General features: G+C 41.7%; 45 protein-coding genes (1 of these 45 running past the window's edge). 25 read left to right on the top strand and 20 right to left on the bottom strand.

Annotation, left to right across the window (positions count from 1 at the left end; all coding sequences use genetic code 11):
* Positions 1 to 60: 60 nt before the first annotated feature.
* From AAA970_RS00005 to AAA970_RS00050, 10 genes are all read left to right on the top strand, one after another.
* Positions 61 to 3,360: a DUF4175 family protein gene (locus AAA970_RS00005; protein WP_338235511.1), complete on the top strand. Its 3,300-nt coding sequence runs from the start codon at positions 61 to 63 to the stop codon at positions 3,358 to 3,360.
* A 5-nt stretch (positions 3,361 to 3,365) separates the two neighbouring features.
* A complete protein-coding gene (locus tag AAA970_RS00010) occupies positions 3,366 to 3,767 on the top strand; it encodes an ATP-binding protein (RefSeq protein WP_060687291.1) in 402 nt (133 codons plus the stop codon).
* Positions 3,767 to 4,204: an rRNA maturation RNase YbeY gene (gene ybeY / locus AAA970_RS00015; protein ID WP_060685021.1), complete on the top strand. Its 438-nt coding sequence runs from the start codon at positions 3,767 to 3,769 to the stop codon at positions 4,202 to 4,204. Before AAA970_RS00010 ends, ybeY begins: the two co-directional genes overlap by 1 nt.
* Positions 4,205 to 4,337: 133 nt before the next feature.
* A complete protein-coding gene (gene mnmG / locus AAA970_RS00020; protein ID WP_338235512.1) occupies positions 4,338 to 6,203 on the top strand; it encodes a tRNA uridine-5-carboxymethylaminomethyl(34) synthesis enzyme MnmG in 1,866 nt (621 codons plus the stop codon).
* A 42-nt stretch (positions 6,204 to 6,245) separates the two neighbouring features.
* Positions 6,246 to 7,127, top strand: coding sequence for a class I SAM-dependent methyltransferase (locus AAA970_RS00025; RefSeq protein WP_338235513.1), 882 nt, complete (start codon positions 6,246 to 6,248; stop codon positions 7,125 to 7,127).
* A complete protein-coding gene (locus AAA970_RS00030; RefSeq protein ID WP_338235514.1) occupies positions 7,114 to 8,832 on the top strand; it encodes an Ig-like domain-containing protein in 1,719 nt (572 codons plus the stop codon). Before AAA970_RS00025 ends, AAA970_RS00030 begins: the two co-directional genes overlap by 14 nt.
* Positions 8,833 to 9,697: 865 nt before the next feature.
* Positions 9,698 to 11,530 carry a tetratricopeptide repeat protein gene (locus tag AAA970_RS00035; RefSeq protein WP_338235515.1) on the top strand — a complete coding sequence of 611 codons (1,833 nt, stop codon included), beginning with the start codon at positions 9,698 to 9,700 and terminating at the stop codon, positions 11,528 to 11,530.
* 78 nt (positions 11,531 to 11,608) lie between these two features.
* Positions 11,609 to 12,199 carry a nitroreductase family protein gene (locus AAA970_RS00040; protein ID WP_338235516.1) on the top strand — a complete coding sequence of 197 codons (591 nt, stop codon included), beginning with the start codon at positions 11,609 to 11,611 and terminating at the stop codon, positions 12,197 to 12,199.
* A 101-nt stretch (positions 12,200 to 12,300) separates the two neighbouring features.
* Positions 12,301 to 17,412, top strand: a complete 5,112-nt coding sequence (locus AAA970_RS00045; protein WP_338235517.1) for a hypothetical protein — start codon at positions 12,301 to 12,303, stop codon at positions 17,410 to 17,412.
* Between the two features lie 261 nt (positions 17,413 to 17,673).
* Positions 17,674 to 18,120: a methylglyoxal synthase gene (locus AAA970_RS00050; protein WP_060687295.1), complete on the top strand. Its 447-nt coding sequence runs from the start codon at positions 17,674 to 17,676 to the stop codon at positions 18,118 to 18,120.
* Positions 18,121 to 18,405: 285 nt separating this feature from the next.
* Here AAA970_RS00050 and AAA970_RS00055 read toward each other — a convergent pair whose 3' ends face one another.
* Positions 18,406 to 18,582: a hypothetical protein gene (locus tag AAA970_RS00055; protein WP_338235518.1), complete on the bottom strand. Its 177-nt coding sequence runs from the start codon at positions 18,580 to 18,582 to the stop codon at positions 18,406 to 18,408.
* 138 nt (positions 18,583 to 18,720) lie between these two features.
* Here AAA970_RS00055 and AAA970_RS00060 point away from each other — a divergent pair, with 138 nt between their 5' ends.
* Entirely contained in the window at positions 18,721 to 21,612 is a 2,892-nt protein-coding gene (locus tag AAA970_RS00060) for a DEAD/DEAH box helicase (RefSeq protein WP_338235519.1), read from the top strand.
* Between the two features lie 380 nt (positions 21,613 to 21,992).
* Here AAA970_RS00060 and panB read toward each other — a convergent pair whose 3' ends face one another.
* From panB to AAA970_RS00090, 6 genes are all read right to left on the bottom strand, one after another.
* On the bottom strand, positions 21,993 to 22,814 hold the full coding sequence (gene panB / locus AAA970_RS00065; RefSeq protein WP_053406387.1) for a 3-methyl-2-oxobutanoate hydroxymethyltransferase: 822 nt from the start codon (positions 22,812 to 22,814) through the stop codon (positions 21,993 to 21,995).
* A gap of 39 nt (positions 22,815 to 22,853) precedes the next feature.
* A complete protein-coding gene (locus AAA970_RS00070; RefSeq protein WP_338235520.1) occupies positions 22,854 to 23,975 on the bottom strand; it encodes a sensor histidine kinase in 1,122 nt (373 codons plus the stop codon).
* 74 nt (positions 23,976 to 24,049) lie between these two features.
* Positions 24,050 to 24,568: a phosphoribosyltransferase family protein gene (locus AAA970_RS00075; RefSeq protein ID WP_253275701.1), complete on the bottom strand. Its 519-nt coding sequence runs from the start codon at positions 24,566 to 24,568 to the stop codon at positions 24,050 to 24,052.
* Positions 24,569 to 24,750: 182 nt separating this feature from the next.
* Positions 24,751 to 25,224 carry an Lrp/AsnC family transcriptional regulator gene (locus AAA970_RS00080; RefSeq protein ID WP_053406385.1) on the bottom strand — a complete coding sequence of 158 codons (474 nt, stop codon included), beginning with the start codon at positions 25,222 to 25,224 and terminating at the stop codon, positions 24,751 to 24,753.
* 115 nt (positions 25,225 to 25,339) lie between these two features.
* Positions 25,340 to 26,131 carry a porin family protein gene (locus AAA970_RS00085; RefSeq protein ID WP_338235521.1) on the bottom strand — a complete coding sequence of 264 codons (792 nt, stop codon included), beginning with the start codon at positions 26,129 to 26,131 and terminating at the stop codon, positions 25,340 to 25,342.
* A gap of 65 nt (positions 26,132 to 26,196) precedes the next feature.
* On the bottom strand, positions 26,197 to 27,603 hold the full coding sequence (locus AAA970_RS00090; protein ID WP_338235522.1) for a hypothetical protein: 1,407 nt from the start codon (positions 27,601 to 27,603) through the stop codon (positions 26,197 to 26,199).
* 317 nt (positions 27,604 to 27,920) lie between these two features.
* On the opposite strand from AAA970_RS00090, the gene rbfA reads away from it, so the two are divergent.
* On the top strand, positions 27,921 to 28,340 hold the full coding sequence (gene rbfA / locus AAA970_RS00095) for a 30S ribosome-binding factor RbfA (protein WP_053406382.1): 420 nt from the start codon (positions 27,921 to 27,923) through the stop codon (positions 28,338 to 28,340).
* A gap of 138 nt (positions 28,341 to 28,478) precedes the next feature.
* Complete coding sequence (locus AAA970_RS00100) at positions 28,479 to 29,705, top strand: ABC transporter permease (RefSeq protein WP_338235523.1); 1,227 nt, start codon at positions 28,479 to 28,481, stop codon at positions 29,703 to 29,705.
* A 4-nt stretch (positions 29,706 to 29,709) separates the two neighbouring features.
* Here the strand turns inward: AAA970_RS00100 and AAA970_RS00105 are convergent, their stop codons facing one another.
* Together AAA970_RS00105 and AAA970_RS00110 are read right to left on the bottom strand one after the other, a co-directional pair.
* Positions 29,710 to 30,165 carry an SRPBCC family protein gene (locus AAA970_RS00105; RefSeq protein ID WP_338235524.1) on the bottom strand — a complete coding sequence of 152 codons (456 nt, stop codon included), beginning with the start codon at positions 30,163 to 30,165 and terminating at the stop codon, positions 29,710 to 29,712.
* Positions 30,166 to 30,221: 56 nt separating this feature from the next.
* Positions 30,222 to 30,704, bottom strand: coding sequence for a hypothetical protein (locus AAA970_RS00110; RefSeq protein ID WP_338235525.1), 483 nt, complete (start codon positions 30,702 to 30,704; stop codon positions 30,222 to 30,224).
* A 266-nt stretch (positions 30,705 to 30,970) separates the two neighbouring features.
* Between AAA970_RS00110 and AAA970_RS00115 the strand changes: the two genes are divergently transcribed.
* Complete coding sequence (locus AAA970_RS00115) at positions 30,971 to 32,176, top strand: N-acetylmuramoyl-L-alanine amidase family protein (RefSeq protein ID WP_338235526.1); 1,206 nt, start codon at positions 30,971 to 30,973, stop codon at positions 32,174 to 32,176.
* 2 nt (positions 32,177 to 32,178) lie between these two features.
* Complete coding sequence (locus AAA970_RS00120) at positions 32,179 to 32,658, top strand: methylated-DNA--[protein]-cysteine S-methyltransferase (RefSeq protein ID WP_338235527.1); 480 nt, start codon at positions 32,179 to 32,181, stop codon at positions 32,656 to 32,658.
* 455 nt (positions 32,659 to 33,113) lie between these two features.
* On the opposite strand, the gene AAA970_RS00125 is transcribed toward AAA970_RS00120, so the two are convergent.
* Positions 33,114 to 33,497, bottom strand: coding sequence for a pyrophosphohydrolase domain-containing protein (locus AAA970_RS00125; RefSeq protein WP_338235528.1), 384 nt, complete (start codon positions 33,495 to 33,497; stop codon positions 33,114 to 33,116).
* A 3-nt stretch (positions 33,498 to 33,500) separates the two neighbouring features.
* A complete protein-coding gene (locus AAA970_RS00130) occupies positions 33,501 to 34,286 on the bottom strand; it encodes a pseudouridine synthase (RefSeq protein ID WP_338235529.1) in 786 nt (261 codons plus the stop codon).
* Between the two features lie 88 nt (positions 34,287 to 34,374).
* On the opposite strand from AAA970_RS00130, the gene AAA970_RS00135 reads away from it, so the two are divergent.
* On the top strand, positions 34,375 to 35,352 hold the full coding sequence (locus tag AAA970_RS00135; protein ID WP_338235530.1) for an endonuclease/exonuclease/phosphatase family protein: 978 nt from the start codon (positions 34,375 to 34,377) through the stop codon (positions 35,350 to 35,352).
* A 792-nt stretch (positions 35,353 to 36,144) separates the two neighbouring features.
* Here AAA970_RS00135 and AAA970_RS00140 read toward each other — a convergent pair.
* Together AAA970_RS00140 and AAA970_RS00145 are read right to left on the bottom strand one after the other, a co-directional pair.
* Positions 36,145 to 37,239, bottom strand: a complete 1,095-nt coding sequence (locus AAA970_RS00140) for a DUF4421 domain-containing protein (protein WP_338235531.1) — start codon at positions 37,237 to 37,239, stop codon at positions 36,145 to 36,147.
* Positions 37,240 to 37,268: 29 nt separating this feature from the next.
* On the bottom strand, positions 37,269 to 38,237 hold the full coding sequence (locus AAA970_RS00145) for an App1 family protein (protein WP_338235532.1): 969 nt from the start codon (positions 38,235 to 38,237) through the stop codon (positions 37,269 to 37,271).
* A 238-nt stretch (positions 38,238 to 38,475) separates the two neighbouring features.
* Here AAA970_RS00145 and uvrA point away from each other — a divergent pair, with 238 nt between their 5' ends.
* Together uvrA and AAA970_RS00155 are read left to right on the top strand one after the other, a co-directional pair.
* A complete protein-coding gene (uvrA, locus tag AAA970_RS00150; RefSeq protein ID WP_053406373.1) occupies positions 38,476 to 41,316 on the top strand; it encodes an excinuclease ABC subunit UvrA in 2,841 nt (946 codons plus the stop codon).
* 1,164 nt (positions 41,317 to 42,480) lie between these two features.
* The gene (locus tag AAA970_RS00155; RefSeq protein ID WP_338235533.1) at positions 42,481 to 43,671 is read left to right on the top strand and encodes a BamA/TamA family outer membrane protein; all 1,191 of its coding nucleotides are present in this window, start codon (positions 42,481 to 42,483) and stop codon (positions 43,669 to 43,671) included.
* Positions 43,672 to 43,972: 301 nt separating this feature from the next.
* Here AAA970_RS00155 and AAA970_RS00160 read toward each other — a convergent pair whose 3' ends face one another.
* The 6 genes from AAA970_RS00160 to AAA970_RS00185 form a co-directional block, all read right to left on the bottom strand.
* Positions 43,973 to 44,425 (bottom strand): 3-oxoacyl-ACP synthase, encoded by a 453-nt coding sequence (locus AAA970_RS00160; protein ID WP_338235534.1) that lies wholly within the window; start codon positions 44,423 to 44,425, stop codon positions 43,973 to 43,975.
* 36 nt (positions 44,426 to 44,461) lie between these two features.
* Complete coding sequence (locus AAA970_RS00165) at positions 44,462 to 44,881, bottom strand: hypothetical protein (protein ID WP_338235535.1); 420 nt, start codon at positions 44,879 to 44,881, stop codon at positions 44,462 to 44,464.
* 85 nt (positions 44,882 to 44,966) lie between these two features.
* Complete coding sequence (locus AAA970_RS00170) at positions 44,967 to 45,761, bottom strand: inositol monophosphatase family protein (RefSeq protein WP_338235536.1); 795 nt, start codon at positions 45,759 to 45,761, stop codon at positions 44,967 to 44,969.
* An 18-nt stretch (positions 45,762 to 45,779) separates the two neighbouring features.
* Positions 45,780 to 47,435, bottom strand: a complete 1,656-nt coding sequence (lnt, locus tag AAA970_RS00175; protein ID WP_338235537.1) for an apolipoprotein N-acyltransferase — start codon at positions 47,433 to 47,435, stop codon at positions 45,780 to 45,782.
* A 20-nt stretch (positions 47,436 to 47,455) separates the two neighbouring features.
* The gene (rsmI, locus tag AAA970_RS00180; RefSeq protein ID WP_338235538.1) at positions 47,456 to 48,136 is read right to left on the bottom strand and encodes a 16S rRNA (cytidine(1402)-2'-O)-methyltransferase; all 681 of its coding nucleotides are present in this window, start codon (positions 48,134 to 48,136) and stop codon (positions 47,456 to 47,458) included.
* 125 nt (positions 48,137 to 48,261) lie between these two features.
* Positions 48,262 to 48,510 (bottom strand): 4a-hydroxytetrahydrobiopterin dehydratase, encoded by a 249-nt coding sequence (locus tag AAA970_RS00185; RefSeq protein WP_338237696.1) that lies wholly within the window; start codon positions 48,508 to 48,510, stop codon positions 48,262 to 48,264.
* A 174-nt stretch (positions 48,511 to 48,684) separates the two neighbouring features.
* On the opposite strand from AAA970_RS00185, the gene AAA970_RS00190 reads away from it, so the two are divergent.
* Positions 48,685 to 48,936: an acyl carrier protein gene (locus AAA970_RS00190; protein ID WP_053406365.1), complete on the top strand. Its 252-nt coding sequence runs from the start codon at positions 48,685 to 48,687 to the stop codon at positions 48,934 to 48,936.
* 135 nt (positions 48,937 to 49,071) lie between these two features.
* Positions 49,072 to 49,704 carry a nicotinamide mononucleotide transporter gene (locus AAA970_RS00195; RefSeq protein WP_338235539.1) on the top strand — a complete coding sequence of 211 codons (633 nt, stop codon included), beginning with the start codon at positions 49,072 to 49,074 and terminating at the stop codon, positions 49,702 to 49,704.
* 523 nt (positions 49,705 to 50,227) lie between these two features.
* On the opposite strand, the gene AAA970_RS00200 is transcribed toward AAA970_RS00195, so the two are convergent.
* Positions 50,228 to 51,076, bottom strand: a complete 849-nt coding sequence (locus tag AAA970_RS00200) for a universal stress protein (RefSeq protein ID WP_053406362.1) — start codon at positions 51,074 to 51,076, stop codon at positions 50,228 to 50,230.
* Between the two features lie 724 nt (positions 51,077 to 51,800).
* Between AAA970_RS00200 and thrA the strand changes: the two genes are divergently transcribed.
* The 5 genes from thrA to pheA form a co-directional block, all read left to right on the top strand.
* A complete protein-coding gene (thrA, locus tag AAA970_RS00205) occupies positions 51,801 to 54,254 on the top strand; it encodes a bifunctional aspartate kinase/homoserine dehydrogenase I (protein WP_338235540.1) in 2,454 nt (817 codons plus the stop codon).
* A 138-nt stretch (positions 54,255 to 54,392) separates the two neighbouring features.
* Positions 54,393 to 55,358 (top strand): homoserine kinase, encoded by a 966-nt coding sequence (locus AAA970_RS00210; protein WP_338235541.1) that lies wholly within the window; start codon positions 54,393 to 54,395, stop codon positions 55,356 to 55,358.
* A gap of 18 nt (positions 55,359 to 55,376) precedes the next feature.
* On the top strand, positions 55,377 to 56,669 hold the full coding sequence (thrC, locus tag AAA970_RS00215) for a threonine synthase (RefSeq protein ID WP_053406359.1): 1,293 nt from the start codon (positions 55,377 to 55,379) through the stop codon (positions 56,667 to 56,669).
* A 72-nt stretch (positions 56,670 to 56,741) separates the two neighbouring features.
* Positions 56,742 to 57,482 carry a GIN domain-containing protein gene (locus AAA970_RS00220; protein WP_338235542.1) on the top strand — a complete coding sequence of 247 codons (741 nt, stop codon included), beginning with the start codon at positions 56,742 to 56,744 and terminating at the stop codon, positions 57,480 to 57,482.
* Positions 57,483 to 57,489: 7 nt separating this feature from the next.
* Positions 57,490 to 57,671 carry the start of a prephenate dehydratase gene (gene pheA, locus AAA970_RS00225; protein ID WP_053406357.1) on the top strand. Its footprint extends 889 nt past the window's final position, so 182 of the gene's 1,071 nt are visible here — the first part of the coding sequence; the start codon lies at positions 57,490 to 57,492; its stop codon lies off the right edge, out of view.

The following is a 57,671-nucleotide window of genomic DNA, read 5'->3' on the forward strand; positions in this document are numbered from 1 at the left end:
ATTTTTAGCTCCTTCCAAACGGTTTCCGTTTATTAAAGAAAGCTGATAATGAACTAAAATATGACCAATAACCATCGAGCTAAGATTGACCAAAAGCTTTCTGGCTATAAAAAGAAATACTACCTTAATCAGTTACTAAAGGGTAGTATTTTTTCTTTTACCATAGTTGCAACCGCCTTTTTACTCTTTAATACTTTTGAGTTCACCAGTAGATTTGACTCAACAGTCCGGGCGGTCCTATTCTATGGCTTTATTGCCATACTTATCGGTAACTTCCTCTACTTTATTCTTAATCCTTTATTACACCTGCTTGGATTAAGAAAGCCTATCAGCGATCAGGAAGCAGCGCAAAACATCGGCTCCTTTTTACCTAATATTGGAGATCGTTTGCTGAACCTTATTCAATTAAAAGGTAATTATTCTGGATCAAACGACTTAATCAAAGCCTCTATTGATCAAAAAGAAAATCAGCTGGATCAATATGATTTTCAGGAGGCCGTTCCCATCAAAAAAAATAAGCAGTATTTAAAGTATCTTTATATTCCATCTGTCATCATTATTGCCATTTTACTTTTCGTCCCACAGTTTTTTACGGAAAGTACCAAAAGGATTGTGCGTTATGATGAGACTTTTGCCCCGGAGGCCCTTTTTGATTTTAATCTAAAAAATCAAAAGCTTATCGCCTTTAGAAATGAAGACTTTACCGTTGACCTTAATATTTCCGGAAAAACGGTGCCAGCGCAGGTTTACTTAAAAACTGCAGATCGGAAATTTAAACTTAAGCAAACCTCCAATACTGACTTTCAATACACCTTTAATAAAATTCAGCAAAATCAGGAATTTCAATTCGAGGCAGCCGGATTTTCCTCCAGTGTATATAAAGTAAAAGTTGTGCCTCGCCCTAAAATCAAGAACTTCGAAGTCAGCCTGGAATATCCAGCCTATCTGGGCAGAGAAACAGATTATATTGCCAATACAGGTAATTTTGAGGTACCGGAAGGGACTAAGGTCAAATGGTCATTTCTGGCACCCGATACCAGATCTATGGAAATGCATTTCCAAAATGAGGACACCGTTTATGCTTTAAACGCTAATAAGGACGGATTTGAATTAGAGAAATCATTGCACATATCAGATCGTTATGAAATCAAGCTGGAAAATGAATATGGCAAAAATAATGATCCGGTAATTTATCAGGTCAACGTGATCAAGGATGAATATCCCAAAATCAGTCTGGAGCAGTTTCAGGACACCGTTCTTTTCAATTACATTATTTTGGGTGGAAATATCAGTGATGATCATGGGCTTAAATATTTATCCCTTAAATACAGAACCAATTCTAAATCTTCCTTTAAAACCCATTCCCTACCTATAGATCGTAGCAAAACTACCCAGGGCTTTTACCTCAATTGGCCACTGGATACCCTGCAATTATCTTCTGAGGAGAAAATGGAATATTACCTTCAGGTAACCGATAATGACCAAATCAATGGCCCTAAATCTACAAAAACTGGCATCTACACCTTTAAAGTCCCTACCAAAGATGATTTGAAGGAAAAATTGGCCGAGGGAAGTGCTAATAATGAAAAATCCATAGACAAAAATATTGAGCAAGCCAAGCAGGTCAGAAACGAGCTTAAGAATATTGAACAAAAATTGAAATCAAAAAAATCCCTTAGCTGGCAGGATAAACAGCAAATTGATGACTTGATCAAAAAACGGGAAGAGCTCAACAACAGTTTGAAAGAGCTTCAGGAGGAACACCAAAAAGAAGTGGAAAAGAGAAACCGTTTTGAGGAACAAAAGAATGAATCCATCAAAGAAAAGGTCGCCAAGCTGCAGGAGTTAATGGATGACCTTTTGGATGAAGAAACCAAAAAACTCTATGAAGAGCTACAGCAATTAATGGAGGAGCAAGCTCAGGACATGGATCAGATTCAGGATAAGCTTAAAGAAATTGAGCAAAAAGAAAGTAATCTGGAGGAAGAGCTAGAGCGTACCCTAGAACTATTTAAAAGAATGAAATTTGATTTCAAAGCAGATGAAATCACCAAACAGTTGCAGGAATTAGAGGATGAACAATCCAAACTGAACGAGAAAACGGAAGAAGCCTCCAAGAATGAATTAGAGGAGATTGCCAAAGAACAGGAAAAACTGGATCAGGAATTCAAGGACATGGAAAAAGACCTGAATGAACTCCAAAAAATAAATAATGATCTAAAACGTCCCAATGCTTTGCCTGATATGGCACAGGAAGAGCAGAATATCCAAAAAGGACAAGAACAATTCCAGGAAGCTGCAGAGCAAAAAAAGAAAAAACAAGCGCAGCAGTCCCAACAACAAATCAGTCAGAATCTGCAAAAAATGAAGCAGAAGATGGAACAAATGCAGCAAAGCATGGAAATGCAAATGGTGCAGGAGAATATGAATAACCTTAGACATATTCTCAATAATTTGATCCACCTATCCTTCAATCAGGAACAGGTCATGAAGGATTTTAGAAAAACCCGACAAAGTGACCCCCGATTTGTGAACCTGAGCCAGGAACAAATCAAAATCCAGAATGACAGTAAAATTGTTCAGGACTCCCTCAAATCATTGGCTGAAAGAGTATTTCAAATTTCTTCCTTTGTGACCAGAGAATTAAATGACCTAAATAGCCATTTAGACGAAGCTTCTAATTATATTAAGGAAAGAAAAAAAGGTAATGCGTTAAGCGAGCAACAGTTTGCGATGACCTCCATGAATAATTTAGCCCTGCTATTGGACGATGTGCTTTCTCAAATGCAGCAACAAATGTCTGAAATGATGGGGAATTCTTCCGGACAGCAATCCAATCAGCCTATGCCGACTCCTTCATTAAGTCAATTGCAACAGCAATTGAATCAAAAAATTAATGATTTGAAAAAGAGTGGTAAATCGGGCAGACAATTGTCAGAAGAAGTTGCTAAATTAGCTCAAGAACAGGAAGAGATTCGCAGGGCGCTTGAAGAAGCTGAGAAAAAAGCCAATGGTGGGGGAGGAAAAGAACTGAAAGATGCCATTGAAAAAATGGAGGAAACAGAACTTGATCTGGTCAATAAACAATTGACCAATAAAATGATCAACCGCCAGGAAGAGATTATGACCAGACTTTTGGAGTCTGAAAAAGCAGATCGGGAAGATCGTCTGGATGACGAGCGTGAAGGAGAAACTGCTAAAAATTATGATCAACAGGTACCGGAGGCTATCGAGGAGTATATCCGTCAAAAACAGAAAGAACTCGAGCGATTAAAGACTATTCCTTTAAAGCTCAACCCTTATTATAAAAAAGAGGTCAATCAATATTTCAAAAGGTTAGAGAACAACAATATCCGGTGATGATAATGGAATCGATCAAAATTGAAATCCCATCTTTGAGTGAAAATATTAGAATTGTCGAGAGCTTTATCGATAATACCAAAGACAAATACCAACTCGATGATGACATTTATGGTAATATTATGATTGCCATTACTGAATCTGTCAATAATGCCATTCAACATGGCAACAAATTTGATAAGGAAAAGAATGTTACCCTCACGGTGCATCATAATAGTGAAGCTGTAAAATTTACAGTGGAAGATGAAGGAAACGGTTTTGATTATAATGATCTGCCAGATCCGACAGCGCCAGAAAATATTGACCAACCACATGGTAGAGGAATTTTTCTGATCAAACATCTTTGTGATGAGGTTGAGTTCAAAGAGGAGGGGAGAAAAGTGGAGTTATCATTTTATATCAATTAATGGAAGATCAAATTAATTTTTTCACAGAGGATGTTGAATTCGATGTAGACCAGCTTATTTCCAGCCGAGCATGGATTAATCAGGTAATTGAAAATGAGGGATTTGAATTAGAGGAAATCAATTTTATCTTTTGTAGTGATGAGTATTTGTATAAAATCAACGTCGAATATCTGAATCACGACACCTATACGGATATCATTACTTTTGACAATAGTGAAACCCCTGGCTTTATTGAGTCTGATATATTCGTCAGTGTAGAGCGAATAAAAGATAATGCCTTGAGTCTGAATGTACCTTTTGAACAAGAATTGAAAAGGGTTATTATTCATGGTGTCTTGCATCTTTTAGGATACAAAGACAAAACCGATGAGGAGGCAGCGACAATGCGGGCAAAAGAAAATGAAGCAATTGCGCTTTTTGAGGATTCTTTTGCTTAAATTTGCACAAACATTTGAAAATCAAAATGTTCCACGTGAAACATTCATTTTGTCGTAAAAATGAGGTTCCACGTGGAACATTTGTTTTAAAACAGATTAGCATCCATTAGAATATAAAACAAAGGGAAAGCCTATGTTTACTGAATATGATGTGATCGTGGTAGGAGCCGGACACGCCGGCTGCGAAGCTGCCGCGGCAGCTGCCAATATGGGAATGAAGACCCTATTGGTAACGATGAATATGAATACGATCGCACAGATGTCCTGCAATCCTGCAGTAGGTGGAGTAGCAAAAGGACAAATTGTACGTGAAATAGATGCCTTGGGCGGTCAAATGGGAATTATCACCGATAAATCGATGATTCAATTCCGTATGCTTAACCGTTCCAAAGGTCCTGCTATGTGGAGTCCACGTACACAGAACGACCGTATGAAATTTGCAGAAGAATGGAGATTACGTTTGGAACAAACGGAAAATCTCGATTTCTGGCAGGAAATGGTCAAAGGCTTAGTCATCAAGAACGGACAGGTCAAAGGAGTCGTAACGAGTTTAGGTTTGGAAATTCCGGCCAAAACGGTTGTTCTGACCAACGGAACATTCCTGAATGGCACCATTCACATTGGAGAAAAACAATTTGGAGGTGGCCGTGCGGGAGAAGGTTCTGCTTCTGGTATTACCGAACAATTGGTTGAATTGGGCATGGAAGCCGGACGAATGAAAACCGGAACCCCTCCACGTGTAGACGGTCGAAGCCTTAATTGGGCGGCCATGACCGAACAAGCGGGAGATGAAAGCCCTTACAAATTCTCTTTCAGTGATGAAACGCAACCTTTGCAACAGCAGCGTTCTTGCTATATCACTTATACGAATTCAGCGGTTCACGAAACATTAAAGGAAGGTTTTGACCGTTCTCCAATGTTTAATGGTCGTATTCAAGGTTTGGGCCCGCGTTATTGTCCTTCTATTGAAGATAAAATCAACCGCTTTGCCGAGCGTGATCGTCATCAGATATTCGTAGAGCCGGAAGGATGGAATACGGTAGAAATTTATGTGAATGGATTCTCCTCCTCTTTGCCTGAGGATGTACAGATGAAAGCTTTGCGTCAAATTGAAGGATTTGAGCAGGTGAAAATGTTCCGTCCGGGATATGCCATTGAATATGATTTCTTCCCACCAACACAACTTCATACCTCTCTGGAAACCCGATTAGTGAAAAATTTATATTTCGCTGGTCAGATTAACGGAACAACCGGATATGAAGAAGCGGGAGCACAAGGTTTAATGGCTGGTATCAACGCTTCCCTTCGTGTAAAAGAAGAAGATCCATTGATTTTGAAACGCTCAGATGCATACATCGGCGTATTAATCGATGATTTGGTAAACAAGGGCACGCAGGAGCCTTACCGAATGTTCACTTCACGTGCAGAGTATCGTATCTTATTACGCCAAGACAATGCAGATCTTCGTCTTACTGAAAAAGGGCATCAAATAGGCTTGGCGACACAAGAACGATTTGATAAAATGGTTCAGCGTAAGCAAAATGTAGAAGAGCTGATTCATACCTTAAAAACGACCAAATTCAAACCGACTAAAGCCAATGCGCAATTAGAGTCTATGAATTCGGCAACTTTAAAGGAATCTCAATCGGCTTACCGACTATTGAAGCGTCCGGAACTTTCCATGGAACAAGTCAGTGTGATTACCCCTGAGTTTGAAGTGGAAATGAAAAATTATGACCGCATCAATAAAGAGCAGGCGGAAATTCTGATCAAATACGATACTTATATCGACAAGGAGCAGAAGATGGCCGAGAAAATGGATAATATGGAAAACTTGTATATCAAGGATTCTATTGATTATCGTGCAATCAAAGCCCTTTCCAAAGAAGCTCAGGAGAAACTAAGTAATATGCGTCCACAAACATTAGGGCAAGCCTCGAGAATTAGTGGCGTTTCTCCTGCTGATATTTCCGTTTTGATGGTGTATCTTGGGAAATAAATAGATTTTCCACGGGAAACATTTCTTTCGATCCGCATACCTATGGTCAAAAATATAGAGCGCTGTCCTGTTTGTCAGGGCAGCCATTTTTCTGATTTTTTAGCCTGTAAAGATTTTACCAGCAGTCAGGAACAGTTTCAAATTGTTCAATGCGATGATTGCCAGTTTAAATTCACTAATCCCATCCCAAAGGCATTGGGAGCCTATTATCAGGCAGATAGTTATATCTCACATACCAACAAGGCACAAAACCTAACGCAACTTTTATATAAGATTGCGCGATTCTTTACACTCAGAGGAAAGGAAAAGCTCGTTCGTCAATACGCCTCCACCTCTAAATCCATCCTGGATTTTGGTTGTGGCACAGGACATTTCCTGGAGTTTTGCCAAAAGAAAGGCTGGGAAATTGAAGGTTTAGAACCTTCCAAGGATGCCAGAAATCAGCATGCACCTGTATTGAAAGGAAAAATAGCATCTTCTGTAAAGGAGTTAGGTCCTGAACAAGTGGAGATTATTACCCTTTGGCATGTATTGGAGCATCTGGAAGACCTTAATGAAACGCTTCAGACCCTAAAACAGAAGCTTCGTTCCACGGGAAAACTAATTATTGCAGTGCCGAATCCTGAGAGTTATGATGCCCAACATTATGGTCCCAATTGGGCGGCCTATGATGTCCCCAGGCATCTTTACCATTTTTCGCAAAAAAGCATGCAGCTACTTGCGGAGCATCATGGATTCAAAATCAACCGTAAGATTCCCATGAAATTGGATTCCTTTTATGTAAGTTTGTTAAGCGAGCAGTATAAAAATGGACATCAGAACTATTTTTCAGCATTCTATACTGGACTCAAGTCAAATCTTGCCGCTCGTAAAAACAATAATTTCAGTAGTTTAATCTACATCTTGGAGCATGAAAGTAAATAGCATTGCGAATATCATTTTGGCTTCGGGAATCATGGGCTTCTTTATTGCTTCCTGTGCCAATGTTCGCCAACCCATAGGAGGACAACAAGATACGATTCCCCCAAAATTGGTCACCTCCGTCCCACAAATGGGGGATATCAATTATAGAGGAAAAAAATTTGCCTTCACCTTTGATGAGTATACCCAGCCCAAAAACCTGAAGCAAAAACTTCTGATTACCCCTCAAACGGATGTTCGATATGATTTCAAAATGAAAAAGAAATCACTCATCATCACCTTTGAAGAGCCATTAGAAGAAAATACCACCTACAATTTCAATTTCCAGGACGCCATACAGGATATCAATGAGAATAATCCCTGGAAAAATTCTGTATTTGCTTTCAGTACGGGGGATTATATTGATTCTCTGGAAATCAGTGGACAAGTAACAGAGTTGATGACCGGTCTTCCGGTGAAAGAAGCGACTGTCGTTTTATTCGATGTCTCGGATTCTTTAAATATTTTCACGGGAAAACCGGAATATTTTGCCAAAACAGATGAGGAAGGCTTTTATAAATTATCCTACATTAGAAATGGAGATTTCCGGGCCTATGCCTTCCTGGACGCGAATAATAATCTGCTGAATGATGCGGAAAGCGAACCATCCGCCTTTTTAACAGATACTTTATCGCTTTCAGAAAGCCAGGAAAATTTAGATTTCCAATTACTATTGGTAGATGGCCGAGAGTTCCACGTGAATTCGGCAAAACCCTCCGGTAAATATTTTGACGTCATTTTTAATAAATACGTCACAGATTATGAGGTCAATTTTCTAAATCCGGACGAAAAAGTATTGCATGATTTCAGCGTAGAGCATAATGGAGTAAGGTTTTTCAACCCGGAATTAAGAAGTGAAAATGACAGTATTGCCGCTAGAATTATTGCAAAAGACTCCGTAAACAATGAAGGTTTTGCTGAAGTATTCATCAAATTCTCCGAATCAAGGAGAAAATATGGAGAATTTCTAACGGAAATTGTGAACATCAACCATGATAACCCTGTACCGGCAGCCTTTTCCGAAAAAATTCGCTTTAATAAGCCGATTCGGGAGGTACATCCGGATTCCATGTTATTCGCTTTTGATACCCTCAATTTCTTACAAATTGACATCGAAAAAGAGCTGGAATGGAATGAAAACTTCAATGAGGTGACCATTCGAAAAAATATTGGATTGGATTCCATTTTTCTTCCCCCTGCGGATACCCTTTTTCTCGATAGTTTAAAGGCGGATAGTATTTATATCAATCAGCCCTCACCAATTGTTTTTAAAGAAGTATCTTTAGTCCTACCAAAAGGCGCTTTTATAAGTGTGGAAAGTGATTCTTCTGAGGCCATATCCCAAAAATTTAGCCTGGCAAGACCGGAAGATTTGGGTAGTATTGCCGGAAGAGTGATAACCAACTATCCAAAATATAAAATTCAGGCACTCAGTCAAGATTTCAAGCTTGTTAAAGAATTGGAGCCCTCTGAAAATGGAGATTATCTTTTCCAAAACCTTAAACCTGGCACCTATCGATTAAGATTATTGATAGATGAAAATGAAAATGGGGTATGGGAGTATGGAAATATGCTTAAAAATGAAAGTCCCGAGCCCGTTTACATCTACCCGGAAGAAATTGCCATACGCGCCAACTGGGAATTGACCAATATTGATTTAGTCTATTAGTGTTAAAGGGGAAGGATTCATTAAAAACACTTCTATTCTCTTAGAGAGCCTTCTTTCCGAAGCAAATTCGATTTATTGGAAACGATTTTAGATTATTTTTCAACAATAGCGCTGCTATTCTCCCAGGATAATCGGATAGGGCACCTTTGCTATTTCAAAATGAACTCAGGCTTTTAATCCAAGTTCTAAAATATTCATGATCACGGCTTCTTAAACGCATTGTTTCCCGTGAAAATCAAAAAGCCATCCTTACGGATGGCTTTTTTTATGCCCGATGCGCTCTGAATTTTAAATTTGATCCTCACTGCTCTACTTATCCACTTCTTCTCGCTTCAATTTTATAATATCCGCTTCAAATTTCACCAGACAAACAGGGTTTTCCACTAACATATTCCTACATGTATGAAAAACGGCTCGAAAATATGATTTCGAGCCGTTTTTTTTGATCAAATATGAAACCCTGTGTGTATATCCGTGGATAACCCTATTTTTTGCAAGGATAACTCTCCGGAATCTTTGAAATTCTCCCTACTTATCAACAGTTATCCCGCGATTTTCTCTAAAATCTGGTTTGATGTGTAAAATCCAATTTTATGAACCCCGTTTTCCCCCAATATTTCCACTTGTGGACGATGTTGAAAAAAGTTATCCACAAAAAATAAAAAATTTAGGATTTTCATGTTAATACCCTAAAGAATAAGGAATTCCATGTGGATAAACTGTGTGGATAAACCTAATATTCAGTGAAGAAAAAGTGTAATAATCCCCTAATTCAAAATATTGAGTAACTTATCCACCAATTCACAGCGTAATAAGAATAATAACTCTTTTTTAAAAAGATATATATAATCTAATACTATCTAATATGTGGAAAACCAAAGGGGCGCTAAGGATTTTGGGAATTGTCTTTTTAAGCTTATTATTTTCGGTTCCTGCTTTTCCGCAAGATTTTCAAAAAGTAAGTCTTGCGGAAGAATACTTAAATAGGGGGGAGGTTGAGAAAGCCCTGGATTTATATGGTAAGCTGGCCAAACAGAATGAAAACCTTCCTTTGATACATAAGAACTATTTTGATTTACTTTTGAGTACAAAGGATTTCAAAGGGGCTGAAAAGTACCTGAGCAGGGCTGTTAAAAAAAATCCGGATATTTTCGTTTATCAGGTAGATCAGGGCCGTCTATTAGCTGCAAGCGATCAGAATGATCTGAAAGATAAATTTTATGAGGAATTGATAGAGGCCCAGGGAAAAGACTTGAATAAAATCAGAGGGCTTGCTCAGGAGTTTTATCGGGCGCAGGAATTTGATTGGGCGGTTGCTACTTTTAAGTTCGGGAGAAAAGTCAGTAAGAACGATGGGATGTTTGCGCATGAACTGGCCAATATTTACAGATTGACGAACCAAAAAGATCCGATGGTGGATGAATATGTTCAGATGGCCGTCAGGAACCCCAAGAATCGCTCCTACGTGAAGAACGTCCTTCAGTCGACGCTGGGTGAGCCTGAAGATTTAGAGTCCTTTGAAGCCTATTTAATTGATCATATTCAAAAGGACGGGAAGGAAGAGTTTTATGCAGAGCTTTTGATTTGGACCAATCTGCAGCAAAGGAATTTTTATGGGGCTTTTATTCAGGCAAGAAGTCTGGATAAACGTAAGAAATCAAATGGGGATCAATTAATGGAGGTGGCCCGGATGGCTTTGCAGCATAAAGACTACGATAACTCCATCATGGTTTATGACTATGTCATCCAAAATTATTTGGAAAGCCCCAATTATTATCTTGCCAGAAATGCCATTATCAATGCCCGGGAGGAACAAGTTAAAAATACTTTTCCGGTAGATATGGAGGATATTGATGAACTTATTTCGAGCTACCAGCAGCTGATTGAAGAGGTTCCGCCCTCGATTGCCACTTTTGAGGCCCGAAAGAATAAAGCAATGTTACACGCGCTTTACAAGGAAGACTATGATACGGCCATCAAATTATTGGAGGAGGTGACCCAGGGAGGCCGAATTCCTAAAAATTTGAAATTGGAATGCAAAATTTCGCTGGGAGATATTTTTCTTTTGAAAAGTCAACCCTGGGAATCCAGATTACTCTATGCCCAGGTAGAAAAAGAAGGGAAAGAAACGCCCATTGGTTATGAAGCGAAACTCAGAAGTGCCAAGCTTTCTTACTATACCGGAGATTTTGAATTGGCTGCGGGGCATTTGGATGTGCTGAAACAAGCCACCACCCGGGAAATAGCCAATGACGCCATGTCCATGAGTTTATTGATTAAAGACAATACGGCACTAGACACGCTTAGAGCTCCTATGGAGGAGTATGCAGCCATAGACCTACTCCTTTTCCAGAAAAAGAATGAAGAGGCTCTGAGCAGGCTTAAAAAGATGCTGAAGGACTATCCCGGTCATGGGTTAACGGATGAGATTTATTATCTGATGTCCAAAGTGTATAAAGAGCAGGGGAATTTTGAAGAAGCTTTGGAAAGCCTAAAAATGGTGGTACAAAGTGGACCAGAGGATATACTGGCGGATGATGCCGCTTTTGAAATTGCTGATTTGTATGAACATCAAATCAAAGATGCACAGGCCGCCATGGATGCATATCAGTCTTTTCTGAGTGATTATCCGGGAAGTATTCATGTAGAGGAAGCCAGGAAACGATTTAGGGCCCTGAGAGGGGACTTCCCTAATTAAATGATATTATTTGAGGAGGAAGGAATATTATTTCTTCCTTTTTTGTTTTTTTGTTTTTTAAATTGGATAGCTAATGATATGGAATTTTCCACCCAAGAGATTGACCTACTGATTGCCAAAAGAAGATCCATTTATCCGGAGCAATATTCCGGTGAAATCATTCCCGATGCCATCGTCGAGCAATTATTAGAAAATGCCTGTTGGGCGCCTACCCATAAAATTACCGAGCCCTGGCACTTCACGGTATTTACCGGGAAGGGTTTAAAGCTTTTGGCTGATTTTCAAGCCAGTCTTTATCAAAAAGTGAGTATGCGGCAGGGAAATTTCCATTCAGATAAGTTTAAGAAGTTAGCCACCAAACCGCTCAAGGCCTCCCATATTATCGCCATTGGCATGAAAAGGGATCGCAAGGCGGCTGTGCCAGAGGTGGAAGAATTAGCCGCAGTAGCAGCAGCGGTGCAAAATATGCAATTAAGTGCTACCGCCTATGGTATTGGTTGTTATTGGGGATCCGGAGGGATTACCTATATGGAAGAGGCGAAGTCTTTTTTTGGCTTGGAAGCTTCAGACAAATTATTGGGTTTCCTGTATTTGGGCATACCCAGGCAATGGCCTCAAAAAGGGCGAAGAAAAAAAACAGGTAAGTCATTTCCCTGGATCAGGGAATGAGATAAGAGTGTATAAATTTTAGATTGCAAAAAATGCATCGACCGTTATTGATTTTAGTTTTCCTGATGCTGTCGTGCTTTCATCAGGGGTTTTCCCAAAGGATGAAGACTGTTGAAGCACCGGATTCATTAGCCATTCGGGTGATGGAGGTAATGAAGGAGGGGCGTTCTGAGCGTTTCAGTCTGGCAGGACATCAGTTCGATTCTTTATGGAATGGAGGTAGTCTTTCCGATAGCCAGAAAAGACGAATTTTTGTGCTGTACAATAAGATGAATGAAAAGCAGTGGAGAGCCAAGCCTTTTCTTTACGAGGTGACCGCAACACTGACTGCTGGTAGACAAGAGGCCGGTCTCTCTGTGGTGCAGTATGATGGCTTATTGGACCAATTGGAAAATGGGTTGGAGGCCCTTTCCTCAAGGGATTTTGTCAAGATGACCCAGGCGCTTCATACTTTTTTGAAGTATAAGCAATTGAATAGGTCCAATTTTTTTAATCTTCAGGCCAGTGAGGGGGCTATTTTTGCCTTGAAATATGAGAATACCACCTTTTATGACCCTACGCAAGAGTCCTCGGAGGATAGTTCGGTACCTGCAGAGGAAAGTAGCGAAGAGGACTGGGGCAGCTGGGGAGATAATGCTGAAGAAAGTCAAAACACTAATGATGACTGGAGTAGCTGGGATTGGGGAGAGGATGACAGCACTGACCAAAAAAACGAGGATACTGCCTTAAACTGGGATGATGATAACTGGAGCGGTGCCACTGGTGGGAATGTGATCGTGGAGGAGAAAAATTCCCAGACTTTGGAAGAGATGGTGGATTCCTTTATTCAGGATGAGGCACCCGCTATTGAAGGGCCTTATATTCACTTCGACCAGCTGGAGCTGAAGTTTGAAACGCCTTTTGATACACTGGTTCTTTCGGGTATTCAGGGAGATTTTTTATTGGTGGAAGGGATTTTCGTAGCGTACAGTGGAAAGGTTGATTGGAAAATTGCCGGTTTTACAGAGGGCAGTCCCTATTGTACTTTTGAGAAGTTCTTTTTTAATACCAAGCAGCCCAAATTCGAAGTAAACAAGGCTACGATGTTTTATCCGGAGAAATTGACGGAACCGACACTGGGCTATTTCGAATATAAATCAAGCCGGGTGGGGAAGAATGCCAAACCCACCTATCCCAGATTTACTTCTTATGGGAGCAATGTGAGATTAGCATCTTTTATCAATGATAATTTTGAATATTTGGGAGGTTATTCTCTCTGGGGGGTAAATGCGTCTTCCAATTCCATTTTTGAAGGAGAAAGTAAGGTGCATTTTTCCAGAGGTGATGATCGGGAATTTTTGGTAAGAAGCGGCATTATCGAATATACGGACTCTACTTTTGTAGCGCCGAATGGTAAGATAGTGGTGAAATACGGTCGTGATTCCCTGTTTCATCCCGATATGAAGATTACCTATCGGCAACAGGATTCTACCATTCATGCCCTGAAAAATAGAGGAAATAATGAGCTTTCCTCTTTTAGGATCACCTATTACGATATGGATGTAAAGGCGGATTACCTGCGATGGAATGTGGCGCATGATAGTTTAGACATTTCCATATTCCAGGCGCGTGATCATCGCCCGGCATTTTTTGAATCCAAGGATTATTTCAACAAGAAAAATTACAAATCACTAAGTGATCCCTATGGTTTTCACCCGCTGAACAGCCTGACGAATTACAGCAATAAGGTTCGGTCGAAAACCTTTAGCCTGTTGGATTTTGTCGAGTATTACAAACTTGATTATACTAAGGCGCAGCACGCCATGTTCAAAATGCGGGAGAATAATTTTATAGAGTTTGATGCGATCTCCAACATTATCACCGTAAAGGATAAGGCTTATCATTACACCGCCTCCTACAGAAGGCAAAAAGATTATGATGATTTAACCATTCCATCCAGGACCAATGCGGCACCGAATGCTACGCTTCATTTGAATGATTCTCGCATGACGGTCCGGGGAATTGATAAATTCTATCTGAGTGAAAAGCTGGATGTTTATATTATTCCGGAACAGGAATCCATTGATTTGATTGGAAAAAGAGACTTTAAGTTTGATGGTAAGTTATTCTCCGGAAACTTTGAGTTTGTAGGGCACGATTTTGTTTTCCGTTACGATAGCTTCCTGATTCAGCTGGATCAAATTGATTCTATTCGTTTTTACTTACCTGATTCGGCCAATGGCCAGCGTAAGAAAGTAGACAACTCCTTGGTTTCTGCGGATGAGCAACTGACTTCAAGCTTGAATTCCAATATGGGAGCAACGAACGGAACTTTATATATCAACCGTCCTGACAATAAATCCGGTAGAAAGGTATTCCCAAACTATCCGAGATTTGATGCTGAGCGCGGTGCCGTGGTATATTTCGATAATCCTACCTATTTGGATCAGGCTTACGATAAGAGTGTATATTTCATCATTCCGCCCTTTTCTATCGATAGTTTAGCGGGTGGAGATCCTTCCGCCATTGGTTTCCAGGGTAGATTTGTCTCCGGAGGAATATTCCCGGATTTTGAAGAAAAAATGACCATCATGCCGGATAATTCCCTGGGTTTTGTCCATACGGTGCCCGAAGAGGGCTATACCCTCTATGATACGGACGGCATCATTTATGATGAAATTCGATTAGACAAAAATGGATTACAGGGAGAGGGAAGATTTGAATTGCTTGCTTCTCAGTCCGAATCTGAAAAGTACACCATGTATCAGGATTCCATGGTCGCTTTTGCAAATTCCTCAATGATTGAAGCCGGAGATTTCGCCGGAATCAGTTATCCGTCGATGAGCGCAGAGGATTTAGAATTACTCTGGTTGCCTCATGAGGATAGCTTGTTTTTGAAAACAACCGACAAGCCCATTATGCTCTACAATGAAGGAGATATGGTCGGTGCAGCGGTCTTGACACATGAAGGTTTAAGAGGAAAAGGAGATTTGGAGATTCGAGGTTCTCAAACGCATTCAGAACAGTTGACCTTCGAAGAGTTTAGGTGGCAGGCCCGGGAGGCGCAGTTTAATATTTTGTCAGAAGATTCCACGAAATCTACCCTCTATGGAGATTATGTGGAGGTAGACTTCGACCTGGAGAATAACCTGGCCTCAATTTCGCCGGAGATTGAGGGAGATGCTGCCATTTCCTTCCCTTATGCGATGACCAAGACTTCTATCACAGAGGCAGAATGGAAATTGGAGGAGGACATCATCATCATGACCAAGCCGGAGGAAGTCGATATTTCTGATTCTTACTTCTACTCCACTCGTCCCGATATGGATTCTCTGGTATTCTCTGCCGAGGGAGCAACTTACGATATTCAGGCGCAGGAGATGTCCGTTACCGGTATTCCGCATATCGTAGTGGCAGATGCCATGATTACGCCAGACTCTAACCGGATTAAGATTTTGCCTAACTTTGTATTGCCGAGATTATCCAATGCGACTTTGGTCATCGATACTCTGAACGGATATCACAACCTGTTTGATGGTAATATTGATATTCTTTCCAGAAAGATGTTTGAAGGAGATGCCACCTACCGCTTTGTGAATGCGGTGCAGGATACCTTTAATATTAAGCTGGATGAATTTGAATTGAAACCTGACCGAAAGAAACAGTTGCACACCGAGTCCAGTGGGCAGATTGTAGAGGCCGATGAATTAATAATTTCTCCGGGAATGTATTTCAAAGGAACCGCAAAAATGAGAGCGACCAGCAAACCATTGGAGCTGGATGGTTTTGTGAAGCTTGACTTGAAAAATATTCCCTATTACGATACCTGGATTGTTTATCAGAGTAATGATGAAGAACAGCAGGAGATTATCTTTGACTTTGCTTCCGCTATTACCGAAAATGGGGAATTACTAACCGCCGGTATTCACTTTGAAGAGGGCACGAATGTTCTTTATTCTACTTTCGTATTTCAAAAGCGTGGCGGAGGTGATGAAGACTTTTTCGTACCGAACGGTTTGCTTTCCTACGATGAAGAAAAAGCGCATTATATCGTAGAGGATACCATGAAAACCAGGGCGAATTCTTTTGCCGGTAAGGTATATACCTTTAATGAAGAAACTACGGATATCGTCTTTGAAGGGGGCGTAAACCTGTTTATGAATCCTTATCCGAAGGTGAATAAGTTTATGATGCGCGCTTCCGCGATTGGTTCCGGTAACCTGAATAATAACACGGTTCGTTTTAATGGTTTCACCACTATTGAGACGGATTTACCAGGAGGTGCGCTCACCTCAATGGGGAACAATCTGAATATTGCCGCTGAAGATGGTGGATATCCAAAAGCAAATGAAGACCTGACCAAGCTTTTCTATAAGGTGGGGGAAATCATTGGGGATAAAGCGACGAAGGATTATGAAGCTTTATTATCCGCAGATTATGCACCTTTGGTGAAAATGTCTCGTCGATTACAGAGAGGAATAGTGCTTTCTGATTTTGATATGGAGTGGTCAGAGGAGCAAACGGCCTGGTATTCTACCGGGAAAATTGGTGTGTCCAGTATTCTTTCTTTGGATGTAAATGCCAAAATGGAGGGTTATCTGGAGGTTTCTAAAACCGGTGAGGGAGATGTGATGAGCTTATTCATCAATGGAGGCCCGGATGCCTGGTATTATCTGAATTACAACCTTCCGGAGAACAGATTGATCGTTTATTCCGGGGATCCGGTCTTTAACTCACAAGTAGCCAAGAAAAGTAATGTGGCTAAGGCCAAACTTGGAGAATTTATTCTGGCTGTTGGGGAGAAACAGGAAGTTCTGGATTATGTCAACAGGTTCCGCCTGTTATATATGGATATTGATGAAGAGTATCAGATTGCGGAGCCTACCTTGTCAGAGGATTCAGGAGATCCTTTCTTTGATGCGGGTAATTTGGAAGAGAATGAGGACACGGAGAATATTATCTTTGACGATGAGTCCCTTTACGATGAATCCGTAGCGGATGATGAAGATTCCCTTTATGGGGATGATTCGGAAGAAAATACGGCAACCGTTGATGATGGCTTTGGAGAGGAAACGGAAGAAGCCGTCTCAGAGGACGAACAAGTGGAGGAAGAGCCGGTGAAAGAGAGGAAGAAAAAGAAGAAAAAAGGAAAGAAGAAAAAAGAGGAAGTAGTGGAGGAGAAGCAGGAAGAGGAGATAGAGGATGAGCCACTCTATGAAGATGACGGATTTTAACCCGAATGATGCGCACGATTGCATCAATCATTACAGGGAGGCTTGAAGGCATTATTCCTTCATTCTCCCATCTTGCAGCTAAGTAAGGAGGTGAGCATGCACAATTCGGCTTCATCAAAAGGCAGGGAAGTATTTCTTTCCTGCCTTTTTTTTCATCAGATTTTGGACAAGATGTTTCAATTCCAAATAATCAGGTATTCCCGAGGGATTTTGTTGGGGAATTTGGTAATTTGTTGCAAGAATTTTTTACAAATAAGAGCTATGGCCACATTAGGTAAATACAAGAATATTGCTTTGGTCGCCCACGATAATCGTAAGGCATCCATGATGGATTGGGCACGTCAGCATAAAGATAAATTGAGCAAGCACAATATATATGCTACAGGAACTACCGGGAAACTATTGGAAGAAGCTTTGGATATCAAAGTCAATCGTTTTTTTAGTGGTCCTTTAGGTGGTGATCAGCAAATTGGAGCCAAGATTGCCGAGGGAGAGATCGATTTCCTGATCTTTTTCTGGGATCCATTAGAGCAGCAACCGCATGATCCGGACATTAAGGCATTGCTGCGTATCGCGGTGGTTTATAATATTCCGGTGGCGTCTAATATTGCTTCTGCGGATTTCTTGTTGAGTTCGCCGTATTTTGATTCCGAATATCAAACCGAAGCTGTCAACTTCGATGAGTACCTGAATCGTTCCATTGAATAATTTTATTTAAAATATACAAAAAAACAGCCCAGGCATCTGTCTGGGCTGTTTTTTTATCCACACTGTGGATAAGTATTGTGGATAAGTAGGTCAAAAATGTTGAAAACGTAAAATACAAGGAGTTAAGTCCGGTTTTTATGCCTATTTCAGTGAAATTTTTCAGCAATTAATTGGCGAATACCTTTTGAAAGTCGTGAAAAAAAAGGTTTCACGATCTTATAATCTTCCTATTGCCTCTAAAACTAGAAAAAACAGTGGGGCGCTTTCCTATTAGCTTCGCCCAGCTTATTTCTTCTCATTAATTTTCTTCGACCACTGGTGTACGCCATAGGCTGCCAATAAAGAGGCCAGAGCGGCAAAAGTCAGGGGTACTTCATGTTCATGAAACCGAATTGAGGCATAAAACACGATGATTGCGACGAATGCCATTATCCAGGCCAGTATGTTGATCCATTTTTTCATGAGGAAGCTTCCTTTTTACAATTAATTTGAAGATGCAAATATCAGAATTACCGATGAATCGACCATCTCAGGAATGCGATTTTCATTTTTTTAAAAGAGATTTTGCCGTATTTTGCATGTTCACGAATTTTATTTTTAATGAAAGTAGCTACTGATCAGCCTTTCCGATTAATCTATTCTCTTTTTGAACATGAGTGCCTGGGCTACCTATTTGAGTCCTTTGTAATTCAAGAAGATGCTAAAGGAAAGCTGACTTTGTCCTATCAAAATATTTCTGCTCAGAATGCGCCGGAGTTTCAACAAGGCCTGGATGAGCGAGATTATGAGTTGCTGGAAATCATCGATGCCATGCAGCAGGACGCTATTATGCGTAAATTTTCGCGAAAGCATATTTCGCTGACAGATTTTTTCGAGAAACATTATAAAGTAAATAAAGCGGGTATAAAGGATGAGGTAGATGCCTATCTGGAAATACAACGCGCCAAGCTCCTTCCGCTTTTGGTAGGTAAACCGATCTTTGAAATGGGAAAGGATGGTTATCCGGCGGAAAGTGAATTGCAGTGGGCAGGGGAAAAAGCTTCTCTATGGTTCCATTTCAAGAAAAGGGAAGATCACACGCGTTATTTCCCGACAGTGTACTGCGAAGGGGAAAATATACAGTTTAAGCAGAATGGGTCTTATTTGCTTTGTAAAGAACCTGCCTGGTTAGTGGCGAATGGAAAAGTTTATCATTTTAAAATTCCGGTAGATGGAAAGAAGCTGATTCCTTTTTTGAGGAAATTCTTCATCATGATTCCGGATAAAATTCGGGCGAATTATTTCCAAAAGTTCGTGACCCCTTTAGTGGCTTCCTTTGATGTGAAAAGTGATTCTTTCGAAGTTTTCACGGAGGAGAAGCCAGTAATTCCTGTTTTGATTTACCATGAAATATTGCCCGAAACAGATACCAATCAGGAGGCCATGCTGGCCTTGTCTTTAAATTTTCAGTATGGGGATTCGGCCTATCCGGCCAGGAATTTTCAACCTTATGGGGTGCGTTTAGAAGAAAACGCGATGGGCTTTGCTTTTCATAGAACCAAAAGAAATTTTAAAGCAGAAAAAGCATTTAAAGAAAGACTTGCCAGATTTCAGGGAGTCAGTCAGTCTGAAGAATGGGTATTGCCCTTAAAAGAAGGAATGAATTGGCTCAATGAGCATTATGAAGACCTGCAAAAAGAAGGCTTTAATTTCCAGCAGAGAGATGCAGAAGTGGGGCGTAAGTTCTTTGTGGGAGAGGCGAAATTCATTTTGGAGATTCGGGAGAATATCGACTGGTTTGATGTTCACGCTACCATTCAATTTGGGGAATATCGTATTTCCATCAAGTCGTTGAAAAATGCCATGCGTAAGGATGGCATGCTGACGCTACCTAATGGTGAGCTGGCTTTAGTACCAGCCGAATGGTATTCCAAATATGCGGATTTGGTCGGCTTTCTGGAAGATCATCCTGAGGATGATTCGGAGGTGATTCTGAAAAAGCATCATTTGATGTTGGTGGAGGAATTACAGCAGGATACCCAGGCCAAAGTGACCATAGACCGCAAGCTGGAACAGTTACGGGACTTTGAGCAGATAGAGGATTATGCGATTCCGGATGGTTTTTCCGGGGAGCTTCGTCCCTACCAAAAGGCCGGTTATAACTGGATGCGCTTTTTGGCGCAGTATAAATTTGGTGGTTGTTTGGCGGATGATATGGGGCTGGGAAAAACAGTCCAGACTTTGGCCTTATTGCAGGCCTCCAAGGAGGAAAGCAGTCAGGGAACTTCCTTGTTGGTGATGCCGACCTCCCTGATTTACAATTGGGAAATTGAAGCGAAGAAATTTACCCCGGAGCTGAAAGTGTTGATTTATACCGGGACCAATCGGGATAAGGATGTCAGTAAGTTTTCCAATTATGATTTGGTGTTGACCTCCTATGGCATTATTCGTCTGGATGTAGATATACTGAGCCAGTTCTATTTCAATTATGTGATTCTGGATGAGTCTCAGGCGATCAAAAATCCAGCTTCCAATATTACCCAGGCCGTTCAGAAGCTGAATTCCAAAAACAGGCTGATTCTTACAGGTACGCCTTTGGAAAATAGTACCATGGATTTATGGTCACAGATTACCTTTATTAACCCCGGGCTTTTGGGCGGGCAATCTTTTTTCAGAAATGAGTATTTGAACCCGATTGAAAAGAAAAAGGATGAAGAGAAAACGCAGAAACTGTATAGTCTGATAAAGCCCTTTATTTTGCGTCGTCATAAGTCGCAGGTGGCCAAGGAATTGCCGGAGAAGGTGGTCAATGTCAAATATTCCAGCATGGCACCCGAGCAGCAGAAGCGCTATGATCAGGTGAAGAGTTATTATCGCGATTTGATTTTGGGGCAGATTGAAGAGGAAGGCCTGAAGAAATCACATTTCACCTTATTGCAAGGTTTGTCTAAGCTACGCCAGATTGCTAACCATCCCGCTTTAGTGGAGACGGCGTACAAGGGCGAATCCGGAAAGATGAATGATATGATGACCACCCTGGAAAGTGGTATTTCTGAGGGGCATAAAATTTTGATCTTTAGCCAGTATGTTAAGCACCTTAGCCTGGTCCGTCAGCAGTTGGAAGAGCGTAATATTGTTTATTCCTATTTGGATGGTACTACCAAGGACCGTAAGCAGGCCGTAGACAACTTCCAGAATAATGATGAGGTGCAAGTATTCCTGATCTCATTAAAAGCCGGAGGGGTTGGTTTAAACCTGACTAAGGCGGATTATGTATTCATTCTTGATCCCTGGTGGAACCCTGCAGTGGAATTGCAGGCCGTGGACAGAGCTCACCGGATTGGTCAGAAGAAAAAGGTATTTACCTACAAGTTTATTGGTAAGGGCACTGTGGAGGAAAAGATATTGGCTTTGCAGCAGAATAAACAACAGCTGGCAGACGCTTTAATCACTACGGAGGAGAGTTTTGTCAAGGAACTTTCTCAACATGATATTGAATCTTTATTGAGTTAAGCCGATTTCTTCAAAGCAATTGAACCTGTTCAATGGATATTGGTCTTGTGAGCAGCTGGCTTCCCGCCTTTGGGCTATTTCAGCTGGATTATTCCTGCTAAAATCCTCGCTTAGCTGCAAGACGGTAAAAATGGGGGAATTTTCCTATTTCAAGTTTTTTCCAATGAATCAGAGGAATGAGTAGCAAGCAAGCCTGCCCCAATTTGGGCTATTATAACTCAAAGAAAACAAGTTTCAAGGAGTTGAAAATAAGCCACTTCCGCTTGGTTAATAATTTTAGCGGTGAATAATTCGGGCTAAGCCAATTATCGGGCTTAAGCATAAAAAATCCCCGGCCTCTATAAAAGCCGGGGATTTTTTCATTTATCTTAGATGGCTAATTAATAGCACTCATTTTCGTTCGGGAAGTCTACTGCTTTTACATCTTCAATATATCGACCTACCGCACGGGTGATCTCCTCATGAAGGTTCGCATATTTTCTAAGGAAGCGAGGGCTGAATTCATTGTTGATGCCCAGCATATCGTGCATCACCAATACCTGACCGTCAACACCGGATCCGGCACCAATTCCAATCACCGGAATGGTTAACTTCTCCGCCACTTTTTTCGCTAATTCTGCAGGGATTTTTTCCAATACCAATGCAAAAGCGCCTAATTCTTCCAGCAACAAGGCATCAGCTATCAATTTCTCCGCTTCTTCTTCCTGCTTTGCACGTACGGTATAGGTTCCGTATTTATAAATACTTTGAGGCATAAGGCCTAAATGCCCCATTACAGGTACACCTGCGCTTAAGATACGCTCAATGGAAGACCTGATCTCCGCTCCACCTTCTACTTTTACGGCATGTCCACCCGTTTCTTTCATAATTCGGATGGCAGAATCCAAAGCTTTGTGAGAGTCTCCCTGATAGGAGCCGAAGGGAATGTCAACCACTACCAATGCTGTGTCAACGGCTTTTACTACTGAAGTAGCATGGTATATCATTTGATCCAATGTGATTGGAAGGGTCGTTTCATTACCCGCCATTACATTAGATGCTGAATCTCCAACAAGGATGATGTCGATACCGGCACCGTCGATAAGCTTGGCCATGGAATAATCATAAGCCGTAAGCATAGAGATTTTTTCCCCCTCCTGTTTCATTTTCATCAGGCGGTGGGTAGTAACCTTTTTCTTGATTTCTTTTTTATGAACAGACATTACCTTTAATTTTTCACCCGCCAGGCGGATGGGTGTGCACTATTTCACTTGAGGTGCTAAATTAGGTAATTCTACGGTGAAAACAGAGCCTTCGCCCTCTGTGGATTGAACACTTATACTGCCTTCCAATTTCTCCACTACATGTTTCACGATGTAGAGTCCTAATCCAGACCCGCTGCTTTTTTCGTTGGCGCGAACAAACATTTCGAAAATCTTCTCATGCTTGTCTTTAGGAATTCCTACGCCATTGTCTTGTACGGTTAAGGTTAACTTTTTGGAGTTACATCGTACCGAGACTGATACATAAGGGGAACTAACCCCGGACTCTCGGAACTTGATGGAATTAGAGATAAGATTGTTGAGGATAATTCTAACGCGGGCAACGTCAGAAAAGAAGGGTATTCTTTGACGAATATCCGTTTTGAATAATAGTCCGCGATCTTCAATCACGGTGTAAAAATGCTCAATAGCTTGATTCACCTCCACCAGCATGTTTACATTTTGAATAGAATCATTCAAATGACGATTCCTGGAAAGGCTTAACATTTCGGTGACGATACCATCTAAACGGTCTACTGATTCTTCAATCATCAACAGACATTTATCGATGGTCTTCTCGTCCCGATCTAATTTAAGAATCTGAACCAGTCCTAAAATGGAACGTAGTGGAGAACGGAGGTCATGAGAGGAGTGGTAAACAAAATTATCCAACTCCTGATTCACACGCTGCAGCTCTACCAGACTTTCCTGCTGACGGGAGATGTCCCTGAGCATGGCATCAAAGGTTTTACCATCTTCAGCAGGTAGTGCAGTGAAATTTATCCAGATCAACTGGCCATCTGCCGGTCGGATAAACTGTAGTTCCCTTTGGGTGATCGGGCCTCCGGCTCTGAGAATTAATTTAATCTCTTTGAGTTCGTCGGCACTGGCGAAAAGATCATATAGACTGGTATTGACATCTACTTCACCAATCAGTTTCTTAATCACCTTAGTCAGGGAAATAATTTTCCCACTTTCAATCTCGCAACTCACCTGTCCAAGCGCCGCCTCCTCCAGGAGTCTTTCTCTGTGCATTCGTCTAGACGCTACCGATTCCTCGGTATTCGAGGTCAAGTCTTTGATAGACTGACTTTTGGACAAATTTACATCAGAATAAGGCATGTGAACAGTGATGCGATTGATAATTATTAATTAAGAAATGTGAGTTTGATCCTGTTAATATACAAAAAAAAAATCTAAAATAAATAAACGCATTCTTTTCCCTCCGATAAATCTACCTCGATGTGTTCGGTGAGAATCGTCGCTAATTCATAGCCTGAAAAGTTCACTGCAACCGGATAAACCGTATGACTTCTGTTAACGAGTACAGCGGTTTGTAACTTTTTCAAAGGAATAGAAAGCAGCGGTTTGAGCGCATAAAAGAATGTTTTTCCTGTATTCATAACATCGTCTGCTATGATGACGGTTTTATTTTCTAATTGTTCAGGATTCGTATCCAATTGAATATCATTTGATAGTGGATCTTTTTTATCAACAATTATAGAAAATAAATGAATATTTATCGGCGTTATTTTTTCTAGTTCTTTCTTCAGAATCTGAGCAAAAAGATAACCACTTTCCGGTATGCCGGCCAAATAGATATCTGTCTCCTGATAGTTCTGCTCATAGATTTCATAGGCCATTCTTTTGATCTTTTGCAGAACCTGTTGTTGATCAAGAATTTTATTCTTTGGGCTGTTCATTTCTTTTGTCATTTCTTTTCTTAGAGGCCTTTGGTGAGCTTAATATATCTTGTTAGACCCACTTTAGCCCCAAAGGGTTTTTGGATTTCAAATATAATCAAACTAATGCTTATAAAAATAAAAATCAGAAATCTACCACTGGATTAATCCAGTATAAATTTCTGATTTTTAAAGCTGTTTAAATGTATTCGCTATCAAGGGATAGGCATCACCTTACTATCTTTCAAGCTTGAAAGCACTACCATAGATTGCATATTATCTACTTCAGGAATGGCGGAAATATGATCCAGCATCAGGGTTTGATAAGAAGCAATGTCTTGCGTGATTACCTTCAGAAGAAATTCTCCTGAACCGGTAATCAAGTGACATTCCACTACTTCATCAATCTTATTGATGTGTTCCATGAAAGCTCCATAAGTTTCTTTATTATGCCCTTTAAGGTTAATAATAAGGAAGGTGGATACCCCAAGCCCAATTTTTTCAGTATCTAATTTGGCATGATAGCTCTTAATAATCCCAGATTGCTCCAATTTCTTGACACGTTCCAGAGTAGGTGCAGGAGAAAGACCAATCTCTTTGGAAAGCTGAGCGTTCGTGATTTTGGCACTTTTTTGTAAGATTTCTAAAATCTTACGGTCAATTTTATCAAATTTTTGTTGATAGGCCATAACCAATGCTTAAATAATAATAACTGCAGTTAAAAATATAGTTTACCAGGCAAATCTAGCAAATAATATTTTGTGATTATATAAAAAACTAATTTTTTCTTTGGGCTTGCGTATTTTAGAACAAGTCAATCGTGATTCCCACCTCGTAAGGGTTTCCGGGGTTGATTGGGGAGGCCAGGTCTCCGCTCATTCGAAGTTGGTCTTTCTCGAAAATATCACTCAGGCCGTAATAGAAAGAGATGTTGATCCAAGAGTAACCGATAGAAGAAGACAAACCATATCTCCACTGGTTAAGGAAGAAATCTTCTTTGGCTTTGTATGTTCTTCCTCCGGTAAGGGTTTGCTTAGAGTTACCACCACCGATGCGGTAACCTACACGTCCACCTACTGCTGCCCTAAAGCCACGGTTGGTATCCGCCCCTTTTGAGGTGTAGCGAAATTCCAAAGGAATATCAATATAGGTAATGGCCAGTTTAGATCTCTTCATATCCTCCATATTGGTAAATGGGAAATCCCCGGCATTATCAGAGATAGTGACAATTGGAGCTCCTGCATTGGTTACATCAGAAACGATACCTACTTTATCCTGGAAAGACCAGTTATTAATTCCGATACCAAAACCTCCGTTAAAAGAAATTTTTTCCGTTAGCGGAACCGGGTAGAGGTAGGAAACATTAAAATATTTTGATCTCCACCAGTTCAGACGAAAGTCATTGTCGCCACCAATGGTATTATTAAATCCAAAAGAAACCATAAAGGAACCAGGTAGACTTGGCCTGGCCATTTTCTGAGGATTAGAATAAGATTCTAGTTTTTCTTGGTTATTGTTATCTGTACTTGTTTCTTGAGCCACTGCTTGATACCCACAGAAAAGGGCAGCAATGATGAGCATCCAGGTATTCTTCATGATATTAGATTAATTACATCAAGGCAAAGATAGTCTTTTAATTTTTCGGACATCTTTAAAAAGTGTTAATTTTTCAGCTGATAAGTATTTCCATTCCGGACATATTGTGCTTTAAGCTTTGGAACCCTATTTTCCAGTTCGGGCATTACTTCTTTCTGATCAATAATGACTTCGGGCAATTGTTTTCCAAAGCTGGCCAAAATGCGGTATTGGGCAATTTTTTTGTCGTTTTTCAGGTCCGCAGCAAGGCTTTGCCAGCCGATATAAGCCAGATCCGCCCGTGCTTCCCAATAGGGACTGAGGTCTTCTCCCAAAACCAAAATATTTTTATCCTTTATCGCAGGCAGATTCGTTTCCTTCAATAAATATGCTTGCTTTTCTAATCTTTGATTAGGTGCCCAGTAAGCGGCATCCAATAAAACTCCCGGCACTATCATCCCTAAAATCAGGATACCAAAGAATACCTCAGAAAGCCATTTTCTTCGAAATCGGAAAAAGTAAAAAGGAATGAAAAATGCCAGCCAGGGAACCAGGATGATAAAATCATGGGGATTTTTGGGCCGAAGTAGGATGGTGATCAAAGTACCTACCACCAATTGGGAAATCATCGTGATGGTTATGAGCGTCTGGCGATTATTCATGTGCCAGGTAGATAATGCTTTTATCTGTCCAAACACCGAGAAAAGCAGCAGCGCACCGATCAGGGGCAAGTATTGAGACCAAACCACCAGGCTGTTGAACATAGGGGTGATGCTTTTGATATTTTCCGTTATAAAAAAGTGGATGAAATTCGTTCCGGCATCTTTCCAGAAATAATAAAGCCCGGCAAGAAAAATGGGTATGGAGAATCCGTAAAGGATAACGGCATAGCGCCTCACGATGGTATTCGAAAAGAAAATCATCATGATAAATATACCGAGGAAGAAGAAAAAGAATATCGGGTGAAAGAGGGTGGCAAGGCCCAGCATGAGTCCCATCCGAATGACGATTTCATCGTTCCGTTCCCTGGAGGTGATATGCTCAATGCAGTAATATAAGGCCATCATAAGACAGGAAAGCCCTAAAAGTTCCGGGGAGAGAATCTGCATTTCGAAAAACAAACTCATCCCCAGGGTATACAATAAACTGGGGACAAAATTACTTTCCTCATAAACCTTGAAGCGGTTACAGATATTATTGAAAATGGAGGCCTGGAGCAGTACCAATACCAAAGCCAGAATTCTGGGAAGTATTGGGGATCTACCCGAAATCATGCTCAGTAACCAATACATGCCTGCGGAAAGTGGTCCGCTGTGGTCAAAAACGTCCAGATACATGGATTTTCCCATGGCCAACTGTTCGCCGACCAACATCCATTTTAGTTCGTATTGCGTCAGGCTGTTCTCTACTAAAAAGGGGAGTCTGACAGCAATAAGGATGACTGTAATAATTAAAAGTCGAAAAGGGTCGTTGATTCTAAAAAAGCGTAGCAATGAATTCTACTTTTTAAGTTAATTTTGTAATTCAGTTATGGAGTAGAAATACCACTTTTCAAGCTAAATTTTAAAAACTCCTTTTGAATCCCGATTATTTTGGTCGCAGCTTTGCAGTACAATACCGTTTAGTCGTTATCAAGGAGGTGATTTAGAAGGTGAGCTTGAAAAAAGAGATTTCTGATTCAGCTCCATGGGTACCTCAATTTCAGGTAACTGTCGTTTACAAAAGTAGTATTCTTTTTGACCTTTTATAATGAGTCAGGCGCTTTTGGATGAAAATTGAGGTGGTGTTAGTAATAAATAGATAAAAATATATGGAAAGTAAAAGACAGCAAAAATTCTCGAAAATGATTCAGCGGGAATTGAGTGACGTTTTTCAAAAGGAAATGCGTCACCATTTTGGAAATAGCTTTATCACCGTGACTGATGTGGAAATCAGCCCGGATTTAAGTTTTTCCAAAGTCTACCTGAGCTTTATGCTGGTAGAAAATAAGGCCGAATTGTTGGCAGAAATTACGGATCTGAAAAGTGAAATTCGTAAACACCTGGGGATGCGTATTGGGAAGATTGTACGTATTGTACCGGAGATTAATTTCTATTTGGATGAAACGCTGGATCAGGCCGAAAGAATTAATAACTTGTTGAAGGATATTGAGATTCCGGAAGAGAATGATGATCGCTATAAATTAGGCGATTATGATTTCGATAAACTGGAAGACGAAGATGAAGATTAATCATCTGCTGATAGAAACCACGAAAGCGAATGTTCGTGGTTTTTATTTTCACGCATATAGATAATTATTCCATCATTTTTTAGGAAAATATCTTTAAGGCCTATTGCTTTAGCCCATCGCCCTTGATTTTATAATTACATGAACACCCCATTTTTTATTGCCAAAAGGTATTTCTGGTCAAAGAAGAAAAGTTCTTTTATTAGCATCATTTCCATCATCTCTATGATTGAAGTAGCGATTGTTACGATGGCCTTGGTGATCGTGCTTTCCGTCTACAATGGGATGTCAGAAATGATCAAAAACTTGTACAATACTTTCGATCCGGAATTAAAAGTAGTACCGACCAAAGGCAAATCATTTGAACTGGATAAGACCACGCTAGAGGACATTCAGGCCTTACCCGGGGTGTCGGTCGTGACGGAAGTGATTGAGGATAATGCCTTTGTGCGTTATCGGGATGCGCAGGTGGTCATTACCATGAAAGGAGTGAGTGACAACTATGTGGATCAGCACCGACTGGATTCCATGGTGGTGGAAGGAGATTTTAAATTGCGCGATGGGCGCAAGATGTTTGCGGTTATTGGCCGCGGTGTGCAATATGTGCTTTCATTATCTTTAAAGAATGATTTTTACCCTTTACAATTTTTCTATCCCAAGCGGGGAAAGGTTAACTCCATTGACCCGACAAAGCTCACTAATCGGAAAATAATCGCGCCCTCGGGTGTCTTTGCTATAGAACGAAAGTTTGATTACAACTATGTCTTTGTCCCGATTGATTTTGCGGCGGACCTTTTGGAGTATGGCAACAGACGCACCGCTCTGGAGATTCAAATTGTCCCTACCCGGGCAATACCAGAGGTGAAAGCAGCCCTTCAAAAAATGTTAGGAGATGACTTCGAAATCCAGACACAGGATGAGCAGCACGCTGAAATGATCCGTGTACTAAAACTCGAGAAGTTCTTCGTCTTTTTAACCTTCGCCTTCATAATCGGGGTGGCATCGGTCACGATTTTCTTTACGCTTTCCATGCTGGCCATTGAAAAGAAAAAGGACATTGCCGTATTGTATACCCTGGGAGCTGAGCGAAATACGATTCAAAAGATTTTCCTTTATGAAGGGATTTTGATTTCCTTCACCGGTGCGATTATCGGCCTTACTCTCGGATATGGAATTTTATATCTACAGGATACTTTTGGCTTTGTCAAGATGGGAATGCAAACGGCTATATTTGATGATTATCCGGTTAAAATAGAGTGGATAGACTTTTTGATTGTTTCCCTGACCTTGATCATCGTGACCAGCCTGGCTTCCTTCCGCCCAGCAAGTATGGCGACCAAATATGATGATAATGCATTATTGCAATAAGCGATTAGCGAAGGGATTTCGATAAGGAGTTAAAGTAGCTTTTGTAAATGGGTTTTCGGTAGAGGAACTGGATTAACAGGCCAGGATACAAAAGCAGGTCCAGTAGTGAATTGCCGGAGCTAAATTGGATATCATCCACTATTTCAGTTTGCACGCCTTTTTTAAGCAGGAGATGATGATGATGCCAATTTTTGAGAAAAAAGGGGAGCTGGCGACCTTCATCAATAAAGGAATAATTGTCTGGTTCTTTTTGGACCGTAGTAATTTCACTAATCCATTTCTGTTTGAATAAGAGAAAGTCAATTTCCAGTTCCACCCTGGCTCCCGGATAATTTCCCTCATAAACTAATACTGCAGCCTTGGGGAAAGGTGGATTTAATTGCTCAAAAAGGTCCTGAGCAAAGTGCTCCTGTACCAATTCTAAAGGAGCATTAATCCGGGTATTGATTTTTAATCGCATAAAAAAGCCACATCAGTAATTGAAGTGGCTTACGATGCTTTGAAGCGTAGGGTTCGTTAGAAGGAGAAACCTATACCAATCTCCCCATAATTGGCGATGGGGTCATACTTGGCGATAGCCGCAATAAAGGTGATATGCGCACTTACCCCCAGATCCAAACCGAATTCCGTATCACTGGTAAAGTTTGCCATTGGATCTTTCAAATTAGGTTGGGAGTAACCATTCAAACCAACAATAGGAGCAACAGAGATTAATGGTAACTTCAAGGCCTTATAAGCTAAACCGATGTTCCAGTTATGTGCTTTTTTATCCATACCATTTGCTTCCGCTTTTCCCGTGCTGTAACCCGCATTAATTCCCCATTTGGAGCTAGGGATAAATACGTTGACTTCAGCCCCGTATGTGTTGAAAGATTTATCGCTACCCTGGTTATTGAATTGGTCAAAACCATATACAAAGAAACCCTGAACGATCTGAGCTTTTGCAGGAACAATAGCCATGCCTGCAAGGAATAAGAATGCAAATAGAAACTTTTTCATGTTGATATTATAAATTAAAGTTGAATCGGACTTAATAAGGAAGTCGATAGGGTAGGCTTAGCATTCGGAAACCACTTATTGGTTTTAAGTGTTAAGCAAATATCCTAAATCGTTACTTTATATCAAGTAATAATTACCAATAAATGGATGAAATGTACAAGCTATTTGGATAACCTTTTAAAGCTAAGGGCTAAAACCTTCTATTTTTTCACTGTAATCTTTAACTTTCAATTTGAAATTCATTTTACGCATTCAATTATCCAAGCATGTCATTACCTAAAAGCTTTTTAGTAGCTTTTGTACTCAGTTTATGTTTTATTTTTTCTTTTGGTCTTTCTGCTGTTCATGGCCAAAATGGTGAGAACTATGAATATGTTAGCGCGGAAGTGCTAAAAGGAGAGGGAGTATTTGCCCTTTTGAGAAGGTTTCATTTGATCGATTTTTCTCAGAACCTGGATTATTTTTATGGGCTTAACCAACTTGGGCCCAAGAAGCATTTGCAGGTTGGAAAGCATTATGCACTACCCTTGTATAAGGTAAAATATAATGGGAAGAGCATTCGCTCCACCCTCGGGATTACCAGTTGGGCAATAGCACAGGATATTGCGGATTATAATGATGACATGTTCAAAGCGAAATTAAAGGCGGGTGATTTCCGTAAAGATCTTGAACTTTGGGTGCCCTATCATATGATGCAAGATCCGCAATTGGAAATAGCCAAGGCTAAAGTAGAGGAGAAAGAAACCATTTTTCCCATATTTGGCCCGGATTATGAGAAAGTAGAAATAAAGGACGAGCGTCTGGATGGTTGTGTTTATTATGTGATTGCCGGACATGGCGGACCTGATCCCGGAGCTATTGGCCGATATGGAAAGTATAAATTGTATGAGCATGAGTATGCTTACGATGTGGCGCTTCGCTTAGCTCGTAATCTGATTTCACGTGGAGCAAAGGCTTATGTGATTATTCGGGATGAGCATGATGGAATTCGGGATGAGACCATTTTGAAGCGAACAGAGCACGAAACGTGTTGGGAAGGTCAAAAGATTCCACTGAATCAAAAGGCGCGCTTAAAGCAACGTGCCGATGTGGTTAATTCACTCTATAAATACAATAAAGCAAAGGGGTACAAGTATCAACGAGCCGTGATGGTGCATATTGATAGTCGTAAAAAAAGCCAGAACATTGATATGTTTCTGTACTATCAAAAGAACAGCAAGGACTCTAAAGCCTTTACGACCTCTCTTTACAAAACCATTGAGCAAAAGTATAAAAGTAAGCGAGCGGGTAGGGGCTATGATGGAACCGTCGGAACGCGAGACTTGTACATGTTGAAAAACCTGGATGTTCCGGCCACCTTTTTGGAGTTGGGGAATATTTCCAATCCAAAAGATCAGCGGAGAATTGTGGTTCCCGATAACCGACAAGCGATTGCCAACTGGCTTACTTCCGGTATGCTGAAAAAGGAGTAATCATGCAGAAAAAAAGCTTTGGATATTATCCCTCCCCACTGGGGGTGATCAAAATTACGGTGGCTGATAATGCGGTAATAGGGCTTACCTTTGTAGCGGAAAAGAAGGCGAATAATCCCCATCCCCTAATCCATAAAACAGTGCAGCAGCTGGTGGATTATTTCAAAGGGAAACGGAAAAGCTTTGACTTAGCTCTCCGGCCGGAGGGAACAGACTTTCAAAAGCTGGTATGGCAGGCCTTGGATAATGTGCCTTTTGGTAAGCAAATTAGCTATAAAGCCCTGGCCATTCAATTAGGCGATGAAAAGCTCGTACGTGCTGTAGCGAATGCAAATGCCAAAAATCCCATTGCCATTTTGATTCCCTGTCACCGGGTGGTTGGAAGCTCCGGTGCACTGACCGGCTATGCCTGGGGACTGGACCGAAAGGAATTTCTTTTGAAGCTGGAAAGAGGCCTGCAGCAAATGCGAATGGACTTTTGATTTTTTGTTACCTCCTTCAAATGGCTGTAATATTTAGTGGCATTTAGAGTGTGTTTAAAAGCCAAAATTCTGAATGGAAATTTGATTATAGCAGAAGCGATACCTGATTTTTTTGAGAGAATAGCAGCGCCGTGGTGGAGAAATTCCCAAAATTACTTTCAATAATTCGAATTTGTAATCGGATGCTGTACTTTTAAACACGCTCAGCACGAGGATTTGAGCATTAATAATCCGGCTTAAGCATGCATAATTCGGGATAGTTTTTCCATGCTATTGAAAAAATGCCGCCCATCGGAAGTGAAAATTGACAGAGGAGAAAGGTATCATCAAGACAGTCGATGACAGCTTTTGATGGTGCCCGAAAAAAAGAGCCTGAGGAAAACCATAATGTAATGGTCCCAGGCTCTGAAATGATGTCGGTTTATTTTTTAAACTTAATAATGATAGATTGGCGATTAGTCCTCCAGGATTTTCTTTAGTGCCGGAGGACTGAATAGTTCACTTTTAATCACTTTTCCATCAGCTCTTCTTACCGGCTTTCCGTTTTCATCCAGCTTACTCATGTTGGAGCGGTGGACTTCATCGAATAGAGCCTCAAACTTATCCTGCATACCGTATTCTAAAATGGTTCCACATAGCAGGTATTGAATATCCACCAAAGCATCGGCTACTTCGACCAAATCATTATTGGCAACCGCCTCTTTGAGTTCATCCAGCTCTTCCTGTAGTAAACGGTTTCTTAATTGTTGAGTGGCTTCATCAGGGAATTGTGGCCCCTCTTTTATCCCTACTTCAAAGGTTTCGTGAAAGGTCTTAACTTGATTAATTTGTTTCTTCATGGTTTATCTTTTGTTGGATTTTCCCGATTTAAAACGGTTAGGTTTGTTATTTGAAGTTGGTTTATTAGGCCTGGATTCTTCTCCCTCGGGGCGCTTAAAATTTCTTTTGCCTAGCTTTTTTATGCCTGATTTAGGCTTCAATACATCGGTGGAAAATCTTTTTTCGGCCTTCTGAAGTCGGGCCTGTGGTTTATATTTACGGTCACCAAAAACACTTTCATACAGACGATCCTGTGCAATTTTCTTAACCTCTCCAATCTTCATCCCTTCTACCTTCAACTCCTCTATTCCCGCCCTTACTAGGCGCAGACAGGGAAAACCTACCGAGGCCACCATCTTTCTCACCTGTCGGTTTTTGCCTTCTGTAATAGTGAGACTTACCCAGGAGGTGGGAATATTTTTTCTTTCCCGAATAGGCGGGTTACGCTTTTCCAAAGGAGGTTCCGCTATTCGCTTCGCCCATGCGGGAGCGGTAAAGTGGTCTTTCTTTTCAACATTAATCGTTACTCCCGCTCTTAGTTGCTTTAAAGCATCCTCCGTGATTTCACCTTCGACCTGTACCCAATACTCCTTCTTATGTTTAAACTTTGGATGTAGTAATTGATGATTGATCGCTTTGTCATTGGTCAGGATCAATAGGCCCTCACTGTCCTTATCCAGCCTTCCAACGGGGTATACGTCTTTAGGGAAATCATATAAATCCGCCAGGGTATCACCCTCTCCTTTGAATTGTGTAAGGGTATTAAATGGTTTATAGATCAGGTAGTAATAATATTGCTCATCCTTCATAGCACAAAGATACCAAGAAAGGAGTTATGTTTTACAGGGATACTACAGCTCTTCCTTCAAAGAAATATAAAAACTAAGGTATAAGTACATGAGACTAAAAATTGGCAATTTTAACTTATTCAATTTAGTGTTGCCGAATGTAAGGTACCATGGGCACCGGAAATACAGTCAACAGGATTATGATAAGAAGTGCGACTGGGTCGCCCAGCAATTGGATAAGATGAGGTGTTCCATAGTCGCCTTCGAAGAAGTATTTCATCATTCCGCTTTAGTGGAGGCGGTGGAGCGAAGTCAATACTTAAGGGGAGCAGAAATACGTACTGCAAATCCGGATGGAGATCAGCCCGCGGTAGGATTGGCTTCTTTGTTTCCAATAACCCATACGGAAGTTATTCGCGCTTTTCCTTCCACCTTATTCGTTGAAGGAACAGAAGTACCCTTTCACAATTTTAACCGAGCCATCCTTCGGGTAGAGATTCTGGTGGATACTATTCCTATGACTGTATTTGTGACCCATCTCAAATCTAAAAGACCTATTATCCATGAAGGAGAAGATCCGCATGATCCCGTGCAAAGGGCAAAAGGTAAGGCAAGGGCATTGCTGATCCGGGCCGTGGAATCGGTTGCTTTAAGGGAAATATTGGTAGAGCGTTTGAGGGGGAGAGCTTCCTCTCCTGTGGTGGTGTTGGGAGATATGAATGATTCTGCTTTGGCCGTGACCAATGATATCATCAGTGGAACCCCTCCACATCGACGTTTTGATGCTCGCGTGAAACAGAAAATCTGGGATGTGTTACTGTATCCTGTAAAGGATATACAAGCACGACAGTCCACCCAGGACGTCTATTATACCTATATCCATAACGGTTATTATGGCGCGCTGGATCATATTTTGGTTTCACAGGAGCTACATCCGCGGAACCCTCATCGATTAGGAGCGGTAGAGTATGTGAAAACTTATACCGACCACCTGATTGATCAGACGTTATCCATGGACAAGGTGCCGGTTTGGAAATCAGATCATGGGCAGGTGGTGGCCAGTGTGAAGCTTTATACACCAGAATAAATCATGAATATCAATCTTGTGAGATTATTAGCAGTAAGCTAAATATATTCTAGTGTTCCACGTGGAACGTTATATTGCGGGTCGTGGAATTCTGGAAAAGGGTTTCGCCTGATTGTTAACCATGGCCTGAAACTTTGTAAGGGAGATAGGCATATGAAGTCTTGTTCATAAAGATTCCCCGCTAGCCCCAATACCCCATCGCAATAGCTTTGTTTCTGTTGTGTTTGGTAAATTGATTGTTGTTTCTCCTCTTTGAGGTACCCGCATAAAGAGTAAATCGTAAAATGAGTTTGGCCTGGAGATAAACAAGCATATTCCATTAGTTGTAGGGGGTGTTTTGATATTTCACGGCTCAAATTGACTCGAACTTACTTGTTACCCTTTCATTTACCACCGTGAAAAAAATCGAAATAAGGTTTATCCCCTCCTCATGATTTTTAACCCGAATTATTCACCGCTAAATTAAGTAATTCACATTAACTGATTTATTATCAACTCAATAGGATCGTTTCTACTGATTTTTTTATAGCCCAAATTTGGGCAAGCTTGCTTTCTCCTCATTCATCTGCTTCGTTGGAAAAAACTCGAAATAGGAGACTATTCCTTCATTTTTCCCGCCTTGCAGCTAAAAGAGGATTGAAGCATGAATAATCCGGGTTAACTAAACGTGGATTTTAGCATGCATTATTCGGATTGTGTATGCATTATCGGGGCTTTTCGCGGTATTATTTATCAAGGGGAAGCGTTTTTCATACCCTTAGATGTTCCACGTGGAACGTTTATTTTTTCTGCTTAATCCAAGCCGACTATCTTGAAAAATCGTCCTTTTAGCTTCCAGTCAAAACGCTTGCCCACCACAAAACGGAAGGAACCATTATAACTATTTAAGCCGGTTTTTTCATAGAAAATGGCGTTCCATTGTAGAGCGGAATGGATTCCCAGGAACCAGTTGGCCTTATTATATCCGATACTAAAACGTGAAACACCACAAAAGCCCATTCTGAATTCTTTAGCATTAGGTTCTTCCGCAAGGTACTCCAGATTGGTGTAGTTATAGGAAGGGCCCAGCATGAACGTCAGGCTGGTGTAGAAATTACGGCGGATGACCAGGTTGTAGCCATACCCACCCATTAGTCCAGCTCCTATGGCCAAGGATTTTTGAAAGTTCATTTCGGGAAAGTGTATAGAGGACTCCCCCAATATTCCTTCCCCATCGTTATAGATAGAGGAAAGAAAATAAGTAGCTCCCGCCAGCCAGGATCCTGCACTTTGCAATTGTCGCTGGGTTTGGATAAAGGAGGAGCGGTAAGAAAATTTCCTCCAATTAAATACATAGGCCAGGTTACCACTAAAGGAGCTGGTGGTTAAGTTGGGGTAAGCAAGCTGGACATCAAGTGCACGCTCTGTCGGTTTTATCCAGTCTTCCCAACCCAGGTGTTGAACATGATATCCCTGATAGCGCTGTAGTCTAAACTCTCCTACCAATTTTACATCATAAACATTTACCTGCATATCCATCATGCTGGTTTGAAGGTCATGGGAATTCGAGGAAGATGGAAAGTTAAAGGAAGCATTTACCCCTAGCCAATTATGATTAAAACCTAGTCCCAGGTTGGTGCTGGGCGTGGGTTCGTAAAGTAAGCTTTGATCCACCTCCCGGTCTTTATTGAACACCGCGAATTGATTAAACTTGTTGGCAGTAAAGATTCTTAGGGTCCAGTCCTGGGAATAATCCTTGATAAAGGTAGTGTCATAATGCGACCATTTTTGCGCATTATTAATACCCAATAGCCTTTGAACAAAGTTGCGCTCATCGATTTCCCTGTCATTTTTTTGGGCCAGTAGAGAGAGCGGGAATACCAGTAAAAAAAATAAGAGTCCCTTCAAAATAATTCATTTGAGCAAATATTATCAAATTATGGTAATTCTGCATCATTCATGATCAGGGAAGGTAGATTATTTTGCAAATAGCTTTCCGCTTCTTTTGAGCTTTGAAATAGATGGAAGCTTATGTCAAGTGCATTGATACGAGCCGAGAATTGACGCACCTTTTCCTGGCTGGTTTTAGGAAGCTGGTGGATTAGAATAGCGGATATTCTATGAGGGGAATGGCTTGCAATATCCTGATAGATTTGCATGTCTTGCTGCCCACTATCTCCTATCAGCATGAATTTCATTTCCGGAAAATCAGCAAGGAGTTGCAGGATATAAAATTTCTTCAACTGGTGGTGTTCTCCCTGCTTTTGTATTAAATCGCCCCACCTGCTTTTGAGTCTGTTCAAGAGGAATACGCCTTTTGGGAATTGGTGGTGTTCCACAAATTTTCGAAGAAAATCAAAGAGATTCCATTCACTACTACTGATGTAAAACAGGGGCTGTGTTCCTTCTTTCGCCAAACGGTTATACCATTTAGATCTGCCCAAGAATGGCTTGCGGTTAAGGGCATTTTTGAAAAGTAACAAGGGTAATTTCTTCCATTTCTTCAGGGCATGTGAGATCAGAAAGGTGTCATCAATATCAGAGATCACAGCCATTTTGCTCTGGGTGATGAACAGCTCCCCCTGTCCGAAAAGCTTTAGATCCGGAACATATACCTCATATTCGTGCCATCCTTCGGGCAGATGATCCAGCTGCATTTCCAATTCAAAAAAACCATCTTCCTCGCTAATGGTCGTATACCTTTTCCCATAAATACTGATGGCAACAGTATATCGCCCCACCCCCTTCAGACGGAAGCGCTTCATCATGTCCTGCATATTTTTTGGGGCTCGCCACCACCCATTTTTAGGATCTTTGATTTTATACTTTCGGATAATATGCCCCATTACTCTTCCGCGAGTAGAAGAACCATATCCAAAATAAGGAATAACACGAGCGTATTTCATAGCGTATGAGCGGAAGGATTTATTTATAAGGTACAATTATTTTAGCGGTAAAGTGAAGGGAATTATCATTGGATATGGATCAATTTTGCTAGATTATCAGTTACTTCAAAGGAAAGGACCAAGCCCCTGGCCAGGCTGATTTTGGTAAAAGTGTTGCTTTTGTAGAGCTGCCTTTTTCCTATCAGGCTGCCAACGGAAATGCCGGTATTCTCCTTAAAAAAATATTATCTTTGATCTTATGAGCAAAAAGCTGACAAAGAAAACAAACGGCCAAATGACCACGGATCTGGAACAGTTAGATCCCAAGTCACATATCATTATTAAAGGTGCGCGGGTGAATAACCTGAAGAATTTAAGTGTTGCCATTCCCAGGAATAAGATGGTAGTCGTGACTGGGCTGTCCGGTTCCGGAAAATCTTCTCTGGCCTTTGATACACTTTTTGCCGAGGGACAACGCATGTATGTGGAAAGTCTGAGTTCTTATGCCCGTCAGTTTTTGGGAAGAATGGAAAAACCCGAGGTAGATTATATCCGTGGCGTTGCACCGGCCATAGCCATTGAGCAGAAAGTGAATACCCGTAACCCACGGTCTACGGTGGGAACTTCTACTGAAATTTACGATTATCTGAAGCTATTATTCGCCCGTATTGGTCGTACGATTTCTCCTGTCAGCGGAGAAGAAGTCTCTAAAGATGCGGTGGAAGATGTGGTCGATAAGATTCTATCTAATGAGGTGGGTACGCGATTGATGGTATTAGCTCCTTTGATGGAACATGAGGACCGGACCATGGAGCAGGAATTACAGCTTTTGCTCTCTAAAGGGTATACTCGTGTGCAATGGAAAGAGGAGATCCTCTTTATTGAAGACCTGCTTCCTGATCATGATAAAATTAAGGATCACGCTGAGATTCGGGTATTGATAGATCGACTGGCAATTCCTGAAGAGATTCCGGAAGAACTACAGTTCCGAACGGCAGACTCTGTTCAGACGGCTTATTTTGAAGGAGGCGGCACCTGTATTTTGGCTTATACCGATGGAAGGATTGAAAGCTATTCGGATAAATTTGAACGAGACGGAATAGTGTTTGAAGAGCCTTCTGCCAATCTGTTTACCTTTAATAATCCCTATGGGGCTTGTAAGCGATGCGAAGGGTTTGGTTCTATTCTCGGGATTGATCCGGATCTGGTGATTCCAAATAAGGAGCTTTCGGTATATGAGGATGCCATTGCTCCATGGAAATCGGAGACCATGAAAAAATGGAAACAAAAATTGGTGGAAACCGCCATGGATTTTGACTTCCCTATTCATCGCCCGATTGAAGATATGGAGCCGGAATTGGTCGAGTTGCTATGGACGGGAAACAAACATTTTAAAGGGCTGAACAAATTTTTTGACTTCCTGCAGAGTAAAACCCATAAGATTCAATACCGGGTGATGCTTTCCAGATACCGGGGGCGCACCACTTGTCCGGACTGTCGTGGCACCAGATTACGCAAAGATGCGAGCTATGTGAAGGTGAATGGAAAGTCAATTACCGATGTGGTTTTGATGCCAATTGCGGAGGCTCGTAGCTTTTTTGATACATTAAATCTAACCGATTTTGAGGCAGGTGTAGCGAAAAGAATCCTCAAAGAAGTAACCAACCGACTGGAATATCTTGACCGGGTGGGGCTGGGCTACCTGACACTCAACCGCCTTACCTCTACCCTCTCCGGTGGAGAATATCAAAGGATTAAATTAGCGACTTCGTTGGGGAGTGCTTTGGTGGGCTCTATGTATATTTTGGATGAACCCTCTATTGGACTTCATCCCAGAGATACCCAAAGGCTGATCGGCGTGCTGGAATCACTTCGGGATTTAGGCAATACCGTCATAGTGGTGGAGCATGAGGAAGAAGTGATGCGTGCTTCTGATCAGATTATTGATATTGGCCCCAATGCCGGATCTCATGGTGGTGAATTGATGTTTCAGGGAACCCTGGATGAAATGCATGGCGTGGATACCCATACGGCCCATTACCTTTCCGGAAAGATTGAAGTACCAGTTCCAGAGAACCGTAGACCTTTCAGTAAGACGATTAAGATTAATGGCGCCTCAGAAAACAACTTGCAAAATATTGATGTGGAATTTCCGCTTGGTGTTTTGACAACGGTGACGGGTGTTTCCGGATCCGGAAAATCTACCTTGATCAAGAAGATTCTCTACCCTGCTTTGGGAAAAAGGCTGGGTACTGTAAATGAGGAAACAGGTAAAATGAAGTCGATTACAGGTGATATTGAGAAGGTCACCCGTATGGAATTTGTCGATCAGAATCCCATTGGAAAGTCTTCTCGCTCTAATCCGGTGACCTATGTAAAGGCATATGATGTGATCCGAACTTTGATGTCTGGTCAGTCATTGGCCAAACAAAGAGGATATAAACCTGCTCACTTCTCCTTTAATGTGGATGGCGGTCGCTGTGAAACTTGCCAGGGAGAGGGGACGCAGAAGATCGAAATGCAGTTCATGGCCGATTTGCACCTGACCTGTGAGAGCTGTAAAGGAAAAAGGTTCAAACAGGAGATCCTCGAGGTGGAATATAATGGAAAGAATATTGCTGATATCCTGGACATGACGGTGGCGGATGCGATGGAGTTCTTTGCTGATCAGAAATCCATCATCAATAAATTGAAACCACTCTATGATGTAGGACTCGGTTATATCGGGCTGGGGCAATCTTCTTCTTCCCTTTCCGGAGGAGAAGCGCAACGGGTGAAACTGGCCTACTTCCTGGGGCATGGGAAATCAAAGGCGGGAGAACACACGCTTTTCATTTTTGATGAACCTACCACTGGTTTACATTTTCATGATATTGACCGATTGATGAAAGCCATCAATGCCTTGGTGGATCAGGGAAATTCGGCCATTATCATTGAGCATAATATGGAAGTGATTAAATGTGCTGACTGGATCATTGACCTCGGACCAGAAGGCGGACAAAACGGAGGGCAGGTTTTATTTGCGGGAACACCGGAAGAAATGGTAAAAATTGATGTTGGCTATACTGCGCCATACCTTAAAGAAAAATTGAATAGCTAAAGTCTATTTAACATAAATTATGATGGAAAAAGCGACTGTTTCACGTGGAACACTCGCTTTTTTTGTAAACAAGAAAATTTGATTCTACTGTTATCGGCTTTTTTCAGTAGTAGCATTTTGGTTGCTGTTTTAAATGGTCATGGATTTGAGTGCGGAACTTTTTCCTTGTTGGTAATTTTTTAGAAGAGTACGTTAACTTTGAGATTAAAATCAACTCAAATTATCCCCCCAAATTTCAGGCTTGCCTATAAAAAATGGAAAGTCAGTTAATGATCATTGGAGGAGCATCCACCAGTACTGTGATCAAAGAAAATAATATTGAGGGATTATTACCCTGCCCTCCATTCCTAGTCCGTTATTGATCAAAATAATACCTTGAGGTTTTCTGGAGGAACCAGCGATGGATTAGCCTATATTGATCATAGCCTGACGATTTGTTTATCAGGATTAATCCCAATTACCGACTTCAAGATTCAATGTGCCTACCCTAAGGGTTTAATTTTAATATAGTTAAAGCATTACCCCTGATTTTTAAATACCCTAATTGAGGTTAGCTTGCTTTCTCCACATTCATCTCCTTCTTTGATAAACACGAAAAGGAGAACGGTTCCTTCCCTTGCCCTTCTTTCAGCTAAACGAATATTTAAACACCTATAATTCGGTTTAAAGAAAACTTAAAGGGTGAGTATTAAAAGCTCACAGTGATCCGAAATCCTTTTGAAAAAAGATCAGAAACAATAAGTTCAAAGTGACCAGGGAACGGGATAGTGTTCCATTTTCAAAGTATCAGTTGAAGGTAAAAAAATTATATTTTCCGGAGGCAGAATTGATGTCCGCGGATTTATACAGGAGGGTAATAGAAAAGAGAGATTAGTCATCAGTTGCCTAGCTAAATGGTTAAGGACAAATGTCTTTTAGGGTGTTAAATATTAAGGCCTACGTTTGCAAATCAATACTCATGGTAAATTGCCCTCCCAGTTTTTCTTTTGGTTCACCGGACAAGCATAAAATAGAGGAATTTCTACCTACTATTGATATGTAGCAAAAGTGGTATTTTCTTTAATCAAAAGTGTAAATTTGGGTCAAAATGATAAAAATAGGTATGCTATTTCTACCTATTGATTAAATTGCTGAGTCATTCATAGCATTACTCAATTACCTTATATGATACGATTTTTAAAAATCGTTATATTAATTGTAATAATATTTACATTTAATATTTCCCTAGCTCAAGATCTCGCTGATAACCAGGTAGATAGTGTTGAGCAGGAAAGTAAAAAAGATAAAAACCTTAAGTTTAGTATTTTGGGAGGGCCGGGCTATACCCCTGACTTCGGAGCCCTCATTGGAGGAAGTGCCTTATTCACCTTCAAAACTGATCCTACGGATAGTCTGATCAACCGTTCCAACGTTCCGGTGGGTTTTGCCTGGTTGTTTAATGGTGGATTTAATGCGATTGTACGTCCTCAGTTATTCTTCAATGAGGATAAATTCCGGATTTTTGGGCAGTTCTATATCAAGGATAATCAGGAGAATTATTATGGAGTAGGTTTCGAAACCAATAAGGAGCGCCCCAGAGGAGAGGCCACCACACAGTATGCTGCAACGGCTTATCAATTTAATCCGATTTTCTTATTTCGCCTGGGCGCCTCTGACTTCTTCTTAGGCCCACAGGTGGATATTACCAGTACCAGGATCAGGGATCCTGCCGAACTAATGGTGGAAGATCCCTATTATATTGCCGCCGGAGGAACTGCTGAGGGAGATCGTATATTCAATTCCGGTTTGGGTTTTCAGTTATCCTACGATACGCGTGACTTCCCGGCGAATGCCTATTCCGGGGTTTATTTCATTGCCTCAGCCGTGTTTTATGAAAAGTTTTTTGGAAGTGATTATTCCTTTCAGTCTTATCAGTTAGAGTATCGCCAATATAAAGCCCTTCCTTTTTTGGGGGAAAGAAGAAACCTGGCCTGGACAGTTTCGAGTAATACTTCAACGGGAAATGTACCCTGGACAGATATGTCTAAAGTGGGCTCGCCCTTTGATTTAAGGGGTTATTATTTGGGGCAGTTCAGAGATAAAACGACTTCTTATGCCATTTTGGAATACCGCCATATGCTGAATTTTGATCATAAAACCTGGGCAGGCCGATTCTTTAGCAAATTTGGTTTTGCTGCCTGGTGTGGTGTGGGAGCAGTTGGTCCTAACCCATTTGATGTGGAGGGCTGGTTGCCCAACTACGGCGCCGGCTTGCGCATTGAGGTACAACCAAGAATGAATTTCCGAATGGACATTGGGAAGGATCCGATTAATAACCAAACCCTATTGTATTTCAATATGACGGAAGCTTTTTAAGCCAAATTATTTACCGATCCTCTTTAACTGACTTATTGTCAATTTATTGAAATCATGTCTGCTGATTTTTTATAGCCCAAATTTTGGAAAGCTTACTTTCTCCTCATTCATCTGCTTCCTTGGGAAAAACACGAAATAGGAAACTATTCTTTCATTTTTTCCGCATTGCAGCTAAATGAGGATTGAAGCAAGAATAATCCAGCTTAAGCAGGCATAATTCAGTCTGATATGATATTGAAGATGACAAAATAAAAAGGGAGAGAATCGAATGGATTCCCTCCCTTTTTTTAGGATTAAACTGCTAATAAATCGCCTTAATGGAGACTTTTTTACCATTAATAGTATACTGATCTCCTGCTTTTTTACCGATAATCTGTTGCCCCAGTGGGGAGGCAGGGGAAAGTGCAAAGTAGATTTGCCCCTCATGTTGCAGCTTTCCGGCCCCTATACTTAAATAAAAGTTGCCGGCAGAGGTGATGACCAAACTTCCCAGTTCAGCTTGTGCCATAGGCTTGTCCGGGTGAATAAGCTCCAAGGCCTTTTTTAGTTTAGCAGATTCATTCAGCTGTCCTAAGGCCTTTTCTTTTTCTAGCTGCGCCATCGCTCTGGCGGTCTCATATTTATCGCCAGCAGAACTCTTGGTTTCACTGTTAGAGGCTTCCTGAGCAGCCTTAATATTGGCTTTTGCCCGGTTGATTCTTTCCTCTACGTATTCTACACAAGCCTGATAAAGGGCAACTTTAATCTCAATCATAGGATAGCATTTAATGGGAAAACTAAAGTACGGAATTTAGAATCGATATCCGATACCTACCTGTAATCCCATTCTTTTGGCATTGATGTAATAATCACCGCTGAATTCCATCAGCCAGTTTTGGTCAAAATACTTAGTGAATCCTGCGCCTAAACTTACATCGGCAGAATTCCAGAAAAGGCCGCGGGCACGCAGGTAAAATCCATCCACAGGGTAGATTCTCATCCCGAATGTGGCGTGGTTTTTATTGTCCCAATGCTGGTAACCACTGGTAAGCATCACGGTTCTCGTAACTCCAAATTGCCCCTCCACATCGAAAAGAAATTTGGCTGGTCGGTTGAGCATTGTGGCTCCAAAGTGTCCTACTAGGTTAAAATTTTGCGCCTTCCCTTCTGTTTTCGGGAAGAACACCATTAAGCCTAATACCATTAGGCATGAAAATAAAAACTTCTTCATCTATAGGTAATTTTTTAAATCGCCAATAAACGAAGAAGTTATTTATTTCTAAAAATATTACATTTAAAAATATCGGATCGGGATATTATTGATACCAGTGTTGATGGATCATCTTTTGAAGGTCTTGATGGATGGGGCCCCCGGCAATTAATTGTTTACCGAAAAGAAAATCCGGACCTCCCTTAAAATCGGTTACTTTTCCTCCGGCTTCCTCCACTATGATGATGCCCGCCGCAATGTCCCATGGCTTCAGGTTGTATTCATAGAAAGCTTCGAATCGACCACAGGCTACATATGCTAAATCAATAGCAGCACTGCCCAACCTTCTCAAGCCATGGGTGCTGTGCATTAATTCATTCAGGATCTGAAGATAGGCGTCCATCTCCTCAAAACGCTGATATGGAAAACCAGTCGCAATTAAACTGTCGGAAAACTGATCCGCCTGGCTGACTTCAATCTGCTTACCATTCAGGTAAGCCCCCTCCCCTTTTACCGCAGAGAACATTTCTTCCGTTTCCGGTGCATAAATAACCCCAAGCACCGGCTTGCCTTCATGCAATAATCCAATACTTACGGAGTATAGCGGTAGCTGGTGTAAGAAGTTGGTGGTTCCATCTAGTGGATCAATTACCCAGGTATACTCTGCCTGTCCCTGTGCAGTGGTACCTTCTTCGGTAATAAAACCAGCCTCCGGAAAAAGCTGACTGAGCTTACTCACCAGCATTTTCTCTGTTTCCTTATCAACATAGGACACTAAATCATTCAATCCCTTCTTTTCAATCTTGCTTTTGTCCATCTGTCGGCATTCATTGCGTTGGAAGGCTCCTGCCCCTCGGGCAATTTCAATGACTTCTAAGCAAAGGTCTTTTAGATTTTTCATGCGGTATAGAATTAGGTGTTATTCTTCTTCTTCAATCAATCCTTTGGTTTTCCCTCTTACAAAAGCGGCCAGGAAGAAAAACAGGGCCATCCATTGAGCGGTCCGGCCTAAGTAGTCTCCGTTTAGTGTGTAGAAGGTAAATGCGGTATTGGCCTTCAAACTTCCCCGGATAACGTCCTGCACCCAGTAATCAGTGGGCTGCAGGATATCTCCACGCTGATTAACGAAGGCAGAAATTCCGGTATTGGCGGAGCGTGCAATAGACCTGCGGTTTTCAATGGCACGCAGGCTGGCATATTGTAAGTGCTGAATGTGGCCCGGGGTATTGCGCCACCAGCCATCATTGGTGATAATGGCGATATAGTGGGCTCCGTTGCGAATATACTGCGCCATGAAATCACCATAAATGGATTCGTAACAAATGGAAGGGGCAATACCGATGGAATCACTGTTATAGAAAACAGAGCGCTCCTGTTGCTTACCAAAGTTACCCGTGGTGCCTCCTAAATTGAAGACGGTTTGGGTAAGAAAGTCAAATAGCCAGGGATATGGAGTGGTTTCTACGCCCGGTACCAGTTTGGACTTGTGGTAAAACTGACGCTCCATTTTTTCATTTAGAAACAGTCCGGCATTGTAGACGTCGTAGTAGCCCATATTGGGCTGAAAACGGGCGGTCTCAGTGGGCTTTTCCTCCATTTGCCCATATTGTTGATAGCTGGTCAGTCCGGTCAGCAAGTTAAGCTGAGGATACTTTTCTTTAAATTTATAGATCGTTCTTCCCTCAGCATAAGTACTGAATTGTTTTTCAGAGAAAACCTTGTCCAGTGCACTTTCCGGCCATAAAAGGAAGCGCGTGCTATCCGTGATTTTTTCCTCAGATAGCTGGATAAACCTTTGGAGTTGCTGCGCAAAGGGAATGAAGTTTTCGCTATTCTGGAATTTTTCGGAATAGGGGTCAATATTGGGCTGCATGGCGATAAACTCTACCTCCTCACCCTGCTCCTCAAAATTATTATAAATAAAGTAGGAAATGCCAATGGGTAAGCTGAGCCCAAATATGAGGGCATAAGATAGTGAGATGTGGCGAAACTGTCCTTTGTATAAAGCACCACCATAAAATAATATGCGGTAAATAAGCATATTCATGATCAGCACCCAAATGGTACCTCCAGCGGCTCCGGTAATTTCATACCACTGCACCCACTGGTAGCGTTTGGCAAAAGCATTGCCCAGGTTGAGCCATGGCCAGGAAAGGCCCCAGTTCAGGTGAATATTCTCAAAGGCCAGCCAAAAGAGCATCAGGGCTACATAGCTCCAGAATTCCGGCATCCTTTTGCGTACAAAGCTCCAGGCCAGGATGGGAAGCGTCATCAAAAAGCTATTAGCAACCAGCATCCCCATTGCCCCCTCCGGCGTTGCATTCCAAACCCACCAGGTGGTACTGGCATTCCATATAAAACAAGTCAGGTAAGTCCAGCCAAAAAATTTCAGGCCAGCCCTTTTGATTTTCTTGCCAACGGTTTCTTCCCGAAGTACGAAAATGGGTACAAAGATCAAAAAGATGAGAAAGGTCAGGGGCATATTCGGCCAGGCTGCCCAGAAACAAAATCCGCTGAAAAGGGATAAAATCAGCGGGTACCACTGATTTGCTCTTAATTTTTCGAAAAAAGTCATGTTGGTACTATGCGCTGCTTTTATTTTTTTCCTTCAATTACGATGACGATCTCGCCTTTCACTTTTTCTTTTTGGGAAAAGTGGGTGATCAGTTCAGCCAGGGTTCCCCGGGCATTTTCTTCATGCATTTTGGTCAGTTCTCTGCTAACACATGCCTGACGGTCCTCTCCCATAAATTCCGCCAGCTGCTGCAGGGATTTTACTAATCGGTGTGGTGATTCATACAAAACAATGGTTCTCTCCTCTTCTGCCAGCGCCTGAACCCGTGTTTGGCGCCCTTTCTTATGCGGAAGAAAGCCTTCAAAAATGAATCGGTCATTAGGCAAACCTGAGTTTACCAGGGCCGGAACAAATGCAGTTGCCCCCGGAAGGCACTCCACCGCAATTCCTTTTTGTACACATTCTCGTACAAGCAAAAATCCCGGATCGGATATGGCGGGAGTTCCGGCATCTGAACACAGCGCAATGGTCTGCCCTTCTTCTATCTGTGTGGCCCAGTGTTGGACAATTTTGTGCTCATTATGAATATGAAAGCTTTTTAGCGGCTTCGAAATTTCCAAATGCTTCAGCAGGTTGCCCGTCGTTCGGGTGTCTTCTGCTAAAATTAAATCCACTTCTTTCAAAATCCGAATCGCCCTCAGGGTGATATCTTCCAAATTCCCGATAGGGGTCGGGACTAAATATAATTTTCCGGCTTCCATAAATTCTTCGTCTTAATCCACTTGTCAAAAAGATTGTCTTTTTCCAAGAACTGTTACGAAGGTAAGAAAGCCGGATTAATTGGGCATGATCTACCGGTTGATTTTATTCATTTTCCCCTTGAAAATCATGCAAGAAGGTCATCAATGGCCTTGGCCAATGTGCGGTCTTTATCAGTGACGGTATTACCTGCATCATGGGTGGTGAGTTCGATAGTAACCTGATTGTAAACATTACTCCAATTGGGGTGGTGATCCATTTTCTCGGCAATGATGGCTACCTGGCTCATAAAGCCAAAGGCTTCAATAAAATTTTTGAATTTAAAGGTTTGGCTAAGGCGGTTATTTGATTCAGTCCAATTGCTCATGGCTTTAATTAAATTTAAAGAGTTTGAATTCCTGTTGATAACTTAAAATATGATGTTTTTTTTGGTAGTTTTAAGTTTAATTGTTCTTTTTGATAATTAGAACACATGTGTTTTTTGCATGTTTAGTATCTGAGGAGTTTCATGGCTGCGCTCCTCACTATTAGAATAAATTCAACATTTGTTATGAGTCCTTATTACGAAAAAATCAAATCGATTCTGGTGGGTTTGAAAGTGGCTGAAGATACTATTCGCCCGGAGGCAGATCTGATTAATGATCTTGGTTTATCCTCTGTTGATGTGGTTGATTTGATTTTCAGTATTGAAGCTGCTTACGATTTAAAAATTCCTGAAGAAGAAATTCACAATCTATTGACCATTAAAGATTTGGAAGCTTACATTAAGAATAATGTTTCGCTTTATCATAGAGAACACTAAGTTTGTGTTCCCATCTTTAAAAGCCTGATCATTTGCGCAAGTGGTCAGGCTTTTTTGTTGTTTGTCGGGATTTAGTGATTTTTTTTGTTAAATTCTGTTAATACCATACCCCCGTCGAACAAAGTTAAACTTCTTATGATGAGCCTTTTATTACAATTCATTGATGCTCCTCTACGGATGCTCCACCAAACTGGCTCATGGATGATCCCTGCGGTGCTGGCCGGAGGCTTGTTCTTATGGTTACTGGCGAGGAATGATCAAAAGGCGTGGTGGGCCGCTGCATTTTCCTCTATTTGGTATAGTGGCTGTTGTTTGGCCTTTGACTGGTGGGTTCAGGCTTTATGGGGCATTGTTTATTTGGGTATATCAATCTACGGTTGGTGGCACTGGCCCAGCCTGGGGAAGTCTTTTCGAGTGTGGTCTCTACAGGAGCATTTGATGTATTTGGGCAGTGGACTGCTTTTATTTGCCATTTTGGTGATTGTCGGTTTTCAGCTGCACGATGCCATTTTGTTTTATGTGCATTCTTATATTTCGTTGGCCGCTGTTGTAGCTCTTTGGCTATCTTCTCAGAAGTTATTGGGCTCCTGGATTTATTGGGTGTTGATCGGAACCATCGGCGTATTTGCGCATGCCTTTGTGGGGAATTATCTATCTGCAGTGGTGATGGCGATTTTCGTTTTTGTGGGGGTTTATGGATACATCCGCTGGCTGGAAGAATGGAAAGAAAGTAATGGCGAACATCTTTGGGCGCGGGGGCAGCTGTAGTTTTCTCGCCTTTTTATTTGAGTTATTATTCCTCCGGTTTTCTCCAATGGATGGATTACTGGAAACACGGCTTTTTCATAAAACTATAAATGGGCAAATTATAGGAATGATCTAGTTCCCAATGCCGGTCTATTTGATTTGAGCACTTGTTTATGAGTTGGCTTACAATCTTTTAAAGAATTGACATTATAGTATAAAATCTTCCACATCAATAGTCCGGTCTTGATCAATGGGCGGATAGACAAAAGTTCTGCTGGCGATAAGAGAGCATCACAGCGACATCTTAGCCATATTTTACCAGTCTCCCGCCCTGTCCAAATGTCGCCTTGATGGATTCCGTCTGCAGGTTCTTTGTCCCGCCGATATTGATCACAAGCCTTGGTTTTTTGTTTCGTTTATAATAAAGAAGCCCTGTTGCTGGAAATTACTTTTCCGGCGAAATGAATAAATCGATTTTCATTTTCTGGCCGGGGCATAAAAAAAGCAGCCCGGGGAAGGCTGCTTTTTAGAGTGAATTGGAAAATTAACTTTGCGAAAGTACGTGTGTATTAATCAGCATTACCGGGCAGTCCGCCTTTTTAACTACTGATTCAGCAACACTTGATTTGAATAAATTCAAGAAGCCGTCATGCGAGTTAGTTAGCATTGCAATCAAATCAATGTTAAACCATTCTGCTGTTTCGGCAATGGACTGAGCAACGTTAGAAGAAATTTCTTTATGTAATACATAATTATTGAGCTGATGCCTTCTGGCGAACAGTTCCAGATTCAAATTAATCTCTTCCAAAGTTTTTTCCTTTCCTTGGGAAATATACAACACGTGCAATACTGCATTAAATTTTTCAGCAAAGACCTTTATTTTGTTGATAGCGTCATCATCCTCATGAACAAGGTCCGTGGTCATCAGGATGTTCTTTATTTTTACGTCGTTTTTTGCGCCTTCTTTAATCGTTACTATAGGGCATCCGGAATGGCGAATAACAAAATCGGTATGGTTACCAATTAAGTATTCAGCAAAGTCTAACTCTCCACTGGTTCCCATGACAATCATATCCACATCATGGTTACGAAGGAAAGTGTTTACCCCATTTTCAAAAGAATCTTCCACTAGGTGGGTTTGCACCAGTACACTGGTAGTATCTAATGCGGCAACCCATTCGCGCATTTGGCGGCGAACGTTCGTGTCAATCACCTCATCAGACTCTTCAAGGTACTCATAGCCCAACATATACCCGCCCTGGGTGCGATGTAGTTGAGAGCAATTAAGGAAAGTGACTTTGCCAAAATTCTCTCGGGCCAAATTCAGCGCCAATTCAGCACCATGGGTAGCAATGTTGGTGAAATCGGTGGGAACTAATATGTGCGGTGTCATGGTTTTGGGAGTTAATATGGAGAAAATGTCTCGAGAATAAGTTTTTGATTGCGCTAAGCAAACCTCAGATGAACGACTACACTATTAATATAATCCTCATTTCTGAATTTTACCATAATCTTTGTTTGATCCATACATGATTTTTCACCCTGACTGATTTCAGTGTTTCTTACAGGGTAATACTAAATATTTTTTGGAAAAATATTAATAAAACCTCCCTTTGGTTTTGAATTAAATGAATTGGAATGCGTTAATGGTCAGGGTTTTATAATATGGGTGATTATTTGAAGTTAATTTCCTTTTATAAATTACTCCTAACGATTTGATCTATATGTTTATGACTTAAGCAGCTCCAAAAAATGGCCCCGTATTTACAATAGATGGGTCTTTTTATTTCCAATTTTTCAATAGAAATTAGGGCTCACCAAGCTAAAAATCAAAGCGAAAGCTGGACTTTGTTTAAAAGCCGGGTTTTTTACATTAAAATGTTTGTCATTTTTGAATTTACCTAATTTTGTTTGGTTTAGGATTGTTTTAGGGGAAAAATGAATGGAAATACAGACATTTTATGTCTTTCTATTTTTGTTTCCGTATATTGACGGACTAAATAAAAAAATCCCTATTTATTAAAAATACCTTGTGGTTTTTAGCAAATCACTATTAGGTATTGTATCAAATCGTGGGATTTGTTGATAATTTTTTAATCAATTTTCTTTTCGGATCAATGAAAGTCTTAAAGTTTGGAGGAACGTCGGTAGGATCACCTGAAGGCCTGAAGCAGGTAGTGGGGATCCTGAAGGACTATCAGCAAAAAGGAGAGCATATCGCAGTCGTTAATTCAGCGCTCTCCGGTGTGACCAATGAGCTGGTAGCCGTTGGAAAGATGGCTTGTTCGAATGATCCTGCCTATGAAGAGGTATTGGAGTCGATCAAGCAGCGTCATTTTGAAATGGTAGAAACCATAATGACAGGCGAGACGCGAACCCGAGTGACGAATAATATAAAGGTTTTCCTGAAGGAATTAAGCGATCTTTTATATGGCGTTTATTTGATTAAAGAATTATCCAAACGCACCAGTGATTTAGTCCTGAGCTTTGGAGAGCGGATGGCGAGTTACCTGTTGAGTGAATATGCCAGCCAGGAAGGGGTAGCTGCAGAGTTTGCGGATGCTAGGCGCTTGATTGTGACCGATAGCAGTTTTGGAAATGCTCGTGTTTTGTTTGAGGAAACGAATCGCAATATCGGTACGCATTTTTCCAAATCGTCCCATTTGCAAATTGTTACCGGATTTATTGCGTCCACAGAGGATGGCACTACTTCTACTTTAGGAAGAGGTGGTTCTGACTATACCGCTGCCATTGTGGGAGCGGCATTGGATGCAGATTTAATAGAAATATGGACTGATGTGGATGGGGTAATGACCACCGATCCGCGCAGGGTGAAGAAGACCTACTCTTTGAAATCGCTTTCTTATGCGGAAGCAATGGAAATGTCGCATTTTGGAGCAAAGGTCATCTATCCGCCGACTTTGGCGCCGGCCATGTCCAAGAGTATTCCTTTAAGTATTCGTAATACCTTTAATCCTGAATTTGAAGGGACCTTAATTTCAAAGGCTTCTTCTGATTGGGGGTATGATGTGAAGGGCATTTCTTCTATTCAGGAAGTGGCTTTGGTAAACTTTCAGGGCAGTGGAATTATGGGCGTGCCGAATGTACCTAATCGCTTATTCAATGCGCTTTCTGAGGCGGAAATTAACGTAATCTTCATTACCCAGGCTTCCTCTGAGCGTTCTATCTCCTTCGCTATTGCGCCCGATGATGGTCCAAGAACCAAGGAAGTATTAGAGCAGGAGTTTAACCTGGAAATGATCAACCATAAAATTGATGCGGTAGAAATTCGCTACGATTTGGCTGTAGTAGCTACGATCGGAGAGAATATGAAGCATCAACCCGGGGTAGCGGCCAAGCTGTTTGGTGCTTTGGGGCGGAATGGTATCAATGTAGTGGCGATTGCGCAGGGAACTTCTGAGCTGAATATTTCTGTAGTGGTAGAGCGTAAGGATTTTTCTAAAACCCTGAATGCGCTGCATGATATTTACTTCCTGTCAACGGAGACCCGTCTGAACCTGTTCATCGCAGGAGTGGGACTGATTGGTTCCACCTTGTTGAATCAGATCAAGGCGCAGTACGATAATTTGTTGAAGCAACACCTGAAGATCAATATCGTCGGGATTGCCAACAGTAAACAATTCCTTTTTGATCTGGATGGTATTGATCTGGACAACTGGAAAGCGGAATTACTGGAAAGGGGCCGTAAAGGGAATATTGATGATTTTGTGACCGAAATGGTGGAGCTGAACTTGTCCAACTCCGTATTTGTGGATAATACTTCCAGTCAGGCAGTAGTGGAGAATTACCAAAGGGTATTGAATAATTCTATTTCTATTACTACGCCTAACAAGCTGGCCAGTTCCGGGGACTTCCTCAAGTTGCAGGAAATCAAGAACACGGCTTATCGTCGTGGGGTGAAATTCTTTTATGAAACGTCTGTGGGAGCCGGTTTACCGGTGATCACCACTTTGAATGATTTATTGAATTCCGGAGACCGTATTCAGAAGATTGAAGGCGTGCTGTCCGGTACACTATCTTATATTTTTAATTCCTTTAAGACCGGGACTTCTTTCTCGGAAATCGTGAAGGAAGCACAGGCCGCCGGATTTACCGAGCCTGATCCACGCGATGACCTGAACGGAATGGATGTACGTCGTAAGATTCTGATTCTTTCCCGTGAGGCGGGTTATCAGATGGACATCTCTGATGTGCAGATTGATGGTATTTTGCCGGAGTCCTGCATGGAAGCGGCGGATGTACCTGCTTTCTTTGAGGAATTGGCGAAGCATGATCACCATTTTGAAGGCTTGTTGAAAGAGGCTGAAGCCGAAGGGAAAGTACTTCGATTTATCGCCAGCATGGAAGGTGGTAAGGCATTGGTTGCTTTGAAAGCCGTAGGCCCGGAGCATCCTTTCTTTAGCCTTTCAGGTAGTGATAATATTATTTCCTTTACGACCCCGCGCTATTTGGAGCGCCCATTGGTGGTAAAAGGCCCTGGTGCCGGAGCGGAAGTCACCGCAGCCGGTGTATTTGCAGAGGTCATCCGAATCTTTAATTATTTATCTTAGAATAAAAGATATTGAAAAGAGGAGGAGGTCATCAGGTTTCCTCCTTTTTTTGGTCTGAAGGACCAAACATCCCAAATCAGCAACATATCCCAAAGTGAACTCTTAGTTTAAATTTTCACCCCTAATTGAATTTTGTTTATGGAGAAATTATCATCCATTAGCGTTTTCGCCCCGGCAACCGTAGCCAATGTAACCTGCGGATTTGATGTGCTGGGCTTTGCCATTGATGCCCCTGGTGACACCTTGGAACTGACCTTAACCGAAACGGGCGAGGTGCGAATTACGGAAATTACGGGAGACGAAGGGAAGTTGCCATTAGCGGTGGAGAAAAATACGGCCGGAGTGGCGGTGTTGGAGTACCTAAAACACTTGGGAATAAAGCAGGGGGTAGATATTCGCCTGCATAAACAAATGCCCTTGGGTAGTGGATTAGGCTCCTCGGCGGCCAGCGCGGTTGGGGCAGCCTTTGCCATTAATGAGTTAATGGGTGCCCCATTGGAAAGGAAAGACTTACTGCCTTTTGCACTGGAGGGAGAACGAGCTGCCTGTGGCTTTGCCCATGCGGATAATGCGGCAGCGGCATTGATGGGCGGTTTTGTATTGGTAAGAAGTTATGAGCCTCTGGATGTGGTCAATATCAGTGTGCCCGAAGATTTGTTCGTGACCGTGATCCACCCGGATGTGGAGGTACCGACCAAACAAATGCGAAAATTGCTTAAGGAGCAGGTGCCATTGAAAGATGCCGTTACCCAGTGGGGAAATGTAGGGGGACTAATTGCCGGATTGATGAGCAGTGATTATGCCCTGATCGGCCGATCTATGGAAGATGTGATCGTGGAGCCCTTGCGCTCTACCCTAATTCCGGGCTTTCAGGAAGTGAGGAAAGCAGCCATGGAGGCCGGAGCTCTGGGTTTTGGAATTTCCGGTTCAGGCCCCTCACAATTTACTTTTTCCCAAGGGCCTGAAACGGCTCAAAAAGTAGCGGAAGCGATGGAGGAAGTCATTAAATCGCTGGGTTTTACCTATCAGGTGTATGTTTCCAAAGTAAATATGCAAGGCCCTACGGTATTGGCAGCCGAAGCACAGCAGCAATCCACTGTTTAATCCGAATTCTTATTTTTTATGAAACTTTACAGCACAAATAATAAAGATCATCAGGTTAGCTTTCAGGAAGCACTATTCCGTGGATTACCACCGGATAATGGTTTGTATATGCCAACAGCCATTCCTGAATTACCTTCCTCCTTTTTTGAAAAATTACCGGGCCTGAGCTTTCAGGAAATTGCCCTGGAGGTAACTTCCGCCCTTTTATCGGAGGAAGTTCCGGTGGAGGTGCTTAAATCAATTTGCGACGATGCTTTTGATTTTGAAGTTCCACTGGTGGAAGTAAGTCCGAAGGTGTATGCTTTGGAATTATTCCATGGCCCTACCCATGCCTTTAAAGATTTTGGCGCCCGCTTTATGGCCCGCATCATGGGTTATTTCTTGGAGAAAAGCGGCGAGCAGATTCATATTTTGGTCGCCACCTCAGGAGATACCGGTAGTGCCGTTGCGCAGGGATTTTTGGGCGTGAAAAATATTAAAGTGTCCATCCTCTACCCTTCCGGAAAAGTGAGTCCTTTGCAGGAAAAGCAACTGACCACCGCCGGGCAGAATATCTCAGCTTTGGAAGTAGAAGGTACCTTTGATGATTGTCAGGCCATGGTCAAGCAGGCATTCCTGGATCAGGAGTTGTCAAAAAAATGCGGATTGAGTTCAGCAAACTCCATCAATATTGCCCGCTTAATTCCACAATCCCTCTATTATTTCTGGGCTTATGGGCAATTGCAAAAACAGGGATTACCGGTGAACTTTTGTGTACCCTCCGGGAATTTTGGAAACCTGACCGGTGGTTTGCTGGCCAAGAAAATGGGGCTGCCGATAAAGCATTTTATAGCCGCTACGAATGTAAATGATATTGTTCCGCAATATCTGGAAAATGGCCAATATGAGCCACGCCCTTCCATTGCCACCATTTCCAATGCCATGGATGTTGGGGCACCGAGTAATTTTGCCCGAATGCAAGCCTTATTTGGAGACTCTTGGGAGGAAATGAAAGCGGAGATTTCCGGCTATGCCTTTGATGATGACACTACCCAGGAAGTGATGGTACGCATTCAAAAGGAATGTGACTACCCGCTGGATCCGCATGGTGCCGTGGGCTATCTGGCCATTGCCGATTTTCTGCAGGATAAAAATGAAATCGGCGTTTTTCTGGAAACAGCGCATCCGGCCAAATTTCATGAGGTGGTAAAAGCGACAACGGGTCTTCAGCCGGTCATTCCCCCTAAACTGGAGGCATTACTGGAATTACCCAAAGAAAGTCGATTAACGCCTCCTACTTTTGAAGCATTGAAAGCTTATTTGGTAGAATAACCGACAGCTATTTGGCGGTATTTTTCCGGTAATTATTCTAAGTCTTTTGGATTTACCCTATTATTGTCTTTGATGATAGGGAAACTTAAGAAATTAAATATATTTGGCGGCTTATGGCTGGTGCTGTTTTTACAGGCCTGTCATGAACCGCGACGCCCCAAAAACCTGCAACTGGAAACTTTTGAGCTGGAGGTGCCTCCATTCAGGAAGTTGAAAGTGGAAGGAAACTTTGAGGTGGAGATTCAACCCTCCAATCGTAATTATGCCCTCTTTGAAGGAAATGAAGAGTGCTTGAAGGCGATAGTGATGGACTGGAAGGGAGACACGCTTCTGATTGCTTTGGAAGCAGGTTTTAAACCTTTGATAACGCCCCGGCTTTGCCTGGATTACCAGCGAATGGATGGTATCTATTTAATGGGGAACGGAAAGCTGGAAAGCCCACAGCCATTGATATTTGATCATTTGGAAGTGGTTTTAAGTGGCCTGAGCGACTTGTGCCTGACCCTGGATGTCCTCTATTTGAATATGGAGATGGAAGGGGCCGGAACCATGCAATTAGAGGGCCGTGCCCGGAGAGTAAAGGCGCAATTGTTAGGCGCCGGGGGCTTACGGGCAGCAGACCTGTTGATGGATCAGGCGGAGATACAGGTGAAGGGCATGGGCGGAGCTATTGTCCGGGTAGCGGAAGAGTTAAAGGCCGAAGTGAGTGGTATTGGTGGCATTTTATGCTTGCAAAAACCAGTGGTTTTGAAGCAAAAAGTTACCGGAGCCGGAAGGGTGGAGATTCAGGAAGAGAATGAAAAATTGAAATAAATAAAATATGGAAAATCTGGATGCACTCAGACAGAAGATCGATGACATTGACGAGCAAATGCTCCAATTGTTGAACGATCGGATGGAAGTGGTTAAAGAAGTAGGACATTTAAAAGCGCACCATAAAACGGTGATCTATCGTCCGGAGCGTGAAAAAGCAATTATTGACCGATTGGCGAAATTGAGCAA

It is taken from the genome of Persicobacter diffluens (assembly GCF_036244895.1).
Classification (GTDB): domain Bacteria; phylum Bacteroidota; class Bacteroidia; order Cytophagales; family Cyclobacteriaceae; genus Persicobacter; species Persicobacter diffluens.

Coding starts and splice junctions, on each gene's coding strand:
- AAA970_RS00005 (WP_338235511.1), top strand. CDS start 61: ATGACCAATAACCATCGAGCTAAGATTGACCAAAAGCTTTCTGGCTAT.
- AAA970_RS00010 (WP_060687291.1), top strand. CDS start 3,366: ATGGAATCGATCAAAATTGAAATCCCATCTTTGAGTGAAAATATTAGA.
- ybeY (WP_060685021.1), top strand. CDS start 3,767: ATGGAAGATCAAATTAATTTTTTCACAGAGGATGTTGAATTCGATGTA.
- mnmG (WP_338235512.1), top strand. CDS start 4,338: ATGTTTACTGAATATGATGTGATCGTGGTAGGAGCCGGACACGCCGGC.
- AAA970_RS00025 (WP_338235513.1), top strand. CDS start 6,246: ATGGTCAAAAATATAGAGCGCTGTCCTGTTTGTCAGGGCAGCCATTTT.
- AAA970_RS00030 (WP_338235514.1), top strand. CDS start 7,114: ATGAAAGTAAATAGCATTGCGAATATCATTTTGGCTTCGGGAATCATG.
- AAA970_RS00035 (WP_338235515.1), top strand. CDS start 9,698: ATGTGGAAAACCAAAGGGGCGCTAAGGATTTTGGGAATTGTCTTTTTA.
- AAA970_RS00040 (WP_338235516.1), top strand. CDS start 11,609: ATGGAATTTTCCACCCAAGAGATTGACCTACTGATTGCCAAAAGAAGA.
- AAA970_RS00045 (WP_338235517.1), top strand. CDS start 12,301: ATGAAGACTGTTGAAGCACCGGATTCATTAGCCATTCGGGTGATGGAG.
- AAA970_RS00050 (WP_060687295.1), top strand. CDS start 17,674: ATGGCCACATTAGGTAAATACAAGAATATTGCTTTGGTCGCCCACGAT.
- AAA970_RS00055 (WP_338235518.1), bottom strand. CDS start 18,582: ATGAAAAAATGGATCAACATACTGGCCTGGATAATGGCATTCGTCGCA.
- AAA970_RS00060 (WP_338235519.1), top strand. CDS start 18,721: ATGAAAGTAGCTACTGATCAGCCTTTCCGATTAATCTATTCTCTTTTT.
- panB (WP_053406387.1), bottom strand. CDS start 22,814: ATGTCTGTTCATAAAAAAGAAATCAAGAAAAAGGTTACTACCCACCGC.
- AAA970_RS00070 (WP_338235520.1), bottom strand. CDS start 23,975: ATGCCTTATTCTGATGTAAATTTGTCCAAAAGTCAGTCTATCAAAGAC.
- AAA970_RS00075 (WP_253275701.1), bottom strand. CDS start 24,568: ATGACAAAAGAAATGAACAGCCCAAAGAATAAAATTCTTGATCAACAA.
- AAA970_RS00080 (WP_053406385.1), bottom strand. CDS start 25,224: ATGGCCTATCAACAAAAATTTGATAAAATTGACCGTAAGATTTTAGAA.
- AAA970_RS00085 (WP_338235521.1), bottom strand. CDS start 26,131: ATGAAGAATACCTGGATGCTCATCATTGCTGCCCTTTTCTGTGGGTAT.
- rbfA (WP_053406382.1), top strand. CDS start 27,921: ATGGAAAGTAAAAGACAGCAAAAATTCTCGAAAATGATTCAGCGGGAA.
- AAA970_RS00100 (WP_338235523.1), top strand. CDS start 28,479: ATGAACACCCCATTTTTTATTGCCAAAAGGTATTTCTGGTCAAAGAAG.
- AAA970_RS00105 (WP_338235524.1), bottom strand. CDS start 30,165: ATGCGATTAAAAATCAATACCCGGATTAATGCTCCTTTAGAATTGGTA.
- AAA970_RS00110 (WP_338235525.1), bottom strand. CDS start 30,704: ATGAAAAAGTTTCTATTTGCATTCTTATTCCTTGCAGGCATGGCTATT.
- AAA970_RS00115 (WP_338235526.1), top strand. CDS start 30,971: ATGTCATTACCTAAAAGCTTTTTAGTAGCTTTTGTACTCAGTTTATGT.
- AAA970_RS00120 (WP_338235527.1), top strand. CDS start 32,179: ATGCAGAAAAAAAGCTTTGGATATTATCCCTCCCCACTGGGGGTGATC.
- AAA970_RS00125 (WP_338235528.1), bottom strand. CDS start 33,497: ATGAAGAAACAAATTAATCAAGTTAAGACCTTTCACGAAACCTTTGAA.
- AAA970_RS00130 (WP_338235529.1), bottom strand. CDS start 34,286: ATGAAGGATGAGCAATATTATTACTACCTGATCTATAAACCATTTAAT.
- AAA970_RS00135 (WP_338235530.1), top strand. CDS start 34,375: ATGAGACTAAAAATTGGCAATTTTAACTTATTCAATTTAGTGTTGCCG.
- AAA970_RS00145 (WP_338235532.1), bottom strand. CDS start 38,237: ATGAAATACGCTCGTGTTATTCCTTATTTTGGATATGGTTCTTCTACT.
- uvrA (WP_053406373.1), top strand. CDS start 38,476: ATGAGCAAAAAGCTGACAAAGAAAACAAACGGCCAAATGACCACGGAT.
- AAA970_RS00155 (WP_338235533.1), top strand. CDS start 42,481: ATGATACGATTTTTAAAAATCGTTATATTAATTGTAATAATATTTACA.
- AAA970_RS00160 (WP_338235534.1), bottom strand. CDS start 44,425: ATGATTGAGATTAAAGTTGCCCTTTATCAGGCTTGTGTAGAATACGTA.
- AAA970_RS00165 (WP_338235535.1), bottom strand. CDS start 44,881: ATGAAGAAGTTTTTATTTTCATGCCTAATGGTATTAGGCTTAATGGTG.
- AAA970_RS00170 (WP_338235536.1), bottom strand. CDS start 45,761: ATGAAAAATCTAAAAGACCTTTGCTTAGAAGTCATTGAAATTGCCCGA.
- lnt (WP_338235537.1), bottom strand. CDS start 47,435: ATGACTTTTTTCGAAAAATTAAGAGCAAATCAGTGGTACCCGCTGATT.
- rsmI (WP_338235538.1), bottom strand. CDS start 48,136: ATGGAAGCCGGAAAATTATATTTAGTCCCGACCCCTATCGGGAATTTG.
- AAA970_RS00190 (WP_053406365.1), top strand. CDS start 48,685: ATGAGTCCTTATTACGAAAAAATCAAATCGATTCTGGTGGGTTTGAAA.
- AAA970_RS00195 (WP_338235539.1), top strand. CDS start 49,072: ATGATGAGCCTTTTATTACAATTCATTGATGCTCCTCTACGGATGCTC.
- AAA970_RS00200 (WP_053406362.1), bottom strand. CDS start 51,076: ATGACACCGCACATATTAGTTCCCACCGATTTCACCAACATTGCTACC.
- thrA (WP_338235540.1), top strand. CDS start 51,801: ATGAAAGTCTTAAAGTTTGGAGGAACGTCGGTAGGATCACCTGAAGGC.
- AAA970_RS00210 (WP_338235541.1), top strand. CDS start 54,393: ATGGAGAAATTATCATCCATTAGCGTTTTCGCCCCGGCAACCGTAGCC.
- thrC (WP_053406359.1), top strand. CDS start 55,377: ATGAAACTTTACAGCACAAATAATAAAGATCATCAGGTTAGCTTTCAG.
- AAA970_RS00220 (WP_338235542.1), top strand. CDS start 56,742: ATGATAGGGAAACTTAAGAAATTAAATATATTTGGCGGCTTATGGCTG.